Below are 55,253 nucleotides of genomic sequence, written 5' to 3' on the forward strand. Positions count from 1 at the left end.
AGACGACGGCGGCGAGTCCGTAGCCGAAGACGACCCGGGCCCACTCCTCGTCGAAGGTGAACAGGTCACGCGACCAGGCTGCCAGTACGTTGGCCGCGTCATGGACGAACTGGACCAGGTCGTTGGCCCGGTTGGCCTCCAGCAGGTACATCAGAATCCACAGTCCGAGGATGACGGCCATGACGTCCGCGATCACCGCGATGACCGTCCCCGCGGAGGTGGAACCAGAGCGATATCGAGGGGACATGCTTTCCGACTGGCCCCGAACGCCCGCTTGAAACCAGGAACGTTCGGGGACGGGCGCGGAGGCGCGGCGACGAGCGGTACGGCAACGGCCCCCCGCCCGCAGGGGCGAGGGGCCGTGACGAGGAAGGGCGCCGCCGGAGGTCAGCCGCGCTGGATGCCCGACGTGTCCTGCAGGACGCCGCGACGGCCGTCCTGCGTCTGCGCGATGAGCGCCTGGCCGCGCTGCTCGACCGCCAGGTACCAGGTGCCGGGGGCGAGTTCTGCGATCGGCGTCGACGAGCCGTCCTCCGGGAACAGCGGCCGGGGCACCGGCACGGCGAACCAGAACGGCGAGAAGTCACCGGCGGGCGCCGGAGCGGCGGGCTGACCCTGCTGCGGCTGCCCCGGGTAGGGCTGCTGCCCCGGACCGCCGGGCTGCCCCGGCTGCGGCTGGCCACCGAAGGGGGCCTGCTGCCCGCCCGCGCCCGGGTAGCCGTAACCGCCGGGCGGCTGGGCGCCGTAGGGCTGCGGTGCGGCCGGACGGGCGGCCGGGAGGAGGGCACCCTTGAGGGCGGGGACCAGCGGAGTGGCGACGGCGGCGGCGGCCATGACGAGCGTGGCGACCAGCGCGAGGATCAGGCCCGTGCCGGCGCCGATGTCGGCGGAGAAGCCCCCGCTGCCGTCGAAACCGCCCACCGGGTCGAAGATGTTGCCGAGCGCGCACCAGGCGGCGAACACCGTGAAGGCCACGCCGAACTGGCCGAGGTCGAGACCGGCGACCTTGCGCGGCTGCGGCAGCCCCCGGGCCACGACGACCAGCGCCGCACCGATGATCCCCGCCAGCACGACACCGAGCACCACCGGCCCGCTGTCCCACAGGTTGGGGATGTCCGCGCTGTCCGGGGCGCCATCGATCGAGTACAGATCGAGGAACGACGCGATGAACAGCAATACCGCTGCTCCGATCACCACGCCGTCGCCTCGAGTGAGGGAGCGGATATTCACTTCAGGTCCTTCGTAGGTCGTCTCGTCGTCGGAAGAGGCGTCGCTGTCACCATGTCGCCCGAAGGTTCCGGTGCGAAGCGCGGGGGTGGCCCCTCATCGTACGGACGACACTATCGTCCGCAGGATCGGGCTGTCCGCATGGATCACTGCGTTGACCCCTACCCGCGCAGGAAGCTCACGATTCCGTCGGAAATCCCCTGCGCCGCCTTCTGCCGCCAGGCGCCGCTGGTCAGCAGCGCCGCGTCCTTGCTATCGCGCATGTTGCCGCACTCGATGAACACCTTGGGAACCGTTGACAGATTGAGACCGCCGAGGTCCTTTCGCGTGACGAGTCCGGTACCGCCACCGGTGTAGTTGGAGGGCGCGCTGCCGGTGGCGCGGACGAAGTTGCCCGCGATGCGCTCCCCGAGGTCGCGCGACGGCCCGACGATGGCGCGGGTGTCGGCCGCGCCGGCCCGCACGCTGCCGGGCAGGATGACGTGGAAGCCGCGGTTGCCGGTGCCGGAGCCGTCCGCGTGGAGGGAGACGACGGCGTCCGCCTCCGCGTCGTTGCCGATCCGGGCCCGTTCGTCGACGCACGGCCCGAACGGCCGGTCGTCGTCCTGCGTCAGTTCGACCGTGGCGCCCCGCGCCTGGAGGAGCGTCCGCATCCGGTGGGCGACGTCGAGGGTGAACTCCGCTTCCGCGTAACCGTCGTTGGTGGACGTGCCGGTGGTGTCGCACTCCTTGCGGTGCGTGCCGATGTCCACGGAGCGGTTGATCTCGGCGGTGTGCCGGAAGTTGCCCGGGTTGTGCCCCGGGTCGATGACGACGACCTTCCCCTTGAGGTCGCCGGACGCGGCCGGGGCGGACGCCGACGGGGACGTCGCGCCGGCGGAGGCGCCGGGCTTCTCGTCCTCGCCACCGGCCGACGGGGACGTACTCCCGCCGGAGGGCGACGGCGTACGGGACGGGCCCGGCGCGGAACCGGAGTTCGACGCTGAGGCGCCCGACGGGGCGGCCCCGTCGTCCCGCGACCCGCCCACGGCCGCGTACACGCCCCACCCGAGCAGCCCCCCGGACACGAGCGCGGCGAGGGCCACGGTCAGGGCGCGACGCCGGGACCGTCGGGGCCGGGGAGGTTCGAAGCCGGGGCCTGTGTACGACACGCAGCCACCCTAACGGTGTCCGGCACCCGGGCCCGTCCGGCGCAGGACGCGCAGGGAGCCGGTGGCCGACACCTCGGTGAACGCGCCGGACGCGAGGGCGCGGAGGCAGACGCGGTAGGGGGCCTGCCCGGTGAACTCGTCGACGGGGTCGGGGAAGACGTCGTGGATGACGAGGAGGCCGCCCTCGGCGACGTGCGGGGCCCAGCCCTCGTAGTCGGCGGTGGCGTGCTCGTCGGTGTGGCCGCCGTCGATGAAGACGAGGCCGAGCGGGGAGCCCCACAGGGCAGCGATCTGCGGGGACCGGCCGACCAGGGCGACCACGTGGTCCTCCAGGCCCGCCCGGTGCAGGGTGCGACGGAAGGTGGGGAGGGTGTCCATCAGGCCCAGTTCGGGGTCGACGGTGTCCGGGTCGTGGTAGTCCCAGCCGGGCTGCTGTTCCTCGCTGCCGCGGTGGTGGTCCACGGTGAGCGCGGTGACACCGGCCGCGCGGGCCGCGTCGGCGAGCAGGATCGTGGAGCGCCCGCAGTAGGTGCCCACCTCCAGCAGGGGCAGGCCCAGCCGGCCGGCGTCGGCCGCCGCCGCGTACAGGGCCAGGCCCTCGTCCGCGGGCATGAAGCCCTTCGCCGCCTCGAACGCGGCCAGGATCCCGGGCCCGGGTGCCATCGACATGGGGCTTGCCTCTCCCGAGGTCACAGGTGTGTGCACGGGCCCATGCTGCCGCACGTCCGACCGGCACCGAGGACGGGGGTACCGGCAGGTAACCGGTACGGCACGCGCCACGGCGCCGGCTGCCGGGATGCCGCTGCTCAGGTCCCGGTCTCCCGGTGGGCCTCGGCGCGGACCGGGGGAGCGCCCGCCGTGTCGCGGACCGGGGGAGCGCCCGCCGCTCTCAGGGGCGCGCGCAGCGCGGTCTGCGCGCGTGCCAGGTTCGCGTCCTCCTCGCTGCTCGCCCGGAGCCGCGGGCGCTGCTCGGAGCGGCCCGGCAGGAACAGGGCCAGCAGCAGGCCGACGGCCACCGCGGCGGTCGCGATCAGGAAGGAGACACGGAAGCCGTGCGGGGTCGGGATGTCCACCCCGCCCACGGTGTCCGCCGTGTTCGCCAGCACCATGCCGATCACCGCGCTCGACACCGACGTGCCGATGGACCGCATCAGCGTGTTGAGGCCGTTCGCCGCGCCCGTCTCGGACGCCGGGACCGCGCCGATGATCAGCGCGGGCAACGAGGAGTAGGCGAGGCCGATGCCCGCGCCCAGCACCACCGAGGTGACGACGGTCTGCCAGACGGCGTCCATCAGCCCGAGGCCGCCCGCGTACCCGGCCGCGATGATCAGCAGGCCGAGGATGAGGGTGCTCTTCGGGCCGTAACGGGTGGACAGCCGGGCGTAGAGGGGGGCGGTGAACATCATCGTCACGCCCAGCGGGGCCACGCACAGGCCCGCCACCACCATCGACTGGCCGAGCCCGTGCCCGGCGGGCAGCTGGAGCAGCTGGGGGAGGACCAGGGAGACGACGAAGAAGGAGACGCCGACCATGATCGACGCGAGGTTGGTGAGCAGCACCTCGCGGCGTGCGGTGGTGCGCAGGTCCACCAGCGGCGCGGCGACGCGCAGTTCCATCAGGCCCCACAGGAGCAGCACCACGGCGGCGGCCCCGAACAGACCCAGCGTGGTGCCCGAGGACCAGCCCCAGTCGCCGCCCTTGGAGACGGGGAGCAGGAACAGCAGGAGCCCGGCGGTCAGGCCCAGCGCGCCCGGCAGGTCGAAGGTGCCCTCGGCGCGCACCGGCGACTCCGGTACGACCGCCAGGGTGAGGACGATGGCGAGGACGCCGAGGCCCGCGGCCCCGAGGTAAAGGGCGTGCCAGTCGGCGTTCTGGGCGACCAGCGCGGCGGCGGGCAGCGCGAGACCGCCGCCGACGCCTATGGAGGAGCTCATCAGGGCCATCGCCGAGCCCAGCCGCTCCCGCGGCAGCATGTCGCGCATCAGACCGATACCGAGCGGGATCGCGCCCATCGCGACACCCTGGAGCGTGCGGCCGGTGATCATCGGGATCAGATCGCTGGTGCTCGCGCTGACCAGCGCGCCGACGACCATCACCGCGAGGCTGGCGACGAGCATGCGCCGCTTGCCGTACAGGTCGCCGAGGCGGCCCATGATCGGGGTGGCGACGGCGCCGGACAGCAGGGTGGAGGTCAGCACCCAGGTGGCGTCGGCGGGGGAGGTGTCCAGCAGGCGCGGCAGGTCCTTGATGACGGGGACGAGCAGGGTCTGCATCACCGCGACGACGATCCCCGCGAAGGCGAGCACCGGGACCACGGCCCCGCCCGCTCTGCCGGAGGGACGGTGGGTCGTCGTCTGCGTCATGAAGGGTGCCTCCGGGGCGGCCGTTTCCAGGGATACGTGCGAACCGAACCCCGTACACCGAGGCAACTATTCCGATGCTTTGGCACTCTAACGAATTCTTGACCGTTCCTTGGGTCTGTCAAGAGGCCGCCCGCGCGTACCGCCGACGCCCCCGCTGTGTGGGGCCCGGGCCGGACGACCGGGGCGGTCTCGGCCGAAATGCCGATGCGGGCGGCGCGGGCCGGTTGAGACCATGGCCCACATGCTTGAAGCCCCCGACACCGCCCGCATGCCCGTGCGCACCGCGTCCCCCATGTGGCTGGTGGTGGCGCTGGCCTGCGCGGGGCAGTTCCTCGTCGTCCTCGACATCTCGGTGGTGAACGTCGCGCTGCCGTCGATCCGCGGCGCCCTGGCGTTCGACGAGCGGGGCCTGCAGTGGGTGGTCACCGCGTACACCATCGCCTTCGCCGGTTTCATGCTGCTCGGCGGCCGCGCCGGTGACCTGTACGGGCGCAAGCGGATGTTCCTCGTCGGCCTCGGCCTGTTCACGCTGGCCTCGCTCGCGGGCGGCCTCGCCCAGGAGGGCTGGCAGTTGCTGCTGGCGCGGGCGGTGCAGGGGCTGGGGGCCGCCGTGCTGGCGCCGTCCTCGCTGACCATCGTGACCTCGGCGGTGCCCGAGGGCGCGGCCCGTGCCCGCGCCATCGCGACCTGGACGGCCGTCGGAGCGGGCGGCGGCGCGGCCGGCGGGTTCGTGGGCGGGCTGCTGGTGGACACGTTGTCCTGGCGGTGGGTCCTGCTGATCAACGTGCCGGTCGGCGTGCTGGTGCTGGCCGGGGGAGCCCGGTGGCTGACGGGCGGCCGGGCCGGGGGCGGGCGCCGGCTCGACCTGCCGGGCGCGGTGCTGGTGACGGCCGGTCTCGCCACGCTGGCGTTCGGCGTCTCGCAGACCGAGGTCGAGGGCTGGGCGGCGGGCGCCACCCTCGTGCCGCTCGGGGCGGGGCTCGCCCTGATCGCGCTGTTCCTCCTCGTCGAGGCGCGGGCCAAGGCCCCGCTGATGCCGCTCGGGCTGCTGCGGCTGCGGTCGGTGGGGTCGGCGAACGTGGCGACGTTCCTGACCGGGTCGGCGATGTTCTGCATGTGGTTCTTCATGACCATGTACGCGCAGAACGTGCTCGGCTACACCCCGCTGGAAGCCGGCCTCGCCCTGGTGCCGAGCTCGCTCGCCGTCGTCCTCGGCTCCCAGCTCGCCCCGCGCCTGATGCGCAGGGCGGGAGCGCGCACGGTGGCGGTGTCCGGCACGCTGATCGCGCTGACCGGGTGTGCCTGGCAGTCGACGATGACCGTGGACGGCACGTATCTCACCGCGATCATGTTCCCCGGCGTCCTGATGATGCTCGGCACGGGCCTGGCCGGAACCCCGCTGGCCACCGTGGCCATGTCGGGCGCGGCACCGGGGGAGGCCGGTCTGGTCTCCGGCCTCGTCAACACCTCCCGCACGATGGGCGGTTCCCTCGGCCTCGCGGTCATGTCGACCATCGCGGCCGCCCGCACGGCGGGCGTCCGGACCCCGCAGGCCCTGACGGAGGGCTACGCACTGGTCTTCGTCGTGGGCACGGCGGTACTGGCGGCGGCGGCGCTGCTGATGTGGCTGTGGCTGCCGCGCCGGGGGGCGGGAGCGCACTAGGCCCGCCTCTCGACGCACCGGGGGTGCCGCTCGTGCCGCTCGTCGGCACAAGCACAAGCACAAGCGCAGGCACAGGTACAGGTACAGGCACAAGCACAAGCGCAGGCACAGGTACAGGCACAAGCGCCGGTGCAGCGCACGTCCCGGCCGGACCGATGACCCGGGTGCTCCGGGCCGGGGCGGTCACAGCCAGCCCTGGTGCCGGGCCTCCCGCAGGGCTTCCGCGCGGTTGCGGGTGCCGGTCTTGCCGATGGCGGCGGAGAGGTAGTTGCGGACCGTGGACTCGGAGAGGTGGAGCCGGGCCGCGATGTCGGTGACGGTCACGCCGTCCGCCGATGCCCGCAGGACGTCGCACTCGCGCGCCGAGAGCGGGTTGGGACCCGCGCTGAGCGCCGCCGCGGCCAGGGCGGGATCGACCACCGTCTCCCCGGCGAGCACCCGGCGGATCGCCGAGGCCAGCTCCTCCACCGGCCCGTCCTTGACGAGGAACCCGGCCGCCCCCGCGTCCATGGCCCGCCGCAGATAACCGGGCCTGCCGAAGGTGGTGAGGATCAGCACCCTGCAGTACGGCGCCCGGTCACGCAGTTCCGCGGCGGCGTCCAGACCGCTCAGGCCGGGCAGTTCGATGTCGAGGAGCGCCACGTCGGGGCGGTGGGCGAGCGCCGCGTCCACGATCACGTCACCGGCCGCCACCTGGGCCACGACCTCGATGTCGGGTTCCATCCCCAGGAGCAGGGCGAGCGCTCCCCGCATCATTCCCTGGTCCTCCGCGAGCAGGACGCGGACGGACCCGCCGGGCCGGTGGTCATGGGGTGTCTCCGTCACGGGGGAAGCGTAGGGCGGGGGAGGCGGAACGCGCCCGGACGGTGCGGTCACCGCGGCTCAGCTCCCCGTCCGCGCGCCCACGGCCTCCGGGGGCGGCCCGGGCGTGCCGCTGTCCTCGGCGGCGCCCACCGGCAGCTCCGCCGAGAGCGTGAAGCCCGCCCGCGCACCCCCGTCCACACCCACGCCCGCGTTCCCGTCCCCGCCGCCGTCCGTCCGCAGCGTGCCGCCCGCCGCCGCGAGCCGCTCGGCCAGACCGCGCAGTCCCGTGCCGCCCGTGTCGGTGTCCCGGGCCCCGTCACCGTCGTCCGCGACGGTCACCCGCGCCCGGTCCGGCGTCACGGTCACCGTGATCTCGCAGCGGTGCGCGGCACTGTGCCGTACGACGTTGGTGGCCGCCTCGCGCACCACCCAGCCCAGCAGCACCTGCGTACGCGCGGCCGGCGGCGGGCCCGAGCGGTGGACCACCGGGGTGATGCCCGCCGCGGTGAGGGCGGAGCACGCCCGGTCCAGTTCCGTGTCCAGGCTGCCGTCCCGGTAGCCCGTCACGGCCTCCCGGATCTCGGTGAGCGCCTGCCGGCCGACCGACTCGATGTCGGTGACCTGGGCGAGCGCCGCGTCCGGATCGCGCGGCGCCAGGCGGCGGGCCGCCTCCGACTTCACGACGATGACCGACAGGGTGTGCCCGAGCAGGTCGTGCAGGTCGCGGGAGAAGCGCAGCCGTTCCTCCGCCACGGCCCGGCGGGCCAGTTCCTCCCGTGCCGCCCCCAGTTCCCGCACCGTCTCCGCCAGCCGCAGGATCGTCGAGGTCACCATCGCCGAGATCGCCGTCGCGTAGAGGACCGGGAGGCCGCCCCAGCCGTCGTGGGCGAAGGACACCACCCCGGCGACCGCGGTCACCGCGGCCCCCGCCACCACGAGGAGCCGTCCGCGCAGCACCACACCGGCCGCGAGCCCCAGCAGCGGGAAGAACAACAGCCAGCCGCCGCCGTACGCGACGGCGAGCGCGCAGGTCACCGCGGCCAGCAGACCGAGCGCCACCCGGGTGGCGGGCACGTCACGCCGCCCGCACGGGCGGGCGCTGAACGCCAGGAACACGTAGAGGGAGTTGAAGACCAGCAGACCGGCGCCGCCGATCCACGGGTTCGGGGTGGTCCCCTGGAAGAGGTGGGAGAAGGCCCCCATCCCGATCAGCAGCCACGGCAGCAGCCCGAAGCCGCCGGCCGGCGCGGCCCACCGCTTCCCCGGGACGTGCCCCGGTGTCCCACACGAAGTCGACATGTGCTCAGCCCCCGTCCGCGCCGTCCGTGCGGCGCTGTCCCCGTCGTTGCCGTGCCCGCGGTCGCTCGTGCCGTCCCGCGTGCGTCCCACCCACGACGGTAGGCTCCCCTCCGCCCGCCCCGGCAGAGCCGCCCGTACGGCTTCCGGCAGGACGAATGTCCCACCCGCCGCCGTACGGGGACGCCCCGAGGACAGGAGACCCATGCCCATCGACGCAGCCCGGGCGCTCGCCGCGCCGCCCCGCACCACCGGCATCTCCTGGACCGCGAAGGACGTGCTGCTCTACCATTTGGGCATCGGCGCGGGCCGCCCCGCCACCGACCCCGGCGAGCTGCGCTACACCCTGGAGTCCCGGCTGCGGGTGCTGCCCGGTTTCGCCACCGTCGCCGGCGGTGGGCCGCCCGGCGTGATCCGCGCGCTGTCCGTGCCCGGCGTCGACGTCGACCTCGCCCGCGTCCTGCACGCCGGCCAGTCGCTCACCGTGCACCGCCCCCTGCCGGCCGAGGGCACCGCCACCACCACCGACCGGGTCACCGCCGTGTACGACAAGGGCGGGGCGGCACTCCTGGTCCTGCGCACCGAGGCCGCTGACGGCGACGGCCCGCTGTGGACCTGCGACGCACGGGTCCACGTCCGCGGCGAAGGCGGCTGGGGCGGTGACCGCGGCCCCTCCGCGCGGAACACGACGGCGCCCACCGGCCCGCCGGACCGCACTCTCGACCTGCCCGTGCGGGAGGACCAGGCCCTGCTCTACCGCCTGACCGGCGACCCCAACCCCCTGCACGCCGACCCGGCGTTCGCGGCGCTCGCCGGGTTCGAACGGCCCGTCCTGCACGGACTGTGCACCTACGGCATGACCCTCAAGGCGGTGGTGGACAGCCTGCTCGACGGTGACGTCACCCGCGTCCGCTCCTGCACCGCCCGGTTCGCCGGGGCCGCCTACCCGGGAGAGACGCTGCGGGCCCGTTTGTGGCGCGGCGACGGAGAGGTGACGGTGGCCGTGAGCGCGGCCGGACGCGGGGACGCGCCGGTGCTCGCCGACACCACCGTCACCCACGCGTGAACGGCGCACGGCCCCGCCCGTCGACGCGCGACGGGCGGGGCCGTGCCGGCCGTACTGCCTGACGGACTGTCAGGCGGCCGATTCCACGTGCTCGTGCTCCGGTGCGGGCCTGCGGTGACGGCCACGCGGGGACGCCTCGGCCTCCTGCGTGGAGACCGGCCCCCGGTGCCTGCCGTGCCCGGCAGTGACCTGCCCGTCCTCGGCGGTCTGCGCCTGGTTCGTGCGGATGTCGTTCATCGGAAGGAATTCACCCCGTAAACATGATCTTTCCTACAACCGGGCGAGTCTAACCGGCCCACCGCACCCCGGATCCAGGCGGCCACGCCGACCGCAGCTACTTCGTTACCAGCCGCGCCAGAGGCGCCTGTTGCAGCGGAACGGGACGGGTCACGGCCAGGGCCGCGGACACGCCGAACGCCAACGGAGCGGCTCCGGCGGGGAGTTCAGCGGACACCGTCCCGGACGCACGCTGCTCCGGCGGCAGTTCGCCCGCAGCCGCCGAGCCCACCGCCCGCCGGACCTCCAGGCCCTCCGGCGGCCGCTCCTGTCCCGGCACCCGCAGCACCGCCACACCGCACGGCACCGAACGGGTGGCGTACGGCAGCCGCAGCGCACCGTCCGCCGTCCACAGCCCGGCGCCCGTCAACCACCCCGCCGGAGCGGGGAAATGGCGCACCTTCCGCTCCGCGGGCCGCCACACCCCGACCCAGCTGCCCGCCGCGCCGTCCACGCGCAGCGCCACCGCGCAGCCCTCCGGGGTCAGCATCTGGCCCGGCTGGATCGCGAACGGCGTCACCGTGCAGTCCGGCAGCCGCAGGCACTGGGGGAAACGCACCGGCAGCGTGCTGCCCAGCACCCCCCAGCCCAGCCGGTCCCGCCCCGGGGACGCCGCGTCCGAACGGATCAGCAGCAGCCCGCTGTCCGGGTCGGCCAGCAGCACCCGGTCGTCGCTCCCCTCGGCGATCTGCAGCAGCGGGGACACCTCCCCGCCGCGCCCCAGGTCCACCACGACCGCCTTGGTGCACCCGCCGGCCTCCCGGTCCAGGGCCAGCATCCGCCCCGCCCGGTCCAGCCACACCCCGCCCGAGCAGCGGCCAGGGACCTCCGCGACCCGCTCGGGTCCACGCGCGCCGCCCGCCACCAGCCACACCGTCGCCGAGCGCGGCCCCGCGGCGATCACGTACGCCCGCTCCCCGCCCGGCGCGGGCGGCAGCAGCCGCAGCCGGGTCCCCTCCTCAGGGCAGGCGACCGTGCCCAGCGGCAGCTCCCCGGTGCCGGCGCCGGCCGGGTACAGCAGGGAGAAGGCGTGCCGTCCGTCCACCAGCCGGTGGATGAGGACCCGCCCGTCGCCGAGCGGCTGCACCTCGGTGCCGGGCTCCTCCGGCTGGTTTCCGGGCAGGGGCACGGCGTAGGGCTCGGGGCCGTCCAGGGTCCAGCGCTCCGGGAAGAAGGAGTCACCGGCCGACGCGAGGCGTGCGGCGTAGCCCCCGTCCGCGGTGATGGTGCAGCCCGCCCGCCCGGCTCCGTCCTCATGTCCCGCCACAGGTTCGATGGCACAGACCGTCATCGTTCGGTCACCTCCGGTGACGTACGGTAGTCATCGTGCGCGCGGACGGGGGCGGGTGACGGCCCGCTTCACACATACGGGTGCTCCAGGAACGATTCGCCTGAGGTCGGAGAGGAGTTGTGCTCGCCACCGGGCGACCGCCTCCCGCGACAGCGACGCCGGTACGGGGGAGGAGGGCAGGCAGGTAGCCTTGCAGCGTGCCCCGTCTGTCAGAAGTCATCGCCGCGCTGGAGAACCTGTGGCCCGCCGAGCGGGCCGAGTCCTGGGACGCGGTCGGCACCGTCGTGGGCGACCCGGACCAGGAGGTCACGCGGATCCTGTTCGCCGTCGACCCGGTCCAGGAGATCGTCGACGAGGCGGTGGCGCTGGGCGCCGACCTGCTCGTCACCCACCACCCGCTCTACCTGCGCGGTACGACCACGGTCGCGGCCTCCACCTTCAAGGGCCGCGTCGTGCACACCCTCATCAGGAACGACATCGCGCTGCACGTCGCCCACACCAACGCCGACACCGCCGACCCGGGTGTCTCCGACGCCCTCGCCGGAGCCCTGGACCTCAGGGTCGTACGGCCCCTGGTGCCGGACCCGTCCGACCCGGAGGGCCGCCGGGGCCTCGGCAGGGTGTGCGAACTCGACCACCCGCTGACCGTGCGCGACCTCGCCGCCCGCGCCGCCGAACGGCTCCCCGCCACCGCGCAGGGCATCCGCGTCGCCGGCGACCCCGACGCGCTCGTGCGGACGGTCGCCGTCAGCGGCGGCTCCGGCGACAGCCTCTTCGGCCACGTCCGGGCCGCCGGAGTGGACGCCTTCCTCACCGCGGACCTGCGTCACCACCCGGTGTCCGAGTTCGTCGCGGACCGCGCCCGGGGCCCCCTCGCGCTGCTCGACGCGGCGCACTGGGCCACCGAGTGGCCCTGGTGCGAGCTGGCGGCCGCCCAGCTCGACGAGATCTCCGACCGTCACGGATGGGGCCTGCGCGTCCACGTCTCGAAGACGGTCACCGACCCGTGGACGGCCCACGCGGCATCCGCCGGCCCGTCGCCCGTCACCGCCCTTCCGGGGAGCGCCTCGCGCGCCCCGTCCGATTCCGACACATCTGGAGCCCCCAACTGAACGCCGAGCCCGCCGACCAGATCCGACTCCTCGACGTCCAGGACCTCGACGTCCGTCTCCAGCAGCTCGCCCACAAGCGCCGGTCGCTTCCCGAGCACGCCGAGATCGAGTCGCTGAACCGGGACCTCACCCAGCTGCGCGACCTGCTCGTCGCCGCGCAGACCGAGGAGGGCGACTGCGCCCGCGAGCAGACCAAGGCCGAGCAGGACGTGGACCAGGTGCGCCAGCGCGCCGTCCGCGACCAGAAGCGCCTCGACTCCGGCGCCGTCTCCTCGCCCAAGGACCTGGAGAACCTCCAGCGCGAGATCACCTCCCTCGCCAAGCGGCAGGGCGACCTCGAGGACGTCGTCCTGGAGGTCATGGAGCGCCGCGAGTCCGCGCAGGAGCGGGTCGCCGAACTGACCGAGCGGGTCGGCTCCGTCCAGGGGAGGATCGACGACGCGACGGCCCGCCGGGACGCCGCCGTCGAGGAGATCGACGGCGAGGTGGCCACGGTGACGAAGGAGCGCGAGGTCATCTCCGGTGCCGTGCCCGCCCCCCTGCTGAGCCTGTATGACAAGCTGCGCGCGCAGCAGGGCGGTGTCGGCGCGGCGAAGCTGTACGCCCGCACCTGCCAGGGCTGCCGTCAGGAGCTCGCCATCACCGAGCTGAACGAGATCCGCTCGGCCGCGCCCGACACGGTGGTGCGCTGCGAGAACTGCCGCCGCATCCTGGTGCGCACGTCGGAGTCGGGGCTGTAGGGGTACGGGGCGGTTCGGCTGTGCGGGAGTTCATCGTCGAGGCGGACGGCGGGTCGCGGGGCAACCCGGGACCGGCCGGCTACGGGGCCGTGGTCAGCGACGCGGCGACGGGGGAGACCCTGGTCGAGGCGGCCGAGTACCTCGGTGTCGCCACCAACAACGTCGCCGAGTACCGGGGGCTGGTGGCCGGTCTGAACGCCGCCCGTGAACTGGACCCGGAGGCACGGGTCCACGTCCGGATGGACTCCAAGCTCGTCATCGAGCAGATGACGGGCCGCTGGAAGATCAAGCACCCGGCGATGAAGCCGCTCGCGGCGGAGGCGGCCCGCGCCTTCCCGCGGGAGCGGGTCACGTACGAGTGGATCCCGCGCGAACGCAACAAGCACGCCGACCGCCTCGCCAACGAGGCGATGGACGCGGGCAAGCGGGGCGAGACGTGGTCGCCCGCGACGTCCCGGGCCGACCTGGACGCCCCGCCCGCCGCCCCGGCTCCGCCGGCCGACGCGGCAGCGGGCGCGGCCCGCGTCCGCGCGGCCCTGGCGTCGGCGTCCGGGGGCGGTGATGTCGCCGAGAGCCGGACTTCCGTGAGGGGCAGTGCCCCGTCGGGCCGGGCGGGGGCTCTCGCTCAGGGCGCGGCGCGGGCCGAGGACACGGCGACCGGCGAGCCGGCCACGGACGCCGGTCCGACGTCGGCCGGGAGCGGCCTCGCTCCGGACGCTGCCGGGGCCGGGGCCGGTACTGCAGCCGAAGCCGAAGCCGCAGCCGAAGCCGAAGCCGAATCCGCAGCCGGAACCGAATCCGGATCCGGATCCGGGGCCGACGCCGACCGGCGGGCCGCGCAGGCCGTGGCCACCCCGAGCGCCGGCTGGGCGCCCGCCGACATGGGGGCGCCGGCCACCTTCGTCCTGCTGCGGCACGGGGAGACCCCGCTGACACCGCAGAAGCGTTTCTCGGGGAGCGGCGGCAGCGACCCCTCCCTCTCCGACGCGGGCCGGGAGCAGGCCGAGAGGGTCGCCGAGTTCCTCGCCCGGCGCGGCACCGTCCAGGCGGTCGTCGCCTCACCCCTCGCCCGTACCCGCGAGACCGCCGGCATCGTCGCCGCCCGGCTCGGTCTCGACGTGGACGTGGAGGACGGGCTGCGCGAGACGGACTTCGGTGCCTGGGAGGGCCTCACCTTCGGCGAGGTCCGCGAGCGCCACCCCGACGACCTGAACGCTTGGCTGTCCTCCCCGGACGCCGAACCCACCGGCGGCGGCGAGAGCTTCGCGGCCACCGCCGCCCGGGTCGCCGCGGCCCGCGACCGGCTGATCGCCGCGTACGCCGGCCGCACGGTGCTGCTCGTCACGCATGTGACACCGATCAAGACGTTCATCCGGCTCGCCCTGGGCGCCCCGCCCGAGGCGCTGTTCCGGATGGAACTGTCGGCCGCCTCGCTCTCCGCCGTGGCGTACTACGCCGACGGCAACGCCAGCGTCCGCCTGTTCAACGACACCTCGCACCTGCGCTAGGACCTCAGCCCCGCCGCCTCCCGCGCCAGCCCTTCGATCCGCGCCCAGTCCCGGGCGGCCACGGCGTCCGCCGGGAGCATCCAGCTGCCGCCCACACAGCCGACGTTGGGCAGCGCGAGATAGTCCGGAGCGGAGTCGGGGCCGACACCGCCCGTCGGGCAGAAGCGGGCCTGCGGGAGCGGCCCGGCGAGCGACTTCAGGTACGCGGTGCCGCCCGCCGCCTGCGCCGGGAAGAACTTCATCTCCCGCACCCCCCGCTCCAGGAGCGCCACCACCTCGGAGGTGGTCGACACCCCCGGCAGGAACGGCACCCCGGACGCCCGCATGGCGTCGAGGAGTACGTCCGTCCACCCCGGGCTGACCAGGAACCGCGCCCCGGCCGCCACCACCGCGTCCACCTGCTCCGGAGTGATCAGCGTGCCGGCCCCGACCACGGCCTCCGGCACCTCACGGGCGATCGCCCGGATCGCGTCGAGCGCGGCGGGCGTCCGCAACGTCACCTCGATCGCCGGCAGCCCCCCGGCGACCAGCGCCCGCGCCAGCGGTACGGCGTCGGCGGCATCGTCGATCACGACGACCGGCAGGACGGGCGCGAGGTCCAGCACGGACGGGGAGGCGGGTGACGAAGGCAGGGGAGAGCTCATGCCCGTCATCCTGCCGTCGACGTGCATCCTGCGCAAAGCACGTTGCATGCTGCGCAACGAACGCCTCAGTGCACCTCGTCCACCAGCACGTCCAGCGCCCAGGCCGCCCCGGCCCTCGCGGGCGCCGCCGCCTCCACCTCGTACCCGAGGTCCCGCAGCGCCTCCACCAGCCCGGCGGGATCCTTCGGGGCCGCCCCGGCCGTCAGCAGACTCCGCACGATCCGCCCCTTGGTCGCCTTGTTGAAGTGGCTGACCACCTTCCGCGTCGGCGCGTGCAGCACGCGCACCGTCGCCGTCCGCCCGGCCACCTCGCCCTTCGGCTTCCAGGCCGCCGCGTACGCCGCCGACCGCAGGTCGAGGACGAGCCCGCTGCCCGCCGCCTCGGGCAGCACCTCCGCCATCGGCGCGCGCCAGTACCCGCCCAGCGCCCCGAGGCCCGGCAGCTTCACGCCCATCGAGCAGCGGTACGAGGGGATCCTGTCGGTGACCCGGACCGCGCCCCACAGCCCGGAGAAGACCAGCAGCGACGTCGCCGCCCGCCGCTTCGCCGCCCTGTCGAGCGTGGCCAGGTCCAGCGCGTCGTACAGCACCCCGGTGTAGATCTCCCCGGCCGGCCGGGCACCGGCGGTCCGCAGCTCCGCGTTCTTCGCGACCTCGCCCCGCAGCCCCTCGCTGAGCCCCAGCACCTCGCGCGCCTTGTCCTCGTCCGCGGCGCACAGCTCCACCAGCTCGTCGAGCACCGTCTCCCGCGCGGCCGTCAGACCGGGCAGCGACAGCGACTCGGGCTTCAGCGGGGCACCGCGGCCGGAAGCGGCCTTGCCTTCGGACGGCGGCAGCAGGACAAGCACACGTACTCCTTCGATCGAACCCGTCCGTCAGGGTACGGCGTGGGCCGCGACGTCCGGCCCGGCGGCCAGCGCGCGCACCAGCCCGTCGGGGTCGTCCGCGTGGAAGCGCACCACGCGGACCTCACGGCGGCCACCGAAGAGGTTCACGTGCGTGACCGCCTCGTTCAGCTCGACCGCCACGTTCGTCTGCGACCCCACGGCCAGGTCCAGCACGCCGTCCGCCGCCTCGTGCGTCATCCGCAGCTCACGCCGGACGGCACCGATCCGCTCCACCGGTATCCGCAGATCGACGTGCACGCCCCGCCGGACCCGCAGCGCCTCCCCGTCCACCACATGCGGACGGACGACGGACGCGGCGTGCAGCGCGACGACGAAGACCACGGTGTAGACGTCCAGGAAGAGCACCACCGCGTGCACCACCGGCCAGTCGCCCAGCAGCACGGACATCGCCACCGTCTCCACCACGCACACGAACGCGAACCCGAACATCACGGCCGTCTGCCCCCGCGCGTACCCGAACGCCGTACCGCCACCGCCGGTCCCGTGCGTGCGCCGGACCAGCCACAGCGCCAGGCTCACCATCAGCCGCGCCTCGTGCCGCGCCAGCGCCAGGCCCACCCCCACCGCCCTCACGGCCCGCCCTCCGCGGCGATCCGCAGCGCCCGCCGGATCGCCTCCGCCTGCCCGGGAGCGAAGTCGGCGTAGAAAGCCCGCAGAAAGCTGCCCCCCTCGTCCATGTCCGTCGTGCCCTGCGCCACCAACTCCGCCGGCACGCACGCGGCGAGTTCCCGCGCGGCCTCCTCCACCCGGGGGTCGTCCGGCTCCACCCCGGCGAGCGAATCCAGCAGCCGGTACAGGCCCACGGCCCGCTCCGCACCGCCCGCGGCACCTACCGCACCCCCGATCAGCTCCATCATCCGCCGCCGCTCCTCCGGCGGTGCCGACGTCTCGATGAGCGCCAGCAGCTCTCGGTCCTTGGCCGCCATGGCCGAGCCGTCGACCCGGCCCACCTCCCGGAACAGCGCCGCCAGTTCCGGCGACACCGGCCCCTCCCCGCTCAGCTCGTCCCCCGACTCGAGCAGGCCCCGCAGCCGCGCCCGCCGTTCCCCGATCGCCGCCTCCTGCCGCGCCAGGTCCTCGTCCAGCTCCGTCAGCACCTCGACCAGGTCCTTCCCGGCGTCGTCCGCGAGCACGTCCCGCACCTCGGCCAGCCCCAGACCCAACTCCGTCAGCCGCCTGACCCGCGCCAGCACCACCGCGTGCCGCAGCGTGTAGTCCCGATACCCGTTGCCCAGCCGCTCCGGCTCCGGCAACAGCCCCAGCTGGTGGTAATGCCGCACAGCCCGCGTGGTGACCCCGACGACCGCGGCAAGCTCTCCGATCCGCATGCCACCAGTAGAAACGTTGACGCCGCGACAGGGTCAAGCAACCCGATCGAGGGAACGCCCCCGGTCCCACCCCGGCCCGCCGGGCGCGTACGCCAGCCTGACGCCGTGATCACCTACGATCCGCTCTCGGAGCGACTGCTGCTGGACTGGTTCGTCTCCCTCGAGGCTCCGGACGGCTTCCGGGCGGAACTGATCGAGGGCGCATGCGTCCTGACCCCTCCGCCGGACGGATGGCACGAGCACTGCCTCAGCGCGCTGCTGCGCCAGACGCACCTCCGCTCCCGCACGGCCGTCCACGTCTCCGGGAACAAGGGCCTGAGGCTGGCGGGCGCGGAAGGCTGCCCCGACGACCACGTGATCCCCGACGCCACCCTCGCCCCCGCCCACCTGCGTCCCTTCCGGGGAGCCGCTCCCTGGATGCCCGGTACGGGCGTCGCCATGGTGACGGAAGTGACCGGCCCCGCCCACGGAACCGACCGCGAAACCAAACCGCGCTGCTACGCCCGCGGCGGCATCCCGCTGTACCTCCTCGTCGACCGCGAGGCCTCCTCGGTCACGCTGTTCAGCGACCCCGTACGAGACCAGTACCGCGACCGGCGCACCCGCCTCCTGGGCAAGCCGCTGTGCCTCCCCGAGCCCTTCGCCTTCGATCTGGACACCGCCGACTTCCTCTGACCTCTTCCCGACCGCCGGAGCCCTCTCCTCCCGAACGAGCCCCGCAGCCTCCGTCCCGCCCCGGCCACCGCGCCGAACCCCCGCTCACGCCCGGTATCATGGTCGACACGGCAGACGAGCCGGGCGGGCGGCCGCGTGAAGTCCCTCACGGGACTTCCCGAGGAACGTCCGGGCTCCACAGGGCAGGGTGGTGGCTAACGGCCACCCGGGGTGACCCGCGGGACAGTGCCACAGAAAGCAAACCGCCCGGCGCTTCGGCGCCGGGTAAGGGTGAAACGGTGGTGTAAGAGACCACCAGCGCCTGAGGTGACTCAGGCGGCTAGGTAAACCCCACCCGGAGCAAGGTCAAGAGGAGACGCCTCGGCGTCTCTGCGCGGACGTTCGAGGGCTGCCCGCCCGAGTCCGCGGGTAGACCGCACGAGGCCGGTGGCAACGCCGGTCCTAGATGGATGGCCGTCGCCCGGGGCTCCGCGAGGAACCCCGGGAACAGAACCCGGCGTACAGCCCGACTCGTCTGCCGGCCCGCCTCCGGGCCGTCCCGCTCCTCGTCAGAGGGGGCGGACGGTCACGGCCGCGGTGAGCATCCGGTGGTCGCTCAGCTTGCCGCTCGTCTTGCGGACGCCGCCGCCGCGCAGCTTCCAGCCGCGGTCGCTGAAGAAGATGTAGTCGATCTTCCTTTTGCCGTGGGTGGCGCCGTTGTTGCCGGAGTCGGCCTCGAAGTTGCCGCGGTACATGCCGGACATGCGCTTCAGACCGACGACCGGGAGGTTCTTCGCCTTCACGTCGATGTTGAAGTCGCCGCCGACGATCGTGCGGTAGCCGCCCTTCTGCCAGTCGACGGTGGTCTGGCGCAGGTCCCCCAGGGAGAGGTTCTGGATCTTCGTGGCGTTCTTGACGGAGCCTGGAACGAAGTGGCTGCTGCAGGCGAGGATCTTGTTCCCCTTGTCCTGGAGACAGGCCGCGCCCTGGGTGGTGTACTGGGTCCTGGGCCTGTCGGCCTTGCCGTCCACGTGCTCCAGGCCGCGGGTGCGGGTGAAGGTCACATCCCATCCGAGCCTGCCGTCCGGCCCCTTGACGAACGTGCTTCCGGGAAGCTTCTTCATGGCCACGGCGACCCCGGCCTCGCAGGGGAACGTACGGTCCTTGGTGCCCATCATCAGGCCGTTGCGGTGCCGTACGACCCAGTTCTTCCCGAGTTTCTTCTTCAGCAGCTTGCTGTGGACGGCGCATGTCTCCTGCAGCAGGACGACCGCGTAGCCGGAGTCGGCCTTGACGATTTCGGCGATCTCCTCGATCTGCTCCGTCTGTCCCTCCCCGCGGTTCGGGCAGGCACTCGCGATGCCGCAGATGTTCCAGGTCAGTGCCGCCACACGGCTCGGCATCCGCTGGGCGCCCTGACCGGCCATGGCCACGGCCTCGCCCGTGGACGCCTCCGCCACGGGGGCCGCCGCTCCTTTCGGGGTGTCGGCGGAGCCCGCCCCGCACGCCGTGGACGCGAGCAGTGCGGCGAGCACCGCGGCTCCGGCGACGTAGGGCTTCCTGGCTGCCGTGCGCTTGCGGTGCGTGAGAGCGGAAACGCTCATGCTGATCCCCCCGTGAATCCGGCACGTGACTGTTTTTGTCAGGTACAGGAAGAGAGTGCAGGGGGAATCTTTACCGGTACAGCCCTCGGGCGGTCCCGTTACCGACGAGGAACATGGAGCGGGCGATTCCGGGGGAAGGTCACGGAGGAGTCCGCGTCAGGTCATTGCGGGGGCGTGCCGGTCGGAGGGGTGAAGCACACCGGAAGGGTCTGCGGGCCCCGGGTGAACACGCCCCGCTCGGCCGGTACGAACCCGTCGGCCAGGCGCATGTCCGGCATGGCGTCGAGGAGTTGCCCCACGCCGGTCTCCACCTCCGCCTTGGCCAGCAGCGCGCCGACGCAGAAGTGCCGGCCGAGCGCGAAGGCCAGGTGGTCGGCGGCGGCGGAGAAGGCGGTCGTCGTGGTGAGGTCGTCGCGGAAGATGTCGAAGCGGTCGGGGTGGGCGTAGCGGCTCCCGTCGCGGTTGGCGGCGCCGATCAGGCAGGTGACGGTGGCGCCCGCCGGCACCGTGCCGCCGCTGAGCTGCACCTCCGTCGCCGACTGCCGCATGATCATGTGGACGGGCGGGGTGAACCGCAGGGTCTCGGCGAAGGCGCGCGGGATCAGTGAGTGGTCCGCGCGGACTGCGGCGAGCTGGTCGGGGTGGAGCAGCAGGTTCGCGACGATGCCGGCGATGGCCTTGTCGGTGGTCTCGCCGCCCGCCGCGAGCAGCAGGCTGCAGAACGCCTTGACGTCCTCGTCGCTCATCCGCACCCCGTCGACCTCGGCGGCGCACAGCGCGGACAGCAGGTCGTCCCCCGGGTTCCGGCGGCGGTCCCGGATGATCGGCAGCATGTACTCGGCGAACTCCACCCGGGTCCGCTCACCCGCCGCCGTCACCTCGGGGTCGCCCGACAGGTTCCCGAGGAAGGCGATGACGGCCGTGTACCAGCGGTGGAAGCGGTCGTGGTCGCCCTTGTCCAGCCCCAGCATGTCGGCGATGACGTCGACCGGCAGGCGGGTGGCGAAGTCGGCGACCAGGTCGGCGGAGCCGGTGTGCCGGAAGGCGTGGATCAGCTCGCGGGCGTTGCGCTCGATGACGGGCAGGAACTTCCGCTCCAGGTCGCTGCCCCGGAACGCGGGGGCCACGAGGGCCCGGCGCACGGCATGCTCCCGCCCGCTGAGCTGCAGGATCGTCTTCCCGTGCACGGGCTCGATCTGCCAGGCATAGTTGTCGGTGGTGAACTCGCCGGCCCTGTCCTTGAAGACGCGCTCGACGTCCTCGTAGCGCGAGACGAGGTAGCTCCGCGTGGCCTCGTGCCAGATGAGGGGCGCGGTGTCCCGCATCACCCGGTAGGCGGGGTAGGGATTCGCCGCGAACTCGGACGAGAGGATGTCGGGCACCTGCTGAGCGGTGGACATGGGGCTCCCTTGATCGTCAAGTGGACGTCCCAGCAATGGTATTGAGTGCCCATCAGGTCAAGAAGAGTGACCGGGGGAGCGGGCGCCGCCCCGAACGCGACCTGCACCGACCCGCTCTACCGGGCCAACCGCAGACACCCGGCCTCCGGGGGACAGCGAGAGCTGATCAGGAGTCCGGCGCACACGGGAGCCCTGCCCGTCCCAAGGAGTGGCAGGGCTCTCGCGACCGTACGTGTGTCAGACGCTCCGCTCCGAGGACGCCAGCCCGATGAACCCCGTCCACGCGTCACGCGAGACCGTGACGACGGGCCCGGCGGCGGCCTTGGAGTCCCGGACGTGCACACCTGCCGTACCGTTCGCGACCTCTACGCACTGGCCGCCCTCGGCTCCGCTGTAGCTGCTCTTGTACCAGGCGGGGCCAGGGGCGACGGTCGAGGACTCAGCGATGTTCATAGCTATGCCAGCAACCCTTCGATGAACTCCGTTGACTCCCGCGGACTGAGAGCCTGTGATCGGATGATCCCATAGCGGGCGGCAGCGAGAACCGTCTCTTCGGGCTCAGTCTGCAGAGCGCTGGTCCCCTGCGCCTCGGTGTACACGAACTTTTTGGCGTCCTTGCGCGTGATCACTGTGAAGGCACCGTCCACGCCCGCGTTTTCCTCGTGGTCGAGCGGCATGACCTGGATGCCGACGTTTCGCATCTCGCCGGTCAGCATCAGATGTTCCAACTGTCCTCGGAGGACTGCCTTGCCGCCCCACGGGCGCCGCAGCGCTGCCTCCTCAAGCACGAAGCCCAGTAGCGGGAGTGGCCGACGGCTGAAGATGTTCTGCCTCGTCAGACGGGCGGCTACACGCTGTTCGATCGTTTCCTCGTCCAGCGGCGGATACCGCGCGGCGAGCACCGCCCTCATGTAATCCTCGGTCTGGAGTAAGCCGTTGATCACGTGGGTGTCGTAGGCGAGGAGTTCCACCGCCTCCTTCTCCAGCGTCGCCATCCCCTGGAAGAACACCGGATACTGAGCCCGCTCCACCTCCTCCTTCCACACGCACAGCAACCCGCCCGCCCCCAGCACCTCGTCCGCCCGCTCGATAGCCCTCGGCGACGGAATCCTCCGCCCCTGCTCGAACGAGGCGACCGTGGCCGCCGAGTAGCCGATCCGGCTGCCGAACTCCGCCCGGTCCAGCCCCTCCCGCAGCCGCAGTGTCTTCAGGGTCTGCCCGAACGCGGCGAGCACGCCCTTCCCGCCGCCGCCCTCGGGGTGATACGCGCCGCCCCCGCCGTCATCGCTCCCCCATCCGTCCCCGACACTCACGACCGTTCCGCCGTCCCCGCCGTCCGCCAGGGCGTCCGCACCCGTACGCTTCGTCATCGACCACCGCCTTCTCCGGCCCAACGCGCCCGCCGGGGCGCCCGTCACGCCGCACGCCACGTACTCGCGCCGACACGTCGCGTACAGCGGCCCGCGTCGGTGCGTCACCACTGGTCACGCTACGCCACCGACGGAACCGTGGTCGGTATGACGAACAACCCCGCCGGCCTCACCGGCCCCGGCAAACTCGCCACCCCCACCCCCCACTTGAACACCACCCCACCCGAGCCCGCCCCGGCGACCCGTGCCTTCGCGATGCGCTTCACGTCCACCCCGCGCGGAGCCCGCCTCGCCCGCCATCTGGTGGCCGTCCGCCTGGACGCCTGGGGCATTCCGTACGGAACCGACGACCACGACGCACTCGTGCTGATCACCGCCGAACTGACCGCGAACGCCGTGCTGCACGGCAACGTCCCCGGCCGGGACTTCCACCTCCGCCTCGCGCTCCTCCCCGCCGGACCGCGCCCCGTCACCGTCCGCATCGAGGTCACCGACACCCGGGGTGAACGCCTCCCACCTCGGCCGGGCGCCCCCCGGCCCGAGGTCCCCGCCGTCAACGAATCCGGCCGGGGCCTCCTCCTGATCGCCGCGCTCGCCACCCGCTGGGACTGGCACCCCCGCCCGGACGGCCCGGGCAAGACGGTCTGGGCGGAGTACGAGATCGCGACCGGACGAGTGGCCTCGTGACCGCGGACGCTGGACGGGTACGTACCCGTACCCGTACCCGTACTCTGATGGCCCGGCCGGTCCGAATTGGATCTGCCCGCCGCGCTCGCCGTGGCCCGCGAGACCTCCTGGGCCCCGGCCCACACCCGGTACGCCGCCGAGCCGACGGCGGAGCGGCCGAACGGTGCGGTCATCGCCACGACCGCACCCGAAACGTGGAAGGGGCAGCCCGTACGCCTCATCTACCTCGGCCCCTGACCGTTCGCACCCCCGACAGGTGTGCATCTCGTTACTGGCGCCGGTCACGGAGGAGCCCGTAACGCGCACCCCGTCCCTGCCGGGTTCCACGGCCGGCAGCGGGAACTCCCTTGCGGAGACGCCTGCGAATCCCTGGGCGGCGCCGCCGTCGGGGACACTGACGGTGCGTCCGGGTCGGCTGCGGCGTGACCGGAGTGCCCGGCGCGCTGCTCCAGCTGCGTTCCGTGCAGGGAAAATGAGGCGACGGACTCCCACCGAGCGGGATACGTTCCTGCCTGTTCGAAGAGGGGGAACGCGACATGGCGAAGCTGAACCAGATCATCGCGGTCGAGAAGGGTGTCAAGAGCAAGTCGCTCCAGGACATCAACGCGGCGCGCGCCAAGGTGCAGAAGCCGGCGCTGCTGGCCGGGATCTCGCGCACGTACCAGCCGAAGGACGAGGAGGGTGAGCAGCTGCCGCCCGAGTCGACGCGGGTGCAGGTGCAGGGTGAGGACGTGCTGCGGGAGATGGGGGCGTCGCTGACGCGGCTGTTCGACGTGACGGCGACGAAGGACTGGGCGAACTGCACGGCCCGCGCGGACGTCACCGTCGACGGGCGGACGATCGTCGCCGACGTGCCGGTCAGCTACCTGCTGTTCCTGGAGAAGCAGCTCACCGACCTGCACGGCTTCGTCAAGAAGCTCCCCACCCTCGACGCCGCCGAGTCCTGGTCGCACGACCCGTCCACGGACTGGTGGAAGACGGACCCGGTGCGGACCATCCGCACGAAGAAGGTCCCGCGCAACCACGTCAAGGCGGAGGCGACCGAGAAGCACCCGGCGCAGGTCGAGGTGTACTACGAGGACGTGCCCATCGGGTACTGGACGACCGTGAAGTTCTCCGGGGCGCTCCCCGCGCGGCGGGTCAACGAGCTCGCCGAGCGGGTCGAGAAGCTCCAGCAGGCGGTGAAGTTCGCCCGCGAGGAGGCCAACGGCGCCGAGGTCACCGACCGGCGGGTCGGCGACGCGGTGTTCGGGTACCTGTTCGGCTGACGTGGCGGCCCATCACGAGGCAGCACGTCACCATCATGATCGCCCCCGCGTGCGAGCGCGGGGGTGCGCTACGGGGCGCGGGCCGGACTGAGGACCGGTTCGCGTCAGGAGCGCAAGCTGACACTGAAGTTCAGCCTGAAAGCGCGGCTCGCCGAGACGGCGGCCGCGGTCAATCTCAGACTCTCGCTCCAGTCTCAGCATCGCCGCCGATCGCCGGACCGACCGGGGACGGACGAACGCCGTCGGATGCGAGTTCGACTCTCGCCTGCGCCTCTTGCCTGGCGCGGTAGTTCAAAGGAAGAACACGACGGCATGATGACTGATCCGTCCTCTTAAAAGCGCCGGCGTGCGCATGTAGGTGGCATCCCCAGGGGCCCGGGAGCTGGATACGACTCCCGGGCTCCGCCACGTCATGCCCAGGCCGCGGCCAGCAGGATCGGCTGGAGCAGGCCCAGGCATCCCGTGGCCAGGCCGACGACGCAGCAGACCCGGTGGAGTCCCCGGCCGAGCCCGAGCAGTGCGAAGGTGACGGCCAGGCTGCCGAGGAGCAGCGGGATCCCGATGCCGAGCAGCCCGGCGAACACGGCGGCGAGCAGCCCGGCCGTGCCGAGGACGAGGGACACCGGCCCGTAGAGGGTCGCGGGGCTGTCCGCGGATGCGGTGGACGCGGTGGCCATGGTGGCTCCTCGCTCGAGGTGGTCGGCTCGTCGGCTCGTCGGCGTGCGGGTGACGGACCCCTGCACCGCCATCATGGCACGCCGGAGCCAATATTTGAACACGTTCAAAAGCTGTGTAGGGTGAGGCCCGACGAAGGGCGGGGCTGATGAAGATCGTGATTCCCGGGGGCACCGGGCAGGTGGGAAGCGTCCTCAACCGCGCGCTGAGCGGCGCCGGGCACGAGGTCGTCGTGCTGACCAGGCGGCCGGCCGGGCCGGGCGAGGTGTACTGGGACGGAGCGACCGCGGGGGAGTGGGCCGGCGAGATCGACGGCAGCGACGTCGTCATCAACCTCGCTGGACGCAGCGTCAGTTGCCGGTACACGCCCGGCAACCTCCGCGCCATGATGGACTCGCGGGTGCTGTCCACCCGCGTCGTCGGTGACGCGATCGGTGCCGCGGTACACCCGCCGCGGGTCTGGCTCCAGATGAGCACCGCCACCGTCTACGCCCACCGCTTCGACGCGCCCCACGACGAGGCGACCGGCGTGATCGGCGGGACGGAGCCCGACGTGCCCGGCTACTGGTCCTACAGCGTCGAGATCGCCAGGTGCTGGGAGCGGGAGCAGGAGGAGGCCGACACCCCGCACACCCGCAAGGTGGCCCTGCGCTCCGCCATGGTGATGAGCCCCGACCGGGGAGGCGTGCTCGACGTCCTGTCGTGGATGACCCGGCTCGGCCTGGGCGGGCCCGTCGCGGGCGGTGGGCAGTACGTGTCGTGGATCCACGACCACGACTTCGTCCGCGCGGTCGAGTTCCTGATCGACCGGGAGGACCTGGTCGGGCCGGTGAACCTCGCGGCCCCCGAGCCGCTGCCGCAGCGGGAGTTCATGCAGGGCCTGCGCCGGGCGTGGCGGATGCCGGTGGGGCTGCCCGCGACGCGGGGGATGGCCGAGGTGGGCGCGTTCGTGCTGCGCACGGACACCGAACTGCTGCTCAAGAGCCGGCGCGTGGTCCCCGGGCGGCTGCTCGACGCCGGCTTCGGCTTCACCCACCCGACGTGGCCGGAGGCGGCCCGGGACCTGGTGCGGCGTCGCCGCTCCGTACGGCGGGGCGCGGGCACCCCGCCCCATTCCACGCAGAGGCGATGATCTCGCGCTCCGACAACGGAATCCCCCGTGCAGCAAGGGCGTTGAGCAGGGCATGACTCAACGACCCGGTCCGCGCCTCCTGTCCGACGACGCCCTGTCCGACCTGCTCGGCACGCAGCAGTTCGGCACGCTCGCCACCGTCAAGCGCAGTGGTCATCCCCATATGACGACCATGGTGTACAGCTGGGACCCCGAAGCCCGCGTTGTGCGGTTCTCGACCACGGCCGACCGGATCAAGGTGACGCACCTGCGCCGCGACCCGCGGGCGGCACTGCACGTGCAGGGCGGTGACGTGTGGTCGTTCGCCGTCGCCGAGGGCGAGGCCGAGCTGACCGGGGTCACGACGGTGCCCGGTGACGAGGTCGGGCGGGAACTGCTCGGCATGGTCCCGGAAGCCGCCCGGCCGGAGGACGAGCAGGCGTTCCTGGAGGAGTTGGTCGCCGAACGCCGGCTGGTCGTCCGGCTGAAGGTGGACCGGCTGTACGGGACGGCCCTCGACGTCGCAGGCTAGAGCGGCAGGATCCCGGCAGGGCTTGCCTTCGCGCGCGCTCGAACTCGTAACGTCCCGGGGCATGGAGACCACACGCACACTGGGGCGCAGCGGTATCGAGGTCAGTGCCGTCGGGTTCGGCTGCTGGGCGATCGGCGGGGAGTGGCAGGGCCCGGACGGGCAGCCGCTGGGGTGGGGGAAGGTCGACGACGAGGAGTCGGTGCGGGCCGTGCGGCGCGCACTCGACCTGGGCGTCACCTTCTTCGACACCGCCGACGTCTACGGCACGGGCCACAGCGAGCGCGTCCTCGGCCGGGCCCTCGGCCGGCGCCGGGACGAGGTCGTCGTCGCCACCAAGTGGGGCAACGTCTTCGACCCGGACACCCGCACCCTCACCGGCACCGACGACTCGCCGGAACACCTCCGCCGCGCCCTGACCGCCTCACTGCGCCGGCTCGGCACCGACCGCGTCGACCTCTACCAACTGCACCTCGCCGACGCCGACCCCGAGCGCGCGGCCCGGCTGCGCGACACCTGCGAGGACCTGGTCGCGCAAGGGCTGATCCGGGCGTACGCCTGGAGCACCGACGACCCGGAGCGTGCCGCCGTGTTCGCCGAGGGCCCGCACTGCGCCGCCGTGCAGCACGCGCTCAACGTGCTCGACGACGCCCCGGCGATGCTCCGGCTCTGCGAGGAGGCGGACCTCGCCTCCGTGAACCGCAGTCCGCTCGCCATGGGCCTGCTCACCGGGAAGCACGCGGGCCGGGCGCCGCTCCAGGAGGGGGACATCCGTGCCAGGCCGCCGGTCTGGCTGCGGGGGTTCGGGGCGGGGACGGGCGCGGACCCGGAGTGGCTCGCGCGCGTCGAGGCGCTGCGGGAGGTCCTCACCAGTGACGGGCGCACGCTCGCCCAGGGCGCCCTCGCCTGGCTCTGGGCGCGCAGCCCGCGCACCGTGCCGATCCCCGGTTTCCGGTCGGTCGCCCAGGCCGAGGAGAACGCGGGGGCGCTGGAGAAGGGGCCGCTCGACGAGGAACAGATGGCCGAGGTGGGGCGCGTGCTCGCCGGCGGGTAGCCGCCGGGGCGGACGCCTGGCGCGGCAGCCGTTCCACCCGCCGGTGCGTACCCGCGGTCCCGCGCGGGTCCACCCCCGCCGACGGTGTGGAACGACTGCCGCCTCCCCCCTGGACATGGCCTGCGGAAGACACCCACTCCGCCTGTGAAGGTTTGGTGTAGGCGAGTTGAGCATAAGTCCGTTACCGGCCGCAATGGGGCGGACCTCGGAATTCCGTATGTGGAAGATCTCCGTGCCGGGGGCGGGTTCCTGCCCCGGCGCCCCCGGAACTCATGTGACCGTCATCCGGATGCTGTGTACGCGTCAATGTCAGGTCGTCCCGGCGCACTCCAATTCCCCTCGCATCCACACGCCAGGGGAGGAACGCATGACGACACCCGAGGTCCGCCCGACCCAGCACCACCCCGAACTCCGCGCCGCCGCACGGCACATCGGCCGCCGCCGCTTCCTGACCGTGACCGGCGCGGCCGCCGCGCTCGCCTTCGCGGTCGACGTGCCCGGCTCTGGCACCGCGGCCGCCGCCGAACTCGACCCCGCCCGGATCGCCGACGACCCCTTCACGCTCGGCGTCGCCTCCGGCGACCCGCACCCCGATTCCGTGCTGCTGTGGACCCGCCTGGCGCCCGCCCCGTACCAGGCCGACGGGGGACTCCCCGCGGAGCGCGTCACCGTGGAGTGGGAGATCGCCCTCGACGAGCGGTTCCGCCGTGTCGTCAGACGGGGCAAGGCCACCGCCCACCCCGAGTTCCACCACACCGTGCACGTCGAGGCGGGCCCCCTCGCCCCCGGCCAGGTCTACCACTACCGCTTCCGGGCGGGCCGCTTCGTCAGCCCGGCAGGCCGCACCCGCACCGCGCCCGCCACCCGCTCCCGGGCCGCCGGACTCACCTTCGGCGTCGTCTCCTGCCAGCGCTACGACCAGGGCTACTGGACCGCGTACCGGCACCTCGCCGAGGAGGACCTGGACGTCGTGTTCCACCTCGGCGACTACCTCTACGAGTACGCCGTGAACGACGTCGGCGGCGCCCGCGCCTACCCGGCCGGCACCCTGCCCGACGTGTTCCGGCGCGAGACCGTCACGCTGGAGGACTACCGGCTGCGGTACGCCCTCTACAAGACGGACGCCGACCTGCGCGCCGCGCACGCCGCGCACCCCTTCGTCGTCACCTGGGACGACCACGAGACCGAGAACAACTACTCCGGCGACACCCCGGAGAACAGCGTCCCGCCGGAGGAGTTCCTGCTGCGCCGGGCCGCCGCCTACCGCGCCTACTGGGAGAACATGCCGCTCAGGCGGCCCCAGCTCCCCGACGGGCCCGACCTGAAGCTCTACCGCCGCCTGCGCTGGGGCCGGCTGGCCCAGTTCGACGTGCTCGACACCCGCCAGTACCGCTCCGACCAGGCCTACGGCGACGGCTGGCAGTACCCCGGCCCCGAGTCGCAGGACCCCTCGCGCACCCTCACCGGCGACGCCCAGGAGCGCTGGCTGGTGGGCGGCTGGCGCCGCTCGGACGCCCTGTGGCACGTCCTGCCCCAACAGGTCACGTTCTCCCAGCGGTTCAACTCGACCACGGCGCCGTCGAAGGTCTCCATGGACTCCTGGGACGGCTACCCGGCCTCCCGCGAACGGGTCCTGGCCGGCGCGCGGGCCGCCGGTGTCGACAACCTCATGGTCCTCACCGGCGACGTGCACGTGCACTACGGCTTCGACATCAAACGCGACTTCTCCGACCCGGACTCCAGGACCGTGGGCACGGAGATCGTCACCTCGTCCGTCTCCAGCGGCGGCGACGGCTCAGCGAAACCGGCCAACTGGGAGACGTACATGACCGCCAACCCGCACATGCGGTTCTACAACGGGCTGCGCGGCTACACGACCGTCTCCCTCGGCCGTGAGCTGGCGCGCGCCGACTTCAGGACGGTCTCCCACGTGACCACGCAGGGCGCGCCGCTCACCACCGCCGCCTCCTTCGTCACCGAGGCGGGGGAGCCGGGACTCAAGCCGGCGTGACCTCCCGGTCCTCGGGGGCGGCCTGCGCGGTCTCCTGGGGGTAGCGGACGCCGACATGCCCCCGGATCGCGTCGAGCGTCCGCATCACGGCGAGGGTGCCGTCCAGCGGAACCAGCGGCGACTCCGTCTCACCGGCCCGCAGCGCCCGCATCACCTCGGCCGCCTCGTGCCGCAGGCTGCCCCGGGGGCCGTCGGCCGGGTCGGCCGCGAACTCCTCGGGGTCACGGCCGTTGCGGTGCAGCGTGAACCGCTCCGGGAAGAAGAAGCCGTACGGGATGTCGATCCGGCCCTGCGAACCGGTGATCGACGCGGAGGTCGCCGTGCCGCCCACGATGGAACAGTGCACCGAGGCGAGGGCGCCGCTCTCCCAGGAGAGCAGTGCCCCCGTCTGGAGGTCGACGCCCTCCTCCGAGAGCACCGCCCGCGCCGCGACGTCCGACGGCTCACCGAGCAGGAGCTGGGTGAACGACACCGGGTACACCCCCAGGTCCAGCAGCGCGCCCCCGCCCAGCGCCGGGTCCCGCAGCCGGTGCGAGGCCGGGAAGGGCCCCTCGAGGCCGAAGTCCGCCTGCACGTGCCGCACCTCACCGATCGCCCCGTCGTCGACCAGCGCCTTCAGCCGCCGCACCATGGGATGGCAGTACATCCACATGGCCTCCATCAGGAAGCGCCCGTTGCCGCGCGCCAGCGCGACCAGCTCCTCCGCCTCCCGCGCGTTCAGCGTGAACGGCTTCTCGCACAGCACGTTCCGCCCGGACTCCAGCATCAGCCCGGCCGCCGCGCGGTGCGCCGAGTGCGGCGTGGCGACGTAGACGACGTCCAGCTCCTCGTCCCGCGCCAGCGACTCCCAGTCGCCGTACGCCCGCGGTATCCCGAACCGCTCCGCGAACGTCTTCGCCGACTCCGCCGACCGCGACGCCACCGCCACGACCTCCGCGTCCGGCATGTCCACCAGATCCGCCGTGAACGTCGCGGCCATGCCGCCGGTCGCCAGGATTCCCCAGCGCGTCCTCTGCTCCGTCATGCGTTCGTCCCACCCTGTTCGTTTCGCGCGTGCGTCGTGCGTGCGTCGTCCGGCGACGCGTGGACGCCGGACCGCCGTGGAAGCGCTCCCATGACATCGTCGTCGACGCCGAGCACTCCCCACGAGCTGAGAGCATAGGGAGCCGATGGCAGGAAAAGGGAGGGGTCACATGCCCGAGGGTGGGGCGTCCATACCGAACACGGCGGCGAGTCCGGCGGCAGGCGGGGCACCGGACACGGCGCCGGCGGCGGCCGGGGGAGGCGGGAGGACCGCCACGCCGGAACCCCGCGGCACCACCGCGGCCCGCCGCACCAGTCTGCTGGTCACCCTGCTCCTCGGCGGCCTGACCGCCACCCCGCCGCTGGCGATGGACATGTACCTCCCCGCCCTCCCGGAGGTCACCCGGTCCCTGCACGCGCCCGCCGCCACGATCCAGCTCACCCTCACCGCCTGCCTGGCCGGCATGGCGTTCGGGCAGCTGGTCGTCGGCCCGATGAGCGACCGCTGGGGCCGCCGCCGCCCGCTGCTCATCGGCCTCGCCGTCTACGTCGTCGCCACCGCGCTGTGCGCGTTCGCGCCGACCGTCGAACTCCTCGTCGCCTGCCGGCTGGCCCAGGGCCTCGCGGGCTCCGCCGGCATCGTCATCGCGCGGGCGGTCGCCCGCGACCTGTACGACGGCATGGCCATGGCCCGCTTCTTCTCCACCCTGATGCTGATCTCCGGGGTCGCGCCGATCGTCGCGCCGCTGATCGGCGGTCAGGTCCTGCGCATCACGGACTGGCGGGGCGTGTTCGTCGTCCTCACCGTGCTCGGGCTGCTCCTGACGGCCGTCGTCTGGGCGAGGCTCCCGGAGACGCTGCCGCCCGCCGAGCGGCACGGCGGCGGCGTCGGCGAGGCCCTCGGCTCGATGCGCCGGCTCCTCGCCGACCGGGCCTTCAGCGGCTACATGCTCGTCGGCGGCTTCGCCTTCGCGTCCCTCTTCGCCTACGTGGCGGCCTCCCCGTTCGTCGTGCAGGAGATCTACGGCGCCTCCCCGCAGACGTTCAGCCTGCTGTTCGGGCTCAACTCCATCGGCCTGATGATCATGGGGCAGGTCAACGGCCGAATCCTGGTCGGCCGGGTCCGGCTGGACACGGTCCTGGGGCTCGGACTCGCCGTGGTGGTCGTCGCCGCGGTCGCGCTGCTGCTGATGTCGCTGGGCGTGTTCGGCGAGGTCGGTCTGGTGCCCGTGGCCGCCGCGCTGTTCGTGCTGATGTCCGCCATGGGCATCACCCTGCCCAACACCCAGACCCTCGCCCTGATGCGCACCCGGCACGCGGCCGGATCCGCGTCCGCCCTGCTCGGTGCGACGGGATTCCTCGTCGGCGCGATCGCCTCCCCGCTGGTGGGGATCGCGGGCGAGGACACGGCCGTTCCGATGGCCGTCGTCCAACTGGTCGCCGCCCTGGTGGCGCTGGGCTGCTTCCTGGGTATGTGCCGTCCGTGGAACGGACGGACGGGCGGGAAGGGCGGGGGCGTCTGAGCGCGCCGAGACTGCGCCACGGCACACCGGAGCGGGCCGGGCTCGACGCCGGGGAACTCCGGCACCTGGTGCGGGCGGTGCACGCCCGCACCAGCGGCGAGCGGCCCTGGGCGGCCGGGGCGGTGGTGGTCGTCGGGCGCGGCCCGGTGCTCGCCGTGCAGGAGGCGGCGGGCTGGGCCGTGCGCTACGCCGCGTACGACGAGGAGACGGACACCCCCGTCGAACTGCCGCCGGAACAGCGCGTCCCGATGACCGTGCACACGCCGTTCGACCTGGCGTCCCTCACCAAGCTGTTCACCTCGGTGGCGGCCGTGCAGCAGATCGAGCGGGGCACCCTCGGCATCGACGCCCGCGTGGGCGCGTACCTCCCGGACTTCACAGCGGCGGTACGGCACGGCATCACCGTGCGCCAGCTGCTCACCCACACCTCCGGACTGCGGCCCGAACTCCCCCTGTACGGCTGCGCCGACGACGCCGAACGGCTGGCGCTGCTCCGCGCGGAGCAGCCGATCGGAGTGCCCGGCACGTACTGCTACTCCGACCTGAACATGCTGCTCCTCCAGCACGTCCTGGAGCGCCTCACCCGGCGCCGGCTCGACACCCTGGTGCGGGACGGCATCACCCGGCCGCTCGGCATGACCGCGACCGCCTTCGGACCGTGTCCGGACGCGGCGGCGACCGAGGACCAGCGGCGGCCCTGGGCCAAGGCGGACCGGGGGATGCTGCGGGGCGAGGTGCACGACGAGAACGCCTGGGCGCTGGGCGGGGTCGCCGGGCACGCCGGCCTCTTCTCCACCGGCCGTGACCTGGCGGTCTTCTGCCGCACCCTGCTCGCGGGCGGCTCCCACGGTCCCGCCCGCATACTCGGCCCCGATTTCGTGGACCTGCTCCTCACCCCGCCGGGCCTGGGCTTCGCCCTGGACCAGCCGTGGTTCATGGGCGAACTGTCCGGCCGCGGCGCCGCCGGCCACACCGGTTTCACCGGCACCTCCCTGACCCTCGACCGCGCCACCGACACCTACGTCGTCCTCCTCGCCAACACGGTCCACCCCCGCCGCCCGCGATCCCCGGACAGCAGACCCAGAGCCGAGGCCGCGACCCGCGTGGCGCGAGCGGTCCGGGAGATCTGAGCGGACCCCTGGTATCCGCCCGGCCGGCATTCCTGCCCACTCACCCACCCCCGTAGAATCGCCGGGTGAACGCCCCCGCCCCCCTGCACACCGCCGAAACGCTCCGTTCCGCCCTCGCGGCGGCGCTCGACGGGCTTCCGGCGCGGCAGGCCGCGCAGGCCGTCGAGCGGCTGATCGCCAACTACCGGGGGGCCACGCCCACCGACGCCCCCATCCTGCGCGACCGCGCCGACGTCGCCGCGTACGCCGCCTACCGGATGCCCGCGACGTTCGAGGCCGTGCGCTCCGCCCTGGAGGCGTTCGCGGACACGGTGCCCGGGTGGGCGCCCGGGGACCACACCGACGTCGGCGGCGGCACCGGCGCGGCCGCCTGGGCCGTCAGCGCGACCTGGGCCGGGGACCGCCCCGTGACCGTCCTCGACTGGGCCGAGCCCGCCCTCGCCCTCGGCCGGGAACTCGCCGCCGCGAACCCCGCCCTGCACGCGGCCCGCTGGCACCGCTCCCGCATCGGTGCCGCGCTCACCCTGGACGGCGCCGATCTCGTCACCGTCTCCTACGTCCTCAACGAGCTCACCGCCCCCGACCGTGCCGCCCTCGTCGACGCCGCCGCCGGTGCCGCGCAGACCGTGGTGATCGTCGAACCCGGCACCCCCGACGGCTACGCCCGCGTCATCGAGGCCCGCGACCGCCTGATCTCCGCCGGGTTCCGCGTCGCCGCCCCCTGCCCGCACAGCGCCGCCTGCCCCATCGTGCCCGGCACGGACTGGTGCCACTTCTCCGCGCGGGTCAGCCGCTCCTCCCTGCACCGGCAGGTCAAGGGAGGCTCCCTCCCGTACGAGGACGAGAAGTTCAGCTACGTGGCCGCCACCCGCCTCCCGGTCACGCCGGCCCCCGCCCGGGTCGTCCGCAAGCCGCAGATCCGCAAGGGCCAGGTCCTCCTCGACCTCTGCGAGACGGACCCGGCCCTGCACCGCACCACGGTCACCAAACGCCACGGCGACCGGTACCGGGCCGCCCGGGACACCGACTGGGGCGACCCCTGGCCCCCGGCCGGCCACGCCTAGCCGGACGTCACGTCCGACCCCGTTCCCCTTCCTCCGGCCGCTCCTCCTGCCGCGCCTCCCGCAGCTTGCGCAGCAGCTCCCGCTTCTGCGCCCGCGCGTCGAGCCCGCCGCCCCCGATCCGTCCGCCGCGCCCGCCGCCGCGCAGCGCCTCGCGGCCGAGGTGCTGCCGGGTGCCGCCGACGCCCAGCATGTTTCCCGCTCCGCCTCGGGTCATGGACCAATCCCCTCTCCCTACACGGTGCGAGACGTCTCGTCTCGCCTTGACGCTTCCACTGTCCGGCGAGACGCACCGTCTTGTCAACCTGTTATCTTCGACCCATGGCCAGAAACCAGTCCGCCCGTCACCCCGCCCCCGACGCCACCCGCCGCAGCGAGCGCTCCCGGCGGGCCATCTACGACGCCGCCCTCGCCCTGGTCGTCGAGGTCGGCTACCCGAAGACCACCATCGAGGGCATCGCCGCCCGCGCCGGCGTCGGCAAGCAGACGATCTACCGCTGGTGGTCGTCGAAGGCGGACGTGCTCCTGGAGGCGTTCCTCGACCTCAGTGAGCAGGCGGCCGAGACGGCCGGTGAGGCGCAGGCCGACGGCGGGGCCGCGTACGCCATCCCGGACACCGGGGACCTCGCCGCCGACCTCAAGGCCGTCCTGCGCGCCACGGTCGACGAGCTGCGCGACCCCGCCTTCGAGGCACCCTCCCGCGCCCTGGCCGCCGAGGGCGTGGTCAACGAGGAACTCGGCCGCACCTTCGTCGCCCGGCTGCTGGAACCCCAGCTCCAGCTCTACGTCGACCGCCTGCGCGCGGCCCAGGAGGCCGGTGACGTCCGCGCGGACGTCGACCCGCGCATCGCCCTGGAGCTCTTCGTCTCCCCCCTGGCCCAGCGCTGGCTCCAGTACACCGCCCCGATCAGCCACGACTACACCGACACCCTCGTCGACTACGCCCTGCACGGCATCGCGCCCCGCTGAGCCCCGGCGCCACCTCACCGCCCCGGCGCCGCCGTCACCGTCCCCGGCCCGCGCGCCGGATGCCGGGACAGGCGGCCCGGAGCGTCCGTGATGACGCCGTTGCAGCCGAGGGCCAGGGCACGGTCGCGCTGCGCCGGGGTGACGACCGTGTGGGCCCAGACCCGGGGGATGCCGGAGCGCACCGCACGGGTCAGATCGGCGTCGCGGGCGCGGATGTCGACGTCGAGGACATCGACGTAGGAGCGCCAGAGCCCGGGACGGTCGGTGCGCAGCTGACGTGCCGAGCGCCACAGCTGGCTCAGCAGACCGAGGCGGTGGATCCGGCGGGCGACACCGGGGTCGTTGGTGTTCACGAACACCGAGCGGGTCAGACCGCGGGCGCGGATCAGTGCGGCCAGCCGGTCGAGGCCGCGCGGGTCCTTCGCCTCCAGCATCAGCACGATCCGCCCGCCGAAGCGGTCCAGCACCTCGGCGACCGTCGGCGGCCGCTCCGCGCGCCAGCTCCCCGGCAGCCGGTCGCGCGGACGCAGCCGTACGTTCCGCCACTCCCCGGCGTCCAGTGCGCGCACCTCGCCGCCGAGGAACGTCGTACGGTTCAGGGTCGCGTCGTGGAAGACCACCGGCGTGCCGTCCCGCAGCACCCTGGTGTCGAAGTCCAGCACCTGCGCCGTACCGCGCCGGGCCGCCGCCATCAGCCCCGACATGCTGTTCTCCGGCACCTCGCGCGCCCCGCCCCGATGGGCCACGTACGGCACCCGGGGCAGCGAGTCCACGGTCAGCGGGCCCGCGCCCCACTCCAGCGGAGGGCCGGCCTGCCCGCCCGTGAGGGTCAGCGCGGCCACCGAGACCACGGCGGTCAGGCCCGTCGACGCGATCAGTGTGACCATGTGACCACGGTAGGTGGGCGTATCCCGTCGAACCGGGCAATGACACCCGTTCCGCCCCGTCGCTCACCGCCCGCCGGACGTCCCCTTCGTACCGCCCGGCACCCTGCGTCCGCTCGGGTCACCCTCGTCCCACCTGCGCCGATTGTGGGCTCTGGCCCCCCGATGCGCACGATCGTGGGACCATAGGGCATGCTGAAGCGCAGGACGGCGAGGCGAGGAGATAGATGAGCGCGGAGTTCGGCGGCCGGAGCGGCCGACAGAGCAGAATCTCCCAGTGGCTGCGCGGACGCCGTCCGAAACCGGCCGCCGACGAGGGCGGCCGCGAGGCCCTGCTGCTCGCCGCCGCCGACGCGGGACTGCCCCTCGCACCCGCCGCGCACCCCGCCCCGGGCTACCGCTGCTCCTGTGACCGCGTGGGCTGTCCCACCCCCGCCCGGCATCCGGTGTCCTTCGCCTGGCAGACGCAGTCCACCACCGACCCCGCGCAGATCGAGCGCTGGGCCCGCCACCAGCCGCAGGCCAACTTCATCACCGCGACCGGCATGGTGCACGACGTCCTCGACGTCCCCCTCGACGCCGGCCGCGAGGCCCTCGACCGCCTGCTCGACGCGGGCGTCGAGGTCGGCCCGGTCGCCGAGAGCGACGACGGCCGGATGCTGTTCTTCACCCTCACCCGCGGCACCCCCGAGGACGAGGACGAGTGGTGGCCGTGCGAGCTGGACTGCCACCCGGAGACCATGGACGAGCATCCCGGCCTGCGCTGGCACTGCCGCGGCTCCTACGTCCTCGTGCCGCCCGCCCGTCTCCCCGGCGACGACGACCGGTCGGTGCACTGGGTGCGCGGCCCGGAGCATCCGCTCCCCGACCCGCTGAGCATGCTGGAGTACCTCACCGACTCCTGCGCCCGCCACATCGGCGAGCAGTCCGACCACACGGGCACGGCCTGGCCGCTGCGCCGCTGAACCCGCGGGACGCCGTGCGTGGGCGTACGCGGACCTACTCGCCCTTCGCCGACGTCAGCCCCTGGATGCGGCCCAGCACCCGCACCGCTCCGTCGGCCGGGGCCAGCGCCACCTCGTTGGAGACGAACTCCATGGTGAGCGACTGCTTGATCTCCCCGGTGGTCAGCGCCAGCACGTCCTTGTTCGGTGTCGGCACCGACGCGCCCGCCGCGGCCGTCTGCTTCTCGAAGTGGCGGGTGGTGAAGAACACCAGCGCCCCGCCGTCCTTCGTGCGCAGCGCCAGCGGAGCGTAGTCGCCGTTCGTCACCGGCTCGTCGATGTACTGCGTGGCCAGGCCCGGCCGCTGCGACTTCTTCGCCCGCGCCGCCCGCCACGAGCTGGTGTGCGGACCGTCCGCGAAGACGTCCCCGCCGTCCTTGAGGAACGCCGCGTACTCCCGGCTCAACTCGCCGGGCGGCACCGCCACATCGGCCGAGTTCGCGGGCACGGCCTCCGCCCAGCCGTCCTCGTCCGTCGTGAACTCCGGTATGTCGTCCGGGGCGATCAGCGTCAGATACGCCGCCTCCCACGGTTCGTCCAGCGCGTCCCGGGTGAACACCAGCAGCCAGCGGGCCGCGCCGCCCTTGTTGCCGTCCGCGTCGGCGACGAACCAGCGCGGCCAGCCCGCCTTCGCGGGGATGGTGAACCTCGCGTCCGTCAGCTCCAGCGGCGTGTGCCGGGGGTTGCCCTGCGGGCTGTTGGCCCGTCCGGCCTTCAGGCGCGCCGAGTCGATGTCGGCGAGGGCACCGGTGGTGTGCCCGGCGTCCAGGGAACCGTCGTACGCCTTGTCCGCCTTGTTGTAGGCGGCGGTGAACTCCGCGAGGGCCTCGGCGGCTTCGGCGCGGGTGGTGGTGGGGAGCACCACGCGCTCGCCGTGCACCACCACGCAGCCGCCCGCCGTCAGCGACAAAGCGGTCACGAGCACGCACGTGTCAAGTATGCGGCGCCTGCGGAGCCTTCGAAGGCCGCGATCCCTGCTCATCCGGTTCCTTCACCTTCCCCTTCCCGGAGGCGAACCCTACCGGGGCGGCCGGCGGCCCGGACGCCGGGACCGCGGACAGCGGCCACACCGTGACCTCCCGGCCGGCCTGCCCCGCGGAACGCCGCGCGCGACGGTCCCGGACGGCGGATCCGCACGGCCCGGGGTCAGGCGGACGGCCGGCCGGTGCGGTCCGGGTGGACCAGGACCGCACCCGTGCGGGGGTGCGGGAACACCTCGACCGGCTGGTCGTACACCTCCGACAGCAGCCCCTCAGTGAACACCTCCCGCGGCAGCCCGTCCGCCGCGATCCGGCCGGCCCGCAGCACCGCCACCCGGTGCGCGTACGCCGCGGCGAGGCCGAGGTCGTGCAGGACGACGACCACCGCGTCACCGGCGAGCGCCCGCTCCCGGCACAGCCGCAGCACCAGCTCCTGGTGCCGCAGGTCCAGTGCGGCCGTCGGTTCGTCGAGCAGGACCAGGGGAGTGCGCTGGGCGAGCACCCGGGCCAGTGCCACCCGGGCCCGTTCACCGCCGCTCAGCGCGGAGAAGGGACGTGCCGCGAAACCGGTCACCTCGGTGGCGGCCATCGCGCCGGCCACGGCGGCGTCGTCGTCCTCGGGCCGGGCGGCGGTCCAGGGCGCGCGGCCCATCCGGACCACCTCCTCGACCGTGAACGGGAAGGACAGCGACGCGGACTGCGGCAGCACGGCCCGGCGCAGGGCGAGTTCGGGCGCCGACCAGTCCCGCGCCGGACACCCGTGGATCCGTACGCACCCCGCGGTGGGCGGGAGATCAGCGGCCAGGACACTCAACAAGGTCGACTTCCCTGCCCCGTTGGGGCCGACGAGGGCCAGCACCTCACCCGCGCGGACCCGCACGCCCACCTCGGCCAGGACCTCGCGGGCACCGAGCCGGACGGACAGCCCCTCCACCTCGGCGAGGACCTCACCGGGTACCGGAGCGGCCGGCGGAACGGGACGGTTGCGCAACCGGATCACGCCCGGGGGACGCTTCACGCCGAAGGGACGCTTCATGCCCAGCCTCCCTGCCTGCGCCGGGTGCGGCGCAGCAGCCAGAAGAAGAACGGACTGCCGAGCAGTGCCGTGAGGACACCGAGGGGGAGCTCGGCGGGCTCGGCGACGGTCCGGGCGGTCAGGTCGGCCGCCAGCAGCACCAGCGCCCCCAGCAGGGCACTGCCCGGAAGCAGGAGACGGTGCCCCGGACCGGCCGCCATCCGCAGCAGGTGCGGGACGACCAGCCCGACGAACCCGATGATCCCCGACACGCTCACCGCAGCCGCCGTCAGCAGCGCGATCACCAGGACGAGCACGATCCGCAGCCGCTCCACGTCCACCCCCAGATGCCGGGCCGGGCGTTCACCGAGTGCCAGCAGGTCGAGACGGCGGGCGTACAGGGGCGCGACGGTCAGCCCGAGGGCCGCGCACGGCAGCACCGCCAGCACCTTCGGCCAGGTGGCCTGGGAGAGCGAGCCGAGCTGCCAGAAGGTGATCTGGTTGATGGCGGCGGTGTCCGCGAAGAACAGGAACAGCCCGATGAGGGCACCCGCGAAGGCGTTCACCGCGATCCCCGTCAGGATCAGCGTCACCACTTCCGTACGGCCGCCCGAGCGGGACATCCCGTACACGAGCAGCACGGTGAACAGCCCCGCGACGAACGCGAGCAGCGAGACCGTCCAGTTCCCGGCGAAGTTCAGCCCCAGCGCGATGGCCGCGACCGCGCCGACCGCCGCGCCGGAGGAGACGCCGATGACGCCCGGTTCGGCGAGCGGATTGCCGAACACGCCCTGCATCAGCGCGCCCGCGCAGCCCAGCGACGCCCCGACGAGCAGCGCCAGCACGATCCGCGGGAACCGGACGTTCCAGAGCACCGACTCGGCGACCCGGTCCAGTTCACCGCCGCCGAGCCCCGACCGGTGCTGCACGGAGGCGAGGACGTCCCCGACGGGCACCGGATAGGCACCGGTGCCGGCGGCCACCGGGACGAGGACGACCAGGCCGGCCACCAGCCCCGCGGTCAACAGCCAGGCGGTGGTCCGCCGTCCGCGGACCGGAGCCGGCGTGACCGGTTCCCGTACGGTCTTCTCCAGGACGCTCACGCCTCGCCACCGCCGTACAGCTGCTCCACGACCGAGGTGAGCACCTGGTCCGTGCGCGGCCCGTAGTTGAGCAGGACGCCGTCCTCGACGGAGACGATCCGCCGGTCCATCCCGGCGGGTGTCTGCGCCACCCCGGGGATCTTCACCAGTCCGTCCACGCCCCCGACGGACTCCAGTCCCTTCGCCATCACGAGGAGGGCGTCGGGCGCCGCCTTCACCAGTGCCTCGCTGGTGATGGCGGTGAAGTCCTTCTCCAGTCCGGACTCGGCGCCGGCGTCGACCGCGCCGGCGGCCTCGATCAGCGAGGTGGCGCCCGAGTCCCGGCCGCCGATGAGGTACACGGAGGCGGAGCCGCGCAGGTAGAGGAAGGCCACCCGCGGCTTCGTCCCCTCCCGCGGCGCGGACTCGGTGACGGCCGCGATGCGCTCCTCGGTGCGACGGGTCAGCTCCCGGCCCGCGGACGGCACGCCCAGTGCCCCGGCGACGGCCTCGATGCGCGGGCCCACGTCGTCGAGCCCGGTCGCCGCTTCGACGACCAGGACCGGTGTGCCGGCGGCGCGGATCTGGTCCATGGCCTCCGCCGGCCCGGTGCCCGACTCGGCGATCACCAGATCGGGCCGCAGCGACAGCACGCTCTCGGCGGAGACGTCATGACCCCGGGTGACGACGGGGAGTTCGGCGGCCTGCTCGAAGGTGGCGGTGACATCGCGGGCGACGACCCGGTCCCCGAGGCCGAGGGTGAACACGATCTCGCTGAGGCTGCCGGAGAGCGGTACGACCCGCTCGGCCCGCCGCACCGTCAGCTCCCGTCCGTCGGCGGAGCGGACGGTGACCGGCAGCTCCGGCCGGGGTGGGCCGGCGAGGGGTTCCACGCGGTCGGGCGGTGCGGAGGCGCCGTCCGCCGGGGGAGCGGACGCCGCGTGCGGCGGTCCTCCGCATGCCGTCGCGGTGAGGGTGAGGGCGAGCACGGACAGCAGTGCTCCCGCCAGTCCGGTAGGCAAGCGTCGCACGGTTCCGTCCGCTCCTTCAGGCCGTGGTGGATGATCCTTGAGCCGTAGCTTAGGTTAGCCTTACCTTAATTCGCTACCGGCTGCCGTCCCCGGAGGACCACCCATGCCCACCCGCCTCCGCGCCCTGATGACCGTGCTCTGCGCGGCCGTCCTGGGCGCGCTCCTCCCGGCCGCCACGGCACACGCCGAGAGCCGTACCGTCCAGGGCGGCCGGCTCGACTGGGGCATCAAGACGTCCTTCCAGCGCTACGTCACCGGCCCCGTCGCGAACGGGGGCTTCGCCCTGACCGGCGGCGCGGCCACCGTCGGCGGCAGCGGGTTCCGCTTCCACTCGGCGACGGGCACCTACGACGGCGACACCGGCACCTTCCGCGCCGCCTTCTCCGGCGGGGTGCGCTTCACCGGGCACCGGTCCGGAGCCGGGGCGTACCAGCTCGACCTCACCCTCAGCCGTCCCACCGTGCGCATCACCGGCTCCACCGGCACGCTGTACGTGGACGTCACCGGCAAGGCGAAGGACACCGGGGCGGTCACGACGTCCCGCCAAGTGCCCTTCGCCTCCCTCTCCCTGGGCGGGATCGACATGCGGGGCGGCGGCACCTCCGTCGTCCTCGACAACCTCCCCGCCACCCTCACCGCCCAGGGCGCCCGGTCCTTCGCCGGCTACTACACGGCCGGGACCGCCCTGGACCCGGTGAGCCTCTCCGCGGACGTACGGCCGGCCGCACGGCGCGAGCCGTCGAGCGCCCCGACGCCGAAGGCGCCCGAGCCCACACGGACCCCGGGTGCCGCCGGGACCGGGAAGCTCACCGACGGAGCCGTCGACTGGGGCGTGCGCCGCACCTTCCGCGAGTACGTCACCGGGGACATCGCCCAGGGCAAGTGGACCCTGTCCTCCGGAGCCCTCGACGGCGGTGCCCTCTTCCGCTTCCCGGACGGCGAGGGGACGTACCAGGACGGCGACCTGACCGCCTCCTTCCGGGGCGCGGTCCGCTTCACCGGTGAGCACGGCCTGGACCTGAGCCTCGGCGGCGTCCGCGTCACCGTCCGGGACGGCGACGGCACCCTCTACGCCGACGTGACCTCGGCGGACCACACCGGACGGAAGGTCCCCCTGGTCACCTTCACCGCCGGGGACGTCAAGGCGAAGGACGGCCTGGCCACGGTCGTCGAGGCCCCCGCGAAGCTCACGGCGCAGGGCGCGAGGGTCTTCGCCGGCATGTACCCCGAGGGCACCGTGATGGACCCGGTCTCCCTGGCCGTGGCCCTCACCGCGAACGCCGCACTCCCCGCGCTGCCGGACCTCGGCAGCACCCCGTCCGCGCCCCCGTCCCCCTCCGCGTCGGCGTCCGACGCCTCACCCGAACCGGTGGCGAAGGCCGCACGGCAGGACGCCACCGACGAAGCGATACCCGTCCTCCCCCTCGCCGCAGCGGTCGGCTCCCTGCTGGCGCTCGCCGCGGCGGCCGCGTTCACCGTCCGCAGGCGCCGCGCACGAACGGCCGCCGCGGACACCCCGCAGAACGACTGAACCCCTCCCACCTCAAGGAGAACCGACCATGTCCGCAAGACGACGCCGCTCCCTCGCCCTCGCCGCCGCGGTGGCCACGGCGGCGGGCCTCGGCGCCACCGTCGCCCCCTCCGCCTCGGCCGCCGAAGTCCCCCTGACCGGCTACGAGTTGACCTGGGGCATCAAGCAGTCCTACCGCACCTACGTCGCCACCTTCGCGAAGGGCACCTTCACCCCCGCGGAGGGGGCCACCCAGGCGGAGGGCAACGGCGCGTTCACCTTCCCCGAAGGCACCGGCGGCTACGACTCCACCACCCACCGGATGTCCCTCGCCTTCCAGGGTGAACTGACCATCGAGTCCGAGGCGCACGGGTTCGAGATCCGGCTCTCCGACGTGAAGTTCGACAGCGCGGACGCCGAGATCACCGCCGACGTGACGCGGGGCGGCACCACGGAGGACGACGTCCCGCTCGCGACCGTGACCGTCACCCGCCAGATGACGGACATGGCGACCACGCTGACCGAGGAGGCCGCGGCGGTCCTCGGCAGCGCGAGCTACGCGGGAGCGGCGGGCGACCCGCTGACGGTCGTGAAGAAGACCGGGCCGGAGCCCGAGCCGACCCCGACGACCGCGCCGCCCACCACCCCGCCGGCGTCACCGTCGCCCGAGCCCACCCCGACGGCCACCGCCACCGCCCCGCCGACGACCAAGGCCCCGACCCCCGTCCCCTCCGCCACCGAGCCGGCGACGACCGCTCCCGCCACCAAGGGCGAGATAGCCGACGGCACGCTCGGCTGGGGCGTGAAGCAGTCCTTCCGCGCCTACGCCGTCGGACCGGTCGCCCAGGGCACGGTCACCGCGTCGGCCGGCGCCACGCAGGCCGCCCGCAACGGCGCCTTCACCTTCACCGGCGCGAGCGGCACCTACGACACCGGGGCGGGCACGCTGACGGCCGCCTTCAAGGGAGCGGTGAACTTCAAGGGCCACGAGAAGAACGGCACGTACGGCCTCGACCTCACCCTCACCGACCTGCGCGCGACCCTCGCGAACGGCACAGGCAAGCTGTCCGCGGACGTCACCAGCCTCGGCGAGGCGTCGCAGGACGTGGTCCTGGCGGAACTGAAGGCCAAGTCGCCGGCCCTGACCGCGAAGAACGACGTCATCACCGTCGACGACGTGACGGCGACACTGACCGAGGCGGGAGCGAACGCCTTCGGTGACTTCTACCCGGCCGGTACCGCGCTCGACCCGGTCGGCCTGTCCGTGGCCCTGACCGACGACGCGAAGCTCCCGGACGCCACGGGCGGCACGAACGGCAGCGGTGGCGCCGCGGGTTCGGGCACCACGGACGCCGACGGCGGTGCGGGACCCACCGGTTCGACGACCGGCGGCCTCGGCTCCACGGTCGGCGGCGACCTGGGCGGCAGCCTCGCCAGCACCGGTTCCGACGTCCCGGCCGGCGCCCTCGGCGTGGCGGCCGGCGCGGCCGTGGCGGCGGGCGCGGGTGTGGTCCTCGCCCTGCGCAGGCGGCGCACGACGGCAGGCTGAGACACGGAGAAGGGGTGCCCTCGCCGAGGGCACCCCTTCTCCGCTGTGCGTGACGTGCGGTCAGATCAGGTCCCGCCCGTCGCGCCGGGCCTCCGCCCACTCGCGGAAGAACCCGCGGCTGATCACGAACAGGACGACGGCCACGAGCACGGGCCACATCAGGACGTACGCGGTCAGGGCTGCGGTGGTCATGTCTGCCTCCTGGGGGATCACTTGGTACCGGTACCGGCGGGCTCGGGGTCGCCGTCGGCGGCCGGGGCGGCCGGGGCGGCCGCGTCCGCGCCGGCGGCCGCCGCCGAGTCGCCGTCGTCGAAGTCACCGGTGCGCTGGGCGATGAGGGCGAAGTCGAAGCCCTCGCGGTGGCGCGCGCTCATGGCCCAGCAGACGATGGTGGAGACGGAGTAGGCGACCAGCGAACCGCACAGGGTCGCGTACTCGTGCAGGGACCCGACGGCGAACGGCGCGGACACCACGACCGCCGCCACACCGACGATCTTCGCGGCCTTCGCGCCGAAGAAGCCGAACACCATCAGGCCGAGGACGACGCCGATGCCGACCACCGACAGCACGTCCACCACGATGCCGAAGAGGCCGTCCACCGGGATCCAGCCGAAGCGGACCGGCAGGAACACCGCGAGCGCCGCGACCACCGAGGTGGTGAACGCCTTCCCGGTGACCTTGTCCCAGTAGAAGCTGGCCAGCACCGGGAAGACCAGCGCGCCCCAGAGCGCGCCGACGAACACCAGCAGGTCCAGGATGTTCAGCTGGAGACTGGCGAAGGCCACGGCCGCCGCGGTCGCCACCACCATGGTGATGCGGCCGACCAGCAGCATCGTCCGGGGGTTCGCCTTCTCCTTGCCGGCCACGTTCTGGCCGTAGACGTCGGCCATCATGATCGAGGAGAGGGCCGCGAGGTCGGAGTCGGCGGTCGACGACAGCGCACCGACGATCATGACGAAGAACAGCGCCAGCAGGACGGGCGGCAGGTACTCGGCGGCCATCCCGGGGATGATGTTGTTGACGTCGCCGCCGACCGGCTCGTAGCCGAGGTAGAGGGCGAGCACACCGAGCATGCCGACACCGATGACCATCGCGCCGTAACCGACCGTCGCCGTGAGGAAGGTGGGCTTGATCAGGCTCGCCTTCACCGCGAACAGCCGTTGCGCGATGGTCTGGTTGCCGATCGCGTACGCGAGCACCGCGGCGATGTACGGGGCGCCCTGCTCCATGAAGGCCGTGCTGGAGAAGAAGTTGCCCTGCTCCGCCGTCAGGTTGCCGGCGCCGGTCTCGAAGGCCGCCGGGAAGTCGGCCGCGAGGAAGATGAACGGCACGATGACGGCGACCGCGCCGAGCATCGCGACGACCTGCACGAAGTCGGTGAGCACCGAGGCGCGGAAACCGGACCACAGGGTGTAGAGCAGCACACCCGCGGCGACGGCGAAGACGCCCTGGGTGAAGGTGAACGGCGACAGCATCGAGATCAGCACGCCACCGGCGATGAAGTTGGACATCAGGCTGATCAGGCTGCCGACGATGTTCGACCCGGCGAGCATCAGCTGACTGGAACGGCCGTGCCGGGCGTACATGACCTCGGCGAGGGTGTGCGCCTTCGGCGCCACGGCCCTGATCCGCTTGCCGAAGGGGTAGATGAACAGGATCATCAGCGCCCCCCACAGCCCGTAGTGGATGGGCCCGGAGATGCCGTAGGTGTACCCGGACGTCGCGGAGGCGTACATGGAGGACGCCCAGATCCAGGTCGCCGTCATACTGGCCGCGGAAATTCCGAAACCGATGTTGTTGCCGGCGGTCATGTAGCCGTCGGCGTTCTCTTCCTTCTTGCCGATTCGGGTCGATATCAGGAAGGTCCCTCCGTAGAAGAAGACCAACAGACCCACGACCACCAGCGCGCTGAACTGAGCTGTTTCCAGTTCACCCACAGGCGCCACCTCCTCATCACTGGAACCGGGGACATTCGTAAAAGCGACGGGCGCTTTGGGCCCGCAAACTTTCCGCACGGTAACAGCTCTTTCAAGACACCACGAGGTCACGCCGGCCGGCGCCGTACGGGAAGCGTCACCTCGATGTTCTCCCAATTCGTACAAGTCGAGGACATGTCCGATGGGGGTTTTGTGGTGGAAAGGTGCTTTCGCCCTACCTCTGTCCGGCCATTCATTTGCGACTTGCATGTGCAAAGTTGATCAATTTGTTACGTCAAGGTGATGGATGGCGGGTGGTGAATCGATCCGAAGGCGCGCGTGGAGGGCGGTAAACTTCCCCGTCGCGTGTGACAGCCGGGCCGGGTGGAATGCGTGACCGAACTCAATTCCTGTGCGGGTAATCAGCACGGAATCCCGCTGTTCATGAACGACGCACCCGACGACGGAGGCCGGCCGGTGGTGAAGCTCGGTCACGCCGGGAATCGCGCATGCGTCGTGGCGGGCCTCGGAGGGTTTCCGGCCGCCGGCGACGTCACGGACAGGTCGCCGTCGCGGCGATCCCGCCCGACCGGCAGCCGCGGGCGCCCCGCCACCTGGGACGACGCCGCCCCGCGCGCGGTGCTTGAATGCACCCCGTGACTGACTACGACGTGCTGCGCGTCTTCTGCGGGCCCCGTGGCGGGTACGGCAACGAACTGGGTGTCGTCCGCAACGGGGCCGTGATGCCCGAGCGGGAGGAGCGGCAGGAGTTCGCCGCCACACTCGGGTTCAGCGAGACCGTGTTCGTCGACGACCCCGAGCGCGGGGTGATCGACATCTACACGCCCACCCTGCGCCTGCCCTTCGCCGGACACCCGTGCGTCGGTACGGCCTGGCTGATCGACGTCCCCGAACTGGTCGTTCCCGCCGGGGTGATGGGCGCCCGGCAGGACGGGGAGTTCTGCTGGATCGAGGCGCGGGCGGAATGGGTGCCGCCGCGCACCCTGCGCCAGTACGCCACCGCCGCCGAGGTCGACGACCTGCCCGTGCCGCCGAAGGGGGAGTGGATCTACGCCTGGGCCTGGCTCGACGAGGCGGCCGGCCGGATCCGCGCCCGTGCCTTCCCGGGCCGGGACGACGGCATCGACGAGGACGAGGCGACGGGCGCCGCGGCCCTGCTGCTCACCGACCGCCTGGGCCGCGCCCTGAACATCACCCAGGGCACGGGCTCCCAGATCCTGACCGCGCCGCAGCCGGAGGGCTGGACGGAGATCGGCGGCCGGGTGTACCTGGAACGCTGACCGGACGGAACCCGTGCGCCCGGGTCCAGCACGTGGGCAGGATGCTGTCCGGCGGCGGCTCACGGAGGTTGTTGCCGGCCGGGTGCACGGAACTGGCCGTTTCGTCAGGAGGACAGGGCGCCACGGCTCACGCCGACAGCGGGAACTCCTCGCCCAGGGCCCGGAAGAGGTCCGTGTTGAGGGAGAACGCCCGCTTGCACTCGCTCACGATCCGCTGCTTCTCCAGGTCGTCCACCGGGACCGCGTCCAGCAGCTCGCGGTAACCGCGCTTGAAGGCGGCCGGGTTGGAGATCTCCTCGAAGACGTAGAAGCGGACGCCGTCGCCCTTGCGGTCGAAGCCCCAGGTCTTCTCCGCCTTGCCGCGGATGATCTGGCCGCCGGAGAGGTCACCCAGGTAGCGGGTGTAGTGGTGGGCGATGTAGCCGGCCGGCCAGGTGCGGGCGCACTCGGCGACACGGGCGGCGTAGGCCTCGGTGGCGGGGAGGGCCGTCAGGGTCGAGCGCCAGCCGGGACCCCGCAGGTGGGTCAGGTCCCGCTCCAGCGCGGCCAGCCGGAACAGCTCCGGACGGATGAACGGACCCGCGACCGGGTCCGCCGCCAGCGCCTGGGCGCCGGACTCCAGCGCCTCGTACACGAACCACAGCTGCTCGGTGTAGCGGGCGTACGCGTCCACGCCCAGTCGGCCGCCGAGCAGATCGCTCATGAAGGTCGAGGTCTCCGCCTCCACGTGCTGCTCGTGGGAGGCGGTGCGGATGAGGGTCGAGAAGGAGTCCATGGTCCGATCTTCTATGGTTAGGCTTACCTAAGTCAATGTCTTGCCGACCATCTGTCGGGAACCTCCCCTGCGCCGCGCGGGGGCAAACAAGGGGCCCGCCCTCCGGAGGGAGAGCGGGCCCGGGGACGTGAGGAGGCGGCGCTACGGCAGGGTCAGGATGTCCGCCCCCGTCGCCGTCACCACCAGCGTGTGCTCGAACTGCGCCGTCCGCTTGCGGTCCCTCGTCACGACCGTCCAGCCGTCGTCCCACATGTCGTACTCGTGGGTGCCCAGCGTCAGCATCGGCTCGATGGTGAAGGTCATCCCCGGCTGGATCACCGTCGTCGCGTGCGGACTGTCGTAGTGCGGCACGATCAGGCCCGAGTGGAAGGACGAGTTGATGCCGTGACCGGTGAAGTCACGGACCACCCCGTAACCGAACCGCTTCGCGTACGACTCGATCACCCGGCCGATGATGTTGATCTGCCGGCCCGGCTTGACCGCCCTGATCGCCCGGTCGAGGGACTCGCGGGTGCGCTCCACCAGCAGGCGGCTCTCCTCGTCCACGTCGCCGACCAGGTACGTCGCGTTGTTGTCGCCGTGCACCCCGCCGATGTACGCCGTCACGTCGAGGTTCACGATGTCCCCGTCGCGCAGCACCGTCGAGTCGGGGATGCCGTGACAGATGACCTCGTTGACCGACGCGCACAGCGACTTGGGGAAACCGCGGTAGCCGAGCGTGGACGGATAGGCGCCGTGGTCGCACATGTACTCGTGCGCCACCCGGTCCAGCTCGTCCGTGGTGACACCGGGCGCGATGAGCTTCGCGGCCTCCTCCATCGCCCGCGCCGCGATCCGCCCCGCGGTCCGCATCGCCTCGATCGTCTCGGGCGTCTGCACCTCCGGACCGGTGTACGGCGTCGGGGCGGGCTTGCCGACGTACTCGGGACGACGGATGTTCCCGGGCACGGAGCGGGTGGGGGACAGTTCCCCCGGTACGAGCAGCGACTGGCCAGACATGCCGGCGAGTCTAATTCAGCGGCGACGGGGGACCATCTTCAAGGCGAGGGCCGCGGAGAAGGCCGAGGTCGAGGCGAGACGGTGAGAGGAGACGGTCGTGCCCCTGTTCAAGAAGCGGACGGTCGGCAAGCCGGGCGAGTGGTTCTACTGCCTGGAGCACAAGAAGGTCGAGGAGGGCCCCGACTGCCCCGGCAAGGACCGCTTCGGCCCGTACGCCAGCCGCGCCGAGGCCGAACACGCCATGGAGACGGCCCGCGAGCGCAACCTCCAGTGGGAGAACGACCCCAAGTGGCACGACGCCAAGGCGACGGACGAACGCGACGACGGCTGACCGCCCCGGGGCCGTCACCAGCGCGTAGGGGGCGGCGCCGTCAGCAGGTCCGCCAGCCGGGACAGACGGTCCCGGAAACGGCCGGGGCCCCTGCGGGCCGGCAGGGAGTTCTCCCCGGCCGCAGCGCTCACCAGATGCTGCACGGTGTCCAGGTCCAGCTCGGAACCCTCGGGCACGGGCAGGGCCTCGTGCGCCAGCGCCGGGAGTTCCCCCGCGCCGGGGCCCAGCGACAGCAGCGTCGCCCCGGCCCTGCGGGCGTCGGAGATCCGCTCGAGCAGCGGGGCGGGCGGCTCCCCGGGTGCCACCACCAGCAGCGTCTCGCCCCGCCGCGCCGCCTCCAGCCGACCCGGACCCACCGCCAGGTGCGCCGGGTCCGAGGGGCGCGCGTCGTGCCGTACCAGCGTCGGGGCCAGCTCCGGTGTGCCCGACCAGGCGGCCTCGTCCGCCAGGTGCGCCGCCAGGTGCCACGGCTCGTACTCCGGTGTGCCCACGAGCAGCAGTCCGCCGCCGTGCGCCACCACCGACCCGCGCAGCGTCCCCGCGAAGTGCCGGGTGGCACCCAGCCACCCCGTCCCGGCGAGCACTTCCCGCAGCAGCGCGACCCGTACGGCGTCCATGCGGCCGCATCCTGCCCCAACCGCCCTCCCCTGTACCGGCGTTCGCCGTGCATTCGCCCGACCGGGGGACGGGCGCCCGCCGCCGCGTGACGGCGCTCACCCGGACCGGTGGCGGCGGTGCCACGGACGTAGAGTCGGCCCATGACCTCTACCGACAGCGCACAGCAGCCCGCCAAGGCCCCCGCCAAGGACCCCTGGGACCTGCCCGACGTGTCCGGGCTCGTCGTCGGCGTGCTCGGCGGCACCGGACCGCAGGGCAAGGGCCTCGCGTACCGCCTCGCCAAGGCCGGCCAGAAGGTGATCATCGGCTCCCGCGCCGCGGAGCGCGCCCGCACCGCCGCCGAGGAGCTCGGGCACGGCGTCGAGGGCGCCGACAACGCCGAGACCGCCCGGCGCAGCGACATCGTGATCGTCGCCGTGCCGTGGGAAGGCCACGGCAAGACGCTCCAGTCCCTGCGCGAGGAACTGGCCGGCAAGCTCGTCGTCGACTGCGTCAACCCGCTCGGCTTCGACAAGCAGGGCGCCTACGCCCTCAAGCCCGAGGAGGGCAGCGCCGCCCAGCAGGCCGCCGCGCTGCTCCCGGACTCCCGGGTCACCGCCGCCTTCCACCACCTGTCGGCCGTCCTGCTCCAGGACCCGGAGATCGACGAGATCGACACCGACGTGATGGTGCTCGGCGAGGTCCGCGCCGACGTGGAGATCGTGCAGGCGCTGGCCGGGCGCATCCCCGGCATGCGGGGCATCTTCGCCGGGCGGTTGCGAGGCGCCCACCAGGTGGAGTCCCTGGTCGCCAACCTGATCTCCGTCAACCGCCGCTACAAGGCACACGCCGGGCTCCGCGTCACGGACGTATGAGGCGATGGGGGACACTGGAGGCCGTAGCAGTGCCTCAGCAGTGTCCCCCGACAGGAGCCCGCAGCCATGCCCCGCCTCGCCCTCTACGCCCTCCTCGTGTGCCTCCTCGCCGTGGCCGCGGCCGTCGTCTCCTTCGTCCGGGGCAGTGTGCTCATCGGCGTCGTGTGGGTGCTGCTGGCGGGCCTGTCGTCCAACATGACCTGGTACTACGTGAAGCGGGGGCGGGCCGGGGCGGGCGAGGGCCCCGTCACGGACTGACCGAGCAGATTCCGCTGGTGTCGCTCCAGAAGCGGAACAGGTCGTAACCGCAGTACGTCTCCACCTCGTGGATCCCCAGGGATCCCAGCAGCGAGTCGACGACGCCGAAGAACGCCCCGTTCACCTCGGGCACCCACAGCAGCGCGAACACGAACAGCAGACCGAACGGCGCGAACGGCTCCACCTGCCGCCGCACCTGGTGCGACAGCCACGGCTCCAGGACCCCGTAGCCGTCCAGACCGGGCACCGGCAGGAAGTTCAGGATCGCCGCCGTCACCTGGAGCAGCGCCAGGAACGCCAGCGCGAACCGGAAGTCCGCCGGCACGCCGTCCAGCGCGTCCAGCCAGAACGGGGCCGTGCACACGAGCGCGAACAGCACGTTCGTCAGCGGTCCCGCCGCCGAGATCAGGCTGTGCCGCCACCGCCCCCGGATCCGCCCGCGCTCGATGAACACGGCACCGCCCGGCAGGCCGATCCCGCCCATGATCACGAACACCACGGGGAGCACGATGCTCAGCAGGGCATGGGTGTACTTCACCGGGTTCAGCGTGAGGTAGCCCTTGGCACCGACCGAGATGTCGCCGCTGTGCAGCGCGGTGCGGGCGTGCGCGTACTCGTGCAGGCACAGGGAGACGACCCAGGCGGACGTCACGAACAGGAACACCGCCAGGCCCGGCTGCCCGGCGAACCCGGTCCAGGTGGCCCACCCGGTGACCGCCGTCACGGCCAGGATCCCCAGGAAGACCGGACTGATCCTCCGGTCGCTGTGACGGGCGGCGGCGGTGCTCATGGAACTCCCTGGACTCTGTCGGGACGCACGGGGACACGGCGGGGGAGTGCCCGACGGTACCGGGCCCACCGGGAGAACGTCCCGCGCCGGCGACCGGTTCCGTGCGGACCCGCGGACGCCGGCCGGCGTCCGCGGGTCCGCACGGAACCGGTCGCCCGGCCGGCCCGCACCCCCGACCGCCGCCTCCGGCGGGCGGCGCCGGATCTGCCGCCCCGCGACCGGAAACGCCCCGCCGCCCCGCGACCGGAAACGCCCCGCCGCCCCGCGACCGGAAACGCCCCGCCACCCCGGCCGACCCCTGTGACCGCCGCGGCCGGTACCGGAGAGAATGACCCCGTGCGCTATCGCATCCTCGGCACCACCCAGGCACTCCGTCCCGACGGCACCGTCGTCCCCGTCGGCGGGGCGCGGCTGCGCGCGCTGCTGACCGTGCTCGCCCTGCGGACCGGGCGCACGGTCCCCGTGGGGCTCCTGGTCGACGAGGTGTGGGACGGCGATCCGCCGGCCGACGCCACCGGTGCGCTGCAGGCCCTGGTCGGCCGGCTGCGCCGGGCGCTCGGCGCGGACGCGGTCGCGTCCGCCGACGGCGGCTACCGGCTGACCGCCGCGCCCGACGACGTCGACCTGCACCGCTTCGAGCGACTGGCCGGCGAGGGACTGCGCGCCCTGGCCGACGGCGACCCCGCGAAGGCCGCCGCCGTCCTGGACGACGCCCTCGCCCTGTGGCCCGCCGGCGCCGCCCTGTCCGGACTGCCCGACCGCACCGCCGAGGCGGCCCGCGCCGAAACCCGGCACCTGGACGCGCTGCGCGCCCGGCACACCGCCGCCCTCGCCCTGGGTGACGCCGAGCAGTCCCTGCCCGAGCTGACCGCGCTGTGCGACCGCCGCCCCCTCGACGAACCCCTCCAGGCGCTGCGGCTGCGCGCCCTGCGCGACACCGGCCGCACCGCCGAGGCGCTGGCCGCCTACGAGGCCGTACGACGCCTGCTCGCCGACCGCCTCGGTTCCGATCCCGGGACCGAACTGCGCGCGCTGCACGCGGAGTTGCTGCGACCGGGGCCGGAGCCGGCCGCTCCCGGCGCGCCGCGGGACGTGCCGCCCGGCAATCTGCGGGCCCGGCTGACCTCGTTCGTCGGCCGGGAGCGCGACATCGAGACCATTCGCGCCGACCTCGCCGCCGCCCGGCTCGTCACCCTCCTCGGGCCCGGTGGGGCGGGCAAGACCCGGCTCTCCCAGGAGGCCGCGGAGACGGTGCGGCAGGTCACCCCGGACGGCGTGTGGCTGGCCGAACTCGCCCCGGTCGACGACCCCGACGCCGTACCCGAGGCGGTGCTCACCGCCGTCGGCGCCCGCGAGACCGTCCTGTACGGTGCCGGCGCCGAGAGCATGCGGGCCGTCACCGACCGGCACGCCGACCCCGTGGAACGGCTCGCCGAGCACTGCGGCCCCCGCCGCATGCTGCTGATCCTGGACAACTGCGAACACGTCGTCGACGCCGCCGCCCACCTCGTCGAGACGCTGCTGGAACGCTGCCCCGGCCTCACCGTGCTCGCCACCAGCCGTGAACCCCTGGGCGTGCGCGGGGAGTTGCTGCGTCCGGTGGAGCCGCTGCCGGAACCGTTCGCGCTGCGGCTGCTCGCCGACCGGGGGGCCGTCGCCCGCCCGGGCTTCTCCACGCGGGACGATCCGGAGGCGTGCGCCGAGATCTGCCGCCGTCTCGACGGACTGCCGCTCGCCATCGAACTGGCCGCCGCCAGGCTGCGGATGCTCACCCCCCGCCAGATCGCCGACCGCCTCGACGACCGCTTCCGGCTGCTCACCTCCGGCAGCCGCACCGCCCTGCCCCGGCAGCAGACCCTGCGGGCCGTCGTCGACTGGTCCTGGGACCTGCTCGACGAGGACGAACGCGACGTCCTGTGCCGTCTGTCGGTCTTCGCGGGCGGCTGCGACCTCGTCGCCGCCGAGGCCGTCTGCGGACCGGCCGCACTCGGGGCACTCGGCTCCCTCGTCGACAAGTCCCTCGTGGTGGCCGCCGTCTCCGGCGGCGGCGAGATGCGCTACCGCCTCCTGGAGACCGTCGCCGAGTACGCCGGGGAACGCCTGGACGAGTCCGGCCGCCGCCCGCGGGCGGAGCGGGCCCACCTGACCTACTACCGCGAACTCGCCCGCACCACCGAGCCGATGCTGCGCGGCCCGCGCCAGCCGGCCGCCATCGCGCTGCTGGAACGCGAGTACGAGAACGTGCGCACGGCCCTGCGCCACGCCGTCGCCCTGCGCGACGAGCAGGAGGCCCTGTGCATCACGCTGTCGCTCACCTGGTACTGGCAGATGCGCGATCTGCGCATCGAGGCCCGCAACTGGTGCTCGGAGGTGATGGCCCTGGCCCCCGACCCGTTCGCCGAACCGGTCCGGCCCGCCGCCCCGCTGTGGCAGCGCTGCACCGACGCCCCGCCTCCCATGACCGGAGAGGTCCTCGCCGAGGCCCGGCGCGGGGTGCACCTCGCCCATCTGGCGCACATGGACACGGAACTGGACGACTGGCAGACCCCGCAGGCGCAGCACAAGCTCCGTCTCGTCGGCGCGACCTACGAACCGGGCATGCCGCAGGTCTGCCGGCCGCCGGGCCTGCTGTGGGTGTTCGCCGTGATGCTCACCGGCGACATGGACCGGCTGCGCCACGTGGTCGACGAGGCGATCCGCACCTGCCGGGCGAACCCCGGGTTCGAGTGGGAGCTGGCCTGCAACCTCCAACTGCGCGCCAACTTCCTCGCCAACCGCAGCGACTGGGCCGGTGACGCCCGCCGCGACGCCGACGAGGCCCTGGAGATCCACCGCGGGCTCGGCGACACCTGGGGCATCGCCGAGGCCCTGACCGCGCGCGGCGAGGCCCGCGAGCGGGCCGGCGCGTAC

The 55,253-nt window shown here is 73.2% G+C and carries 57 protein-coding genes, 1 other RNA gene and 1 pseudogene (1 of these 59 only partly in view); 27 read left to right on the forward strand and 32 right to left on the reverse strand.

The window, feature by feature from the left end; genetic code table 11:
• The 5 genes from IE172_RS03205 to IE172_RS03225 all read right to left on the reverse strand — a co-directional run.
• On the reverse strand, positions 1-247 hold a 247-nt coding region (locus IE172_RS03205), incomplete at its 3' end, for a hypothetical protein (protein ID WP_190095489.1).
• A 140-nt stretch (positions 248-387) separates the two neighbouring features.
• On the reverse strand, positions 388-1,230 hold the full coding sequence (locus tag IE172_RS03210) for a DUF5336 domain-containing protein (RefSeq protein ID WP_190095490.1): 843 nt from the start codon (positions 1,228-1,230) through the stop codon (positions 388-390).
• 158 nt (positions 1,231-1,388) lie between these two features.
• Positions 1,389-2,378: an N-acetylmuramoyl-L-alanine amidase gene (locus IE172_RS03215; protein ID WP_190095491.1), complete on the reverse strand. Its 990-nt coding sequence runs from the start codon at positions 2,376-2,378 to the stop codon at positions 1,389-1,391.
• A gap of 9 nt (positions 2,379-2,387) precedes the next feature.
• Positions 2,388-3,047: a class I SAM-dependent methyltransferase gene (locus IE172_RS03220; RefSeq protein WP_190095492.1), complete on the reverse strand. Its 660-nt coding sequence runs from the start codon at positions 3,045-3,047 to the stop codon at positions 2,388-2,390.
• 137 nt (positions 3,048-3,184) lie between these two features.
• Complete coding sequence (locus IE172_RS03225; protein ID WP_190095493.1) at positions 3,185-4,741, reverse strand: MFS transporter; 1,557 nt, start codon at positions 4,739-4,741, stop codon at positions 3,185-3,187.
• Between the two features lie 232 nt (positions 4,742-4,973).
• Between IE172_RS03225 and IE172_RS03230 the strand changes: the two genes are divergently transcribed.
• Positions 4,974-6,404: an MFS transporter gene (locus IE172_RS03230; RefSeq protein ID WP_190095494.1), complete on the forward strand. Its 1,431-nt coding sequence runs from the start codon at positions 4,974-4,976 to the stop codon at positions 6,402-6,404.
• A gap of 183 nt (positions 6,405-6,587) precedes the next feature.
• Here IE172_RS03230 and IE172_RS03235 read toward each other — a convergent pair whose 3' ends face one another.
• Entirely contained in the window at positions 6,588-7,229 is a 642-nt protein-coding gene (locus IE172_RS03235) for a response regulator transcription factor (RefSeq protein ID WP_190095495.1), read from the reverse strand.
• A gap of 57 nt (positions 7,230-7,286) precedes the next feature.
• Positions 7,287-8,507, reverse strand: coding sequence for a sensor histidine kinase (locus IE172_RS03240; protein WP_190095496.1), 1,221 nt, complete (start codon positions 8,505-8,507; stop codon positions 7,287-7,289).
• 202 nt (positions 8,508-8,709) lie between these two features.
• On the opposite strand from IE172_RS03240, the gene IE172_RS03245 reads away from it, so the two are divergent.
• Positions 8,710-9,570, forward strand: coding sequence for a MaoC/PaaZ C-terminal domain-containing protein (locus IE172_RS03245; RefSeq protein WP_190095497.1), 861 nt, complete (start codon positions 8,710-8,712; stop codon positions 9,568-9,570).
• Between the two features lie 69 nt (positions 9,571-9,639).
• Here IE172_RS03245 and IE172_RS03250 read toward each other — a convergent pair whose 3' ends face one another.
• Positions 9,640-9,807 (reverse strand): hypothetical protein, encoded by a 168-nt coding sequence (locus IE172_RS03250; RefSeq protein WP_190095498.1) that lies wholly within the window; start codon positions 9,805-9,807, stop codon positions 9,640-9,642.
• Positions 9,808-9,904: 97 nt separating this feature from the next.
• Positions 9,905-11,137, reverse strand: coding sequence for a hypothetical protein (locus tag IE172_RS03255; protein WP_190095499.1), 1,233 nt, complete (start codon positions 11,135-11,137; stop codon positions 9,905-9,907).
• 197 nt (positions 11,138-11,334) lie between these two features.
• Between IE172_RS03255 and IE172_RS03260 the strand changes: the two genes are divergently transcribed.
• From IE172_RS03260 to IE172_RS03270, 3 genes are read left to right on the forward strand one after another with little or no spacing between them, the layout of a single operon-like run.
• On the forward strand, positions 11,335-12,249 hold the full coding sequence (locus IE172_RS03260) for a Nif3-like dinuclear metal center hexameric protein (protein ID WP_190095500.1): 915 nt from the start codon (positions 11,335-11,337) through the stop codon (positions 12,247-12,249).
• Complete coding sequence (locus IE172_RS03265; protein ID WP_190095995.1) at positions 12,246-12,989, forward strand: zinc ribbon domain-containing protein; 744 nt, start codon at positions 12,246-12,248, stop codon at positions 12,987-12,989. Before IE172_RS03260 ends, IE172_RS03265 begins: the two co-directional genes overlap by 4 nt.
• A 20-nt stretch (positions 12,990-13,009) precedes the next feature.
• Positions 13,010-14,497: a bifunctional RNase H/acid phosphatase gene (locus tag IE172_RS03270; protein ID WP_190095501.1), complete on the forward strand. Its 1,488-nt coding sequence runs from the start codon at positions 13,010-13,012 to the stop codon at positions 14,495-14,497.
• On the opposite strand, the gene IE172_RS03275 is transcribed toward IE172_RS03270, so the two are convergent.
• From IE172_RS03275 to IE172_RS03290, 4 genes are all read right to left on the reverse strand, one after another.
• Positions 14,494-15,141 (reverse strand): bifunctional 4-hydroxy-2-oxoglutarate aldolase/2-dehydro-3-deoxy-phosphogluconate aldolase, encoded by a 648-nt coding sequence (locus tag IE172_RS03275; protein ID WP_190095502.1) that lies wholly within the window; start codon positions 15,139-15,141, stop codon positions 14,494-14,496. The genes IE172_RS03270 and IE172_RS03275 overlap by 4 nt on opposite strands.
• 65 nt (positions 15,142-15,206) lie before the next feature.
• On the reverse strand, positions 15,207-15,989 hold the full coding sequence (yaaA, locus tag IE172_RS03280) for a peroxide stress protein YaaA (RefSeq protein WP_190095503.1): 783 nt from the start codon (positions 15,987-15,989) through the stop codon (positions 15,207-15,209).
• Between the two features lie 27 nt (positions 15,990-16,016).
• A complete protein-coding gene (locus tag IE172_RS03285) occupies positions 16,017-16,571 on the reverse strand; it encodes a hypothetical protein (RefSeq protein WP_190095996.1) in 555 nt (184 codons plus the stop codon).
• Positions 16,572-16,618: 47 nt separating this feature from the next.
• A complete protein-coding gene (locus IE172_RS03290) occupies positions 16,619-17,377 on the reverse strand; it encodes a MerR family transcriptional regulator (RefSeq protein WP_190095504.1) in 759 nt (252 codons plus the stop codon).
• 108 nt (positions 17,378-17,485) lie between these two features.
• Here IE172_RS03290 and IE172_RS03295 point away from each other — a divergent pair, with 108 nt between their 5' ends.
• The gene (locus IE172_RS03295) at positions 17,486-18,052 is read left to right on the forward strand and encodes a Uma2 family endonuclease (protein WP_229885794.1); all 567 of its coding nucleotides are present in this window, start codon (positions 17,486-17,488) and stop codon (positions 18,050-18,052) included.
• Positions 18,053-18,167: 115 nt separating this feature from the next.
• Positions 18,168-18,569: RNase P RNA component class A (rnpB, locus tag IE172_RS03300), an RNA gene on the forward strand.
• 31 nt (positions 18,570-18,600) lie between these two features.
• Here rnpB and IE172_RS03305 read toward each other — a convergent pair.
• The 4 genes from IE172_RS03305 to IE172_RS03320 form a co-directional block, all read right to left on the reverse strand.
• A complete protein-coding gene (locus IE172_RS03305; protein WP_190095506.1) occupies positions 18,601-19,635 on the reverse strand; it encodes an endonuclease/exonuclease/phosphatase family protein in 1,035 nt (344 codons plus the stop codon).
• A 161-nt stretch (positions 19,636-19,796) separates the two neighbouring features.
• A complete protein-coding gene (locus IE172_RS03310; protein WP_190095507.1) occupies positions 19,797-21,035 on the reverse strand; it encodes a cytochrome P450 in 1,239 nt (412 codons plus the stop codon).
• 237 nt (positions 21,036-21,272) lie between these two features.
• Positions 21,273-21,488 (reverse strand): DUF397 domain-containing protein, encoded by a 216-nt coding sequence (locus IE172_RS03315; protein WP_190095508.1) that lies wholly within the window; start codon positions 21,486-21,488, stop codon positions 21,273-21,275.
• Positions 21,489-21,490: 2 nt separating this feature from the next.
• Positions 21,491-22,405 (reverse strand): helix-turn-helix domain-containing protein, encoded by a 915-nt coding sequence (locus IE172_RS03320; protein WP_190095509.1) that lies wholly within the window; start codon positions 22,403-22,405, stop codon positions 21,491-21,493.
• 147 nt (positions 22,406-22,552) lie between these two features.
• Here IE172_RS03320 and IE172_RS03325 point away from each other — a divergent pair, with 147 nt between their 5' ends.
• The 3 genes from IE172_RS03325 to IE172_RS03335 all read left to right on the forward strand — a co-directional run bounded on the left by IE172_RS03325 (position 22,553) and on the right by IE172_RS03335 (position 24,360).
• A complete protein-coding gene (locus tag IE172_RS03325) occupies positions 22,553-23,092 on the forward strand; it encodes an ATP-binding protein (protein ID WP_190095510.1) in 540 nt (179 codons plus the stop codon).
• Between the two features lie 66 nt (positions 23,093-23,158).
• On the forward strand, positions 23,159-23,329 hold the full coding sequence (locus IE172_RS03330) for a hypothetical protein (RefSeq protein WP_190095511.1): 171 nt from the start codon (positions 23,159-23,161) through the stop codon (positions 23,327-23,329).
• A 299-nt stretch (positions 23,330-23,628) separates the two neighbouring features.
• Positions 23,629-24,360 carry a DUF7873 family protein gene (locus tag IE172_RS03335; protein ID WP_190095512.1) on the forward strand — a complete coding sequence of 244 codons (732 nt, stop codon included), beginning with the start codon at positions 23,629-23,631 and terminating at the stop codon, positions 24,358-24,360.
• Positions 24,361-24,770: 410 nt separating this feature from the next.
• Here the strand turns inward: IE172_RS03335 and IE172_RS03340 are convergent, their stop codons facing one another.
• Positions 24,771-25,037, reverse strand: a complete 267-nt coding sequence (locus IE172_RS03340) for a hypothetical protein (protein WP_190095513.1) — start codon at positions 25,035-25,037, stop codon at positions 24,771-24,773.
• A gap of 146 nt (positions 25,038-25,183) precedes the next feature.
• Between IE172_RS03340 and IE172_RS03345 the strand changes: the two genes are divergently transcribed.
• From IE172_RS03345 to IE172_RS03360, 4 genes are all read left to right on the forward strand, one after another.
• Positions 25,184-26,167: a DUF1731 domain-containing protein gene (locus IE172_RS03345; protein WP_190095514.1), complete on the forward strand. Its 984-nt coding sequence runs from the start codon at positions 25,184-25,186 to the stop codon at positions 26,165-26,167.
• Between the two features lie 52 nt (positions 26,168-26,219).
• The gene (locus IE172_RS03350) at positions 26,220-26,678 is read left to right on the forward strand and encodes a pyridoxamine 5'-phosphate oxidase family protein (RefSeq protein ID WP_190095515.1); all 459 of its coding nucleotides are present in this window, start codon (positions 26,220-26,222) and stop codon (positions 26,676-26,678) included.
• Between the two features lie 61 nt (positions 26,679-26,739).
• Positions 26,740-27,729 carry an aldo/keto reductase gene (locus IE172_RS03355; RefSeq protein WP_190095516.1) on the forward strand — a complete coding sequence of 330 codons (990 nt, stop codon included), beginning with the start codon at positions 26,740-26,742 and terminating at the stop codon, positions 27,727-27,729.
• A gap of 367 nt (positions 27,730-28,096) precedes the next feature.
• Positions 28,097-29,740: an alkaline phosphatase D family protein gene (locus IE172_RS03360; RefSeq protein WP_190095517.1), complete on the forward strand. Its 1,644-nt coding sequence runs from the start codon at positions 28,097-28,099 to the stop codon at positions 29,738-29,740.
• Here IE172_RS03360 and IE172_RS03365 read toward each other — a convergent pair.
• Positions 29,727-30,764, reverse strand: coding sequence for a Gfo/Idh/MocA family protein (locus IE172_RS03365; RefSeq protein WP_190095518.1), 1,038 nt, complete (start codon positions 30,762-30,764; stop codon positions 29,727-29,729). The genes IE172_RS03360 and IE172_RS03365 overlap by 14 nt on opposite strands.
• Before the next feature lie 169 nt (positions 30,765-30,933).
• Here IE172_RS03365 and IE172_RS03370 point away from each other — a divergent pair, with 169 nt between their 5' ends.
• From IE172_RS03370 to IE172_RS03380, 3 genes are all read left to right on the forward strand, one after another.
• The gene (locus tag IE172_RS03370) at positions 30,934-32,286 is read left to right on the forward strand and encodes a multidrug effflux MFS transporter (protein WP_190095519.1); all 1,353 of its coding nucleotides are present in this window, start codon (positions 30,934-30,936) and stop codon (positions 32,284-32,286) included.
• Positions 32,238-33,416, forward strand: coding sequence for a serine hydrolase domain-containing protein (locus IE172_RS03375; RefSeq protein WP_190095520.1), 1,179 nt, complete (start codon positions 32,238-32,240; stop codon positions 33,414-33,416). The genes IE172_RS03370 and IE172_RS03375 overlap by 49 nt, the downstream gene beginning before the upstream one ends.
• A gap of 65 nt (positions 33,417-33,481) precedes the next feature.
• Positions 33,482-34,480, forward strand: coding sequence for a small ribosomal subunit Rsm22 family protein (locus IE172_RS03380; protein WP_190095521.1), 999 nt, complete (start codon positions 33,482-33,484; stop codon positions 34,478-34,480).
• 7 nt (positions 34,481-34,487) lie between these two features.
• Here the strand turns inward: IE172_RS03380 and IE172_RS03385 are convergent, their stop codons facing one another.
• Positions 34,488-34,694, reverse strand: a complete 207-nt coding sequence (locus tag IE172_RS03385; RefSeq protein WP_190095522.1) for a DUF6243 family protein — start codon at positions 34,692-34,694, stop codon at positions 34,488-34,490.
• Between the two features lie 104 nt (positions 34,695-34,798).
• On the opposite strand from IE172_RS03385, the gene IE172_RS03390 reads away from it, so the two are divergent.
• On the forward strand, positions 34,799-35,446 hold the full coding sequence (locus tag IE172_RS03390) for a TetR/AcrR family transcriptional regulator (protein ID WP_190095523.1): 648 nt from the start codon (positions 34,799-34,801) through the stop codon (positions 35,444-35,446).
• Positions 35,447-35,460: 14 nt separating this feature from the next.
• On the opposite strand, the gene IE172_RS03395 is transcribed toward IE172_RS03390, so the two are convergent.
• Positions 35,461-36,333, reverse strand: a complete 873-nt coding sequence (locus IE172_RS03395) for a glycerophosphodiester phosphodiesterase (protein WP_190095524.1) — start codon at positions 36,331-36,333, stop codon at positions 35,461-35,463.
• A 224-nt stretch (positions 36,334-36,557) separates the two neighbouring features.
• On the opposite strand from IE172_RS03395, the gene IE172_RS03400 reads away from it, so the two are divergent.
• Entirely contained in the window at positions 36,558-37,295 is a 738-nt protein-coding gene (locus IE172_RS03400) for a bifunctional DNA primase/polymerase (RefSeq protein ID WP_190095525.1), read from the forward strand.
• Between the two features lie 34 nt (positions 37,296-37,329).
• On the opposite strand, the gene IE172_RS03405 is transcribed toward IE172_RS03400, so the two are convergent.
• The 5 genes and pseudogenes from IE172_RS03405 to IE172_RS03420 form a co-directional block, all read right to left on the reverse strand.
• Positions 37,330-38,316: an SCO2278 family lipoprotein gene (locus IE172_RS03405; RefSeq protein ID WP_435804240.1), complete on the reverse strand. Its 987-nt coding sequence runs from the start codon at positions 38,314-38,316 to the stop codon at positions 37,330-37,332.
• Positions 38,267-38,413 (reverse strand): annotated as a pseudogene (locus IE172_RS35405) (iron transporter); the annotation flags it as partial. The pseudogene IE172_RS35405 and the gene IE172_RS03405, both read right to left, overlap by 50 nt.
• Before the next feature lie 67 nt (positions 38,414-38,480).
• Positions 38,481-39,350, reverse strand: a complete 870-nt coding sequence (locus tag IE172_RS03410; RefSeq protein ID WP_190095526.1) for a heme ABC transporter ATP-binding protein — start codon at positions 39,348-39,350, stop codon at positions 38,481-38,483.
• Entirely contained in the window at positions 39,347-40,423 is a 1,077-nt protein-coding gene (locus IE172_RS03415; protein WP_431985601.1) for a FecCD family ABC transporter permease, read from the reverse strand. The genes IE172_RS03410 and IE172_RS03415 overlap by 4 nt, the downstream gene beginning before the upstream one ends.
• Before the next feature lie 5 nt (positions 40,424-40,428).
• Positions 40,429-41,442, reverse strand: a complete 1,014-nt coding sequence (locus IE172_RS03420) for a heme/hemin ABC transporter substrate-binding protein (protein ID WP_190095528.1) — start codon at positions 41,440-41,442, stop codon at positions 40,429-40,431.
• 103 nt (positions 41,443-41,545) lie between these two features.
• Here IE172_RS03420 and IE172_RS03425 point away from each other — a divergent pair, with 103 nt between their 5' ends.
• Entirely contained in the window at positions 41,546-42,973 is a 1,428-nt protein-coding gene (locus IE172_RS03425) for an HtaA domain-containing protein (RefSeq protein ID WP_190095529.1), read from the forward strand.
• Between the two features lie 28 nt (positions 42,974-43,001).
• Positions 43,002-44,501 carry an HtaA domain-containing protein gene (locus IE172_RS03430; RefSeq protein WP_190095530.1) on the forward strand — a complete coding sequence of 500 codons (1,500 nt, stop codon included), beginning with the start codon at positions 43,002-43,004 and terminating at the stop codon, positions 44,499-44,501.
• A gap of 60 nt (positions 44,502-44,561) precedes the next feature.
• Here the strand turns inward: IE172_RS03430 and IE172_RS34310 are convergent, their stop codons facing one another.
• Positions 44,562-44,693, reverse strand: coding sequence for a putative transporter small subunit (locus IE172_RS34310; protein WP_229885759.1), 132 nt, complete (start codon positions 44,691-44,693; stop codon positions 44,562-44,564).
• Positions 44,694-44,710: 17 nt separating this feature from the next.
• Positions 44,711-46,438, reverse strand: coding sequence for a sodium:solute symporter family protein (locus tag IE172_RS03435; RefSeq protein ID WP_190095531.1), 1,728 nt, complete (start codon positions 46,436-46,438; stop codon positions 44,711-44,713).
• Between the two features lie 372 nt (positions 46,439-46,810).
• Here IE172_RS03435 and IE172_RS03440 point away from each other — a divergent pair, with 372 nt between their 5' ends.
• Together IE172_RS03440 and IE172_RS03445 are read left to right on the forward strand one after the other, a co-directional pair.
• Complete coding sequence (locus IE172_RS03440; RefSeq protein ID WP_190095532.1) at positions 46,811-47,077, forward strand: hypothetical protein; 267 nt, start codon at positions 46,811-46,813, stop codon at positions 47,075-47,077.
• Positions 47,074-47,718 carry a PhzF family phenazine biosynthesis protein gene (locus IE172_RS03445; RefSeq protein ID WP_190095533.1) on the forward strand — a complete coding sequence of 215 codons (645 nt, stop codon included), beginning with the start codon at positions 47,074-47,076 and terminating at the stop codon, positions 47,716-47,718. Before IE172_RS03440 ends, IE172_RS03445 begins: the two co-directional genes overlap by 4 nt.
• 127 nt (positions 47,719-47,845) lie before the next feature.
• Here IE172_RS03445 and IE172_RS03450 read toward each other — a convergent pair whose 3' ends face one another.
• Complete coding sequence (locus IE172_RS03450; protein ID WP_190095534.1) at positions 47,846-48,493, reverse strand: biliverdin-producing heme oxygenase; 648 nt, start codon at positions 48,491-48,493, stop codon at positions 47,846-47,848.
• A 141-nt stretch (positions 48,494-48,634) separates the two neighbouring features.
• Complete coding sequence (map, locus tag IE172_RS03455) at positions 48,635-49,492, reverse strand: type I methionyl aminopeptidase (RefSeq protein WP_190095535.1); 858 nt, start codon at positions 49,490-49,492, stop codon at positions 48,635-48,637.
• 97 nt (positions 49,493-49,589) lie between these two features.
• Between map and IE172_RS03460 the strand changes: the two genes are divergently transcribed.
• Positions 49,590-49,823, forward strand: coding sequence for a hypothetical protein (locus tag IE172_RS03460; RefSeq protein ID WP_190095536.1), 234 nt, complete (start codon positions 49,590-49,592; stop codon positions 49,821-49,823).
• A gap of 14 nt (positions 49,824-49,837) precedes the next feature.
• Here the strand turns inward: IE172_RS03460 and IE172_RS03465 are convergent, their stop codons facing one another.
• Positions 49,838-50,440, reverse strand: a complete 603-nt coding sequence (locus tag IE172_RS03465; RefSeq protein ID WP_190095537.1) for a hypothetical protein — start codon at positions 50,438-50,440, stop codon at positions 49,838-49,840.
• Positions 50,441-50,581: 141 nt separating this feature from the next.
• Between IE172_RS03465 and npdG the strand changes: the two genes are divergently transcribed.
• Positions 50,582-51,295 carry an NADPH-dependent F420 reductase gene (gene npdG / locus IE172_RS03470; protein ID WP_190095538.1) on the forward strand — a complete coding sequence of 238 codons (714 nt, stop codon included), beginning with the start codon at positions 50,582-50,584 and terminating at the stop codon, positions 51,293-51,295.
• A 66-nt stretch (positions 51,296-51,361) separates the two neighbouring features.
• On the forward strand, positions 51,362-51,553 hold the full coding sequence (locus IE172_RS03475; protein ID WP_190095539.1) for a hypothetical protein: 192 nt from the start codon (positions 51,362-51,364) through the stop codon (positions 51,551-51,553).
• Here IE172_RS03475 and IE172_RS03480 read toward each other — a convergent pair.
• A complete protein-coding gene (locus tag IE172_RS03480; protein ID WP_190095540.1) occupies positions 51,543-52,343 on the reverse strand; it encodes a site-2 protease family protein in 801 nt (266 codons plus the stop codon). The genes IE172_RS03475 and IE172_RS03480 overlap by 11 nt on opposite strands.
• Positions 52,344-52,679: 336 nt before the next feature.
• Here IE172_RS03480 and IE172_RS03485 point away from each other — a divergent pair, with 336 nt between their 5' ends.
• Positions 52,680-55,253, forward strand: the 5' portion of a protein-coding gene (locus IE172_RS03485) for an AfsR/SARP family transcriptional regulator (RefSeq protein WP_229885760.1). It continues 699 nt past the right edge of the window; only the first 2,574 of its 3,273 coding nucleotides appear in the window; the start codon lies at positions 52,680-52,682; the stop codon falls past the right edge of the window.

Source organism: Streptomyces griseoflavus, from assembly GCF_014649995.1.
GTDB classification, from domain to species: Bacteria; Actinomycetota; Actinomycetes; order Streptomycetales; family Streptomycetaceae; genus Streptomyces; species Streptomyces griseoflavus.

What these genes read in the sequence shown, in the direction of transcription:
- IE172_RS03360 (WP_190095517.1), top strand. Translation starts at nt 28,097, where the DNA reads ATGACGACACCCGAGGTCCGCCCGACCCAGCACCACCCCGAACTCCGC.
- IE172_RS03320 (WP_190095509.1), bottom strand. Translation starts at nt 22,405, where the DNA reads ATGACGAAGCGTACGGGTGCGGACGCCCTGGCGGACGGCGGGGACGGC.
- IE172_RS03230 (WP_190095494.1), top strand. Translation starts at nt 4,974, where the DNA reads ATGGCCCACATGCTTGAAGCCCCCGACACCGCCCGCATGCCCGTGCGC.
- IE172_RS03475 (WP_190095539.1), top strand. Translation starts at nt 51,362, where the DNA reads ATGCCCCGCCTCGCCCTCTACGCCCTCCTCGTGTGCCTCCTCGCCGTG.
- IE172_RS03395 (WP_190095524.1), bottom strand. Translation starts at nt 36,333, where the DNA reads ATGGTCACACTGATCGCGTCGACGGGCCTGACCGCCGTGGTCTCGGTG.
- IE172_RS03325 (WP_190095510.1), top strand. Translation starts at nt 22,553, where the DNA reads ATGACGAACAACCCCGCCGGCCTCACCGGCCCCGGCAAACTCGCCACC.
- IE172_RS03240 (WP_190095496.1), bottom strand. Translation starts at nt 8,507, where the DNA reads ATGTCGACTTCGTGTGGGACACCGGGGCACGTCCCGGGGAAGCGGTGG.
- IE172_RS03290 (WP_190095504.1), bottom strand. Translation starts at nt 17,377, where the DNA reads ATGCGGATCGGAGAGCTTGCCGCGGTCGTCGGGGTCACCACGCGGGCT.
- IE172_RS03385 (WP_190095522.1), bottom strand. Translation starts at nt 34,694, where the DNA reads ATGACCCGAGGCGGAGCGGGAAACATGCTGGGCGTCGGCGGCACCCGG.
- IE172_RS03310 (WP_190095507.1), bottom strand. Translation starts at nt 21,035, where the DNA reads ATGTCCACCGCTCAGCAGGTGCCCGACATCCTCTCGTCCGAGTTCGCG.
- IE172_RS03405 (WP_435804240.1), bottom strand. Translation starts at nt 38,316, where the DNA reads ATGAGCAGGGATCGCGGCCTTCGAAGGCTCCGCAGGCGCCGCATACTT.
- IE172_RS03465 (WP_190095537.1), bottom strand. Translation starts at nt 50,440, where the DNA reads ATGGACGCCGTACGGGTCGCGCTGCTGCGGGAAGTGCTCGCCGGGACG.
- IE172_RS03255 (WP_190095499.1), bottom strand. Translation starts at nt 11,137, where the DNA reads ATGACGGTCTGTGCCATCGAACCTGTGGCGGGACATGAGGACGGAGCC.
- IE172_RS03225 (WP_190095493.1), bottom strand. Translation starts at nt 4,741, where the DNA reads ATGACGCAGACGACGACCCACCGTCCCTCCGGCAGAGCGGGCGGGGCC.
- IE172_RS03275 (WP_190095502.1), bottom strand. Translation starts at nt 15,141, where the DNA reads ATGAGCTCTCCCCTGCCTTCGTCACCCGCCTCCCCGTCCGTGCTGGAC.
- IE172_RS03340 (WP_190095513.1), bottom strand. Translation starts at nt 25,037, where the DNA reads ATGGCCACCGCGTCCACCGCATCCGCGGACAGCCCCGCGACCCTCTAC.
- IE172_RS03410 (WP_190095526.1), bottom strand. Translation starts at nt 39,350, where the DNA reads ATGAAGCGTCCCTTCGGCGTGAAGCGTCCCCCGGGCGTGATCCGGTTG.
- IE172_RS34310 (WP_229885759.1), bottom strand. Translation starts at nt 44,693, where the DNA reads ATGACCACCGCAGCCCTGACCGCGTACGTCCTGATGTGGCCCGTGCTC.
- IE172_RS03245 (WP_190095497.1), top strand. Translation starts at nt 8,710, where the DNA reads ATGCCCATCGACGCAGCCCGGGCGCTCGCCGCGCCGCCCCGCACCACC.
- IE172_RS03390 (WP_190095523.1), top strand. Translation starts at nt 34,799, where the DNA reads ATGGCCAGAAACCAGTCCGCCCGTCACCCCGCCCCCGACGCCACCCGC.
- IE172_RS03335 (WP_190095512.1), top strand. Translation starts at nt 23,629, where the DNA reads ATGGCGAAGCTGAACCAGATCATCGCGGTCGAGAAGGGTGTCAAGAGC.
- IE172_RS03220 (WP_190095492.1), bottom strand. Translation starts at nt 3,047, where the DNA reads ATGTCGATGGCACCCGGGCCCGGGATCCTGGCCGCGTTCGAGGCGGCG.
- IE172_RS03400 (WP_190095525.1), top strand. Translation starts at nt 36,558, where the DNA reads ATGAGCGCGGAGTTCGGCGGCCGGAGCGGCCGACAGAGCAGAATCTCC.
- IE172_RS03305 (WP_190095506.1), bottom strand. Translation starts at nt 19,635, where the DNA reads ATGAGCGTTTCCGCTCTCACGCACCGCAAGCGCACGGCAGCCAGGAAG.
- IE172_RS03250 (WP_190095498.1), bottom strand. Translation starts at nt 9,807, where the DNA reads ATGAACGACATCCGCACGAACCAGGCGCAGACCGCCGAGGACGGGCAG.
- IE172_RS03425 (WP_190095529.1), top strand. Translation starts at nt 41,546, where the DNA reads ATGCCCACCCGCCTCCGCGCCCTGATGACCGTGCTCTGCGCGGCCGTC.
- IE172_RS03370 (WP_190095519.1), top strand. Translation starts at nt 30,934, where the DNA reads ATGCCCGAGGGTGGGGCGTCCATACCGAACACGGCGGCGAGTCCGGCG.
- IE172_RS03365 (WP_190095518.1), bottom strand. Translation starts at nt 30,764, where the DNA reads ATGACGGAGCAGAGGACGCGCTGGGGAATCCTGGCGACCGGCGGCATG.
- IE172_RS03285 (WP_190095996.1), bottom strand. Translation starts at nt 16,571, where the DNA reads ATGGTGAGCCTGGCGCTGTGGCTGGTCCGGCGCACGCACGGGACCGGC.
- IE172_RS03430 (WP_190095530.1), top strand. Translation starts at nt 43,002, where the DNA reads ATGTCCGCAAGACGACGCCGCTCCCTCGCCCTCGCCGCCGCGGTGGCC.
- map (WP_190095535.1), bottom strand. Translation starts at nt 49,492, where the DNA reads ATGTCTGGCCAGTCGCTGCTCGTACCGGGGGAACTGTCCCCCACCCGC.
- IE172_RS03350 (WP_190095515.1), top strand. Translation starts at nt 26,220, where the DNA reads ATGACTCAACGACCCGGTCCGCGCCTCCTGTCCGACGACGCCCTGTCC.
- IE172_RS03450 (WP_190095534.1), bottom strand. Translation starts at nt 48,493, where the DNA reads ATGGACTCCTTCTCGACCCTCATCCGCACCGCCTCCCACGAGCAGCAC.
- npdG (WP_190095538.1), top strand. Translation starts at nt 50,582, where the DNA reads ATGACCTCTACCGACAGCGCACAGCAGCCCGCCAAGGCCCCCGCCAAG.
- IE172_RS03355 (WP_190095516.1), top strand. Translation starts at nt 26,740, where the DNA reads ATGGAGACCACACGCACACTGGGGCGCAGCGGTATCGAGGTCAGTGCC.
- IE172_RS03345 (WP_190095514.1), top strand. Translation starts at nt 25,184, where the DNA reads ATGAAGATCGTGATTCCCGGGGGCACCGGGCAGGTGGGAAGCGTCCTC.
- IE172_RS03480 (WP_190095540.1), bottom strand. Translation starts at nt 52,343, where the DNA reads ATGAGCACCGCCGCCGCCCGTCACAGCGACCGGAGGATCAGTCCGGTC.
- IE172_RS03315 (WP_190095508.1), bottom strand. Translation starts at nt 21,488, where the DNA reads ATGAACATCGCTGAGTCCTCGACCGTCGCCCCTGGCCCCGCCTGGTAC.